The 57,671-nt window shown below is 32.9% G+C and carries 50 protein-coding genes (1 of these 50 only partly in view); 33 read left to right on the plus strand and 17 right to left on the minus strand.

Annotated features, from left to right (window positions below):
* Positions 1 to 30 precede the first annotated feature (30 nt).
* Together IKS50_RS01520 and IKS50_RS01525 are read right to left on the minus strand one after the other, a co-directional pair.
* On the minus strand, positions 31 to 186 hold the full coding sequence (locus IKS50_RS01520; RefSeq protein WP_165814026.1) for a hypothetical protein: 156 nt from the start codon (positions 184 to 186) through the stop codon (positions 31 to 33).
* A gap of 36 nt (positions 187 to 222) precedes the next feature.
* The gene (locus IKS50_RS01525) at positions 223 to 1,221 is read right to left on the minus strand and encodes a tetratricopeptide repeat protein (protein ID WP_292844258.1); all 999 of its coding nucleotides are present in this window, start codon (positions 1,219 to 1,221) and stop codon (positions 223 to 225) included.
* A 117-nt stretch (positions 1,222 to 1,338) separates the two neighbouring features.
* Between IKS50_RS01525 and thsA the strand changes: the two genes are divergently transcribed.
* The 22 genes from thsA to argH all read left to right on the plus strand — a co-directional run bounded on the left by thsA (position 1,339) and on the right by argH (position 20,822).
* On the plus strand, positions 1,339 to 2,982 hold the full coding sequence (gene thsA / locus IKS50_RS01530; RefSeq protein ID WP_292844260.1) for a thermosome subunit alpha: 1,644 nt from the start codon (positions 1,339 to 1,341) through the stop codon (positions 2,980 to 2,982).
* A 419-nt stretch (positions 2,983 to 3,401) separates the two neighbouring features.
* Positions 3,402 to 6,968 carry a transglutaminase domain-containing protein gene (locus IKS50_RS01535; protein WP_292844262.1) on the plus strand — a complete coding sequence of 1,189 codons (3,567 nt, stop codon included), beginning with the start codon at positions 3,402 to 3,404 and terminating at the stop codon, positions 6,966 to 6,968.
* A 108-nt stretch (positions 6,969 to 7,076) separates the two neighbouring features.
* Positions 7,077 to 7,790 carry a metal-dependent transcriptional regulator gene (locus tag IKS50_RS01540; protein ID WP_292844264.1) on the plus strand — a complete coding sequence of 238 codons (714 nt, stop codon included), beginning with the start codon at positions 7,077 to 7,079 and terminating at the stop codon, positions 7,788 to 7,790.
* A 96-nt stretch (positions 7,791 to 7,886) separates the two neighbouring features.
* Positions 7,887 to 8,402, plus strand: a complete 516-nt coding sequence (gene endA / locus IKS50_RS01545) for a tRNA-intron lyase (protein WP_292844266.1) — start codon at positions 7,887 to 7,889, stop codon at positions 8,400 to 8,402.
* A gap of 98 nt (positions 8,403 to 8,500) precedes the next feature.
* Entirely contained in the window at positions 8,501 to 9,598 is a 1,098-nt protein-coding gene (locus IKS50_RS01550) for a tryptophan--tRNA ligase (protein ID WP_292844268.1), read from the plus strand.
* The gene (locus IKS50_RS01555) at positions 9,598 to 10,209 is read left to right on the plus strand and encodes a stage II sporulation protein M (RefSeq protein WP_292844270.1); all 612 of its coding nucleotides are present in this window, start codon (positions 9,598 to 9,600) and stop codon (positions 10,207 to 10,209) included. Before IKS50_RS01550 ends, IKS50_RS01555 begins: the two co-directional genes overlap by 1 nt.
* Positions 10,210 to 10,259: 50 nt before the next feature.
* Positions 10,260 to 11,456: a threonine synthase gene (gene thrC / locus IKS50_RS01560; protein WP_292844273.1), complete on the plus strand. Its 1,197-nt coding sequence runs from the start codon at positions 10,260 to 10,262 to the stop codon at positions 11,454 to 11,456.
* Between the two features lie 246 nt (positions 11,457 to 11,702).
* Positions 11,703 to 11,903, plus strand: a complete 201-nt coding sequence (locus IKS50_RS01565; RefSeq protein ID WP_116591162.1) for a histone family protein — start codon at positions 11,703 to 11,705, stop codon at positions 11,901 to 11,903.
* A 466-nt stretch (positions 11,904 to 12,369) separates the two neighbouring features.
* Complete coding sequence (gene rpl7ae / locus IKS50_RS01570; protein ID WP_292844275.1) at positions 12,370 to 12,738, plus strand: 50S ribosomal protein L7Ae; 369 nt, start codon at positions 12,370 to 12,372, stop codon at positions 12,736 to 12,738.
* Positions 12,739 to 12,772: 34 nt separating this feature from the next.
* A complete protein-coding gene (locus tag IKS50_RS01575) occupies positions 12,773 to 12,979 on the plus strand; it encodes a 30S ribosomal protein S28e (RefSeq protein WP_042692817.1) in 207 nt (68 codons plus the stop codon).
* 14 nt (positions 12,980 to 12,993) lie between these two features.
* Complete coding sequence (locus IKS50_RS01580) at positions 12,994 to 13,155, plus strand: 50S ribosomal protein L24e (protein ID WP_292844278.1); 162 nt, start codon at positions 12,994 to 12,996, stop codon at positions 13,153 to 13,155.
* The gene (gene ndk / locus IKS50_RS01585) at positions 13,152 to 13,604 is read left to right on the plus strand and encodes a nucleoside-diphosphate kinase (RefSeq protein ID WP_292844281.1); all 453 of its coding nucleotides are present in this window, start codon (positions 13,152 to 13,154) and stop codon (positions 13,602 to 13,604) included. Before IKS50_RS01580 ends, ndk begins: the two co-directional genes overlap by 4 nt.
* A 38-nt stretch (positions 13,605 to 13,642) precedes the next feature.
* Positions 13,643 to 15,433, plus strand: a complete 1,791-nt coding sequence (infB, locus tag IKS50_RS01590; RefSeq protein ID WP_292844284.1) for a translation initiation factor IF-2 — start codon at positions 13,643 to 13,645, stop codon at positions 15,431 to 15,433.
* 36 nt (positions 15,434 to 15,469) lie between these two features.
* Positions 15,470 to 15,853 carry a 30S ribosomal protein S6e gene (locus IKS50_RS01595; protein ID WP_292844287.1) on the plus strand — a complete coding sequence of 128 codons (384 nt, stop codon included), beginning with the start codon at positions 15,470 to 15,472 and terminating at the stop codon, positions 15,851 to 15,853.
* Between the two features lie 54 nt (positions 15,854 to 15,907).
* Complete coding sequence (locus IKS50_RS01600; protein ID WP_292844290.1) at positions 15,908 to 17,122, plus strand: translation initiation factor IF-2 subunit gamma; 1,215 nt, start codon at positions 15,908 to 15,910, stop codon at positions 17,120 to 17,122.
* A 12-nt stretch (positions 17,123 to 17,134) separates the two neighbouring features.
* A complete protein-coding gene (locus tag IKS50_RS01605) occupies positions 17,135 to 17,527 on the plus strand; it encodes a PIN domain-containing protein (protein WP_292844293.1) in 393 nt (130 codons plus the stop codon).
* A gap of 37 nt (positions 17,528 to 17,564) precedes the next feature.
* Positions 17,565 to 18,143 (plus strand): DNA-directed RNA polymerase, encoded by a 579-nt coding sequence (locus IKS50_RS01610; RefSeq protein WP_292844296.1) that lies wholly within the window; start codon positions 17,565 to 17,567, stop codon positions 18,141 to 18,143.
* Between the two features lie 2 nt (positions 18,144 to 18,145).
* A complete protein-coding gene (gene spt4, locus IKS50_RS01615; protein WP_292844299.1) occupies positions 18,146 to 18,322 on the plus strand; it encodes a transcription elongation factor subunit Spt4 in 177 nt (58 codons plus the stop codon).
* A gap of 8 nt (positions 18,323 to 18,330) precedes the next feature.
* Entirely contained in the window at positions 18,331 to 18,840 is a 510-nt protein-coding gene (locus IKS50_RS01620; RefSeq protein WP_292844451.1) for a GTP-dependent dephospho-CoA kinase family protein, read from the plus strand.
* Positions 18,841 to 18,853: 13 nt separating this feature from the next.
* On the plus strand, positions 18,854 to 19,171 hold the full coding sequence (locus IKS50_RS01625) for a 30S ribosomal protein S24e (protein WP_292844302.1): 318 nt from the start codon (positions 18,854 to 18,856) through the stop codon (positions 19,169 to 19,171).
* A gap of 9 nt (positions 19,172 to 19,180) precedes the next feature.
* Positions 19,181 to 19,333 (plus strand): 30S ribosomal protein S27ae, encoded by a 153-nt coding sequence (locus IKS50_RS01630; protein ID WP_067042875.1) that lies wholly within the window; start codon positions 19,181 to 19,183, stop codon positions 19,331 to 19,333.
* 67 nt (positions 19,334 to 19,400) lie between these two features.
* On the plus strand, positions 19,401 to 20,822 hold the full coding sequence (gene argH / locus IKS50_RS01635; RefSeq protein WP_292844305.1) for an argininosuccinate lyase: 1,422 nt from the start codon (positions 19,401 to 19,403) through the stop codon (positions 20,820 to 20,822).
* Positions 20,823 to 21,020: 198 nt separating this feature from the next.
* Here the strand turns inward: argH and IKS50_RS01640 are convergent, their stop codons facing one another.
* Positions 21,021 to 22,031: an ATPase gene (locus IKS50_RS01640; protein WP_292844308.1), complete on the minus strand. Its 1,011-nt coding sequence runs from the start codon at positions 22,029 to 22,031 to the stop codon at positions 21,021 to 21,023.
* Positions 22,032 to 22,108: 77 nt separating this feature from the next.
* Here IKS50_RS01640 and IKS50_RS01645 point away from each other — a divergent pair, with 77 nt between their 5' ends.
* From IKS50_RS01645 to IKS50_RS01655, 3 genes are all read left to right on the plus strand, one after another.
* Positions 22,109 to 23,257: an aldo/keto reductase gene (locus tag IKS50_RS01645; protein ID WP_292844311.1), complete on the plus strand. Its 1,149-nt coding sequence runs from the start codon at positions 22,109 to 22,111 to the stop codon at positions 23,255 to 23,257.
* A gap of 224 nt (positions 23,258 to 23,481) precedes the next feature.
* On the plus strand, positions 23,482 to 25,734 hold the full coding sequence (locus IKS50_RS01650; RefSeq protein ID WP_292844313.1) for a RyR domain-containing protein: 2,253 nt from the start codon (positions 23,482 to 23,484) through the stop codon (positions 25,732 to 25,734).
* A 12-nt stretch (positions 25,735 to 25,746) separates the two neighbouring features.
* Positions 25,747 to 28,110, plus strand: coding sequence for a RyR domain-containing protein (locus IKS50_RS01655; protein WP_292844316.1), 2,364 nt, complete (start codon positions 25,747 to 25,749; stop codon positions 28,108 to 28,110).
* A gap of 203 nt (positions 28,111 to 28,313) precedes the next feature.
* Here IKS50_RS01655 and IKS50_RS01660 read toward each other — a convergent pair whose 3' ends face one another.
* A complete protein-coding gene (locus IKS50_RS01660; RefSeq protein WP_366664908.1) occupies positions 28,314 to 29,177 on the minus strand; it encodes an ARMT1-like domain-containing protein in 864 nt (287 codons plus the stop codon).
* Between the two features lie 73 nt (positions 29,178 to 29,250).
* Between IKS50_RS01660 and IKS50_RS01665 the strand changes: the two genes are divergently transcribed.
* Together IKS50_RS01665 and IKS50_RS01670 are read left to right on the plus strand one after the other, a co-directional pair.
* On the plus strand, positions 29,251 to 30,045 hold the full coding sequence (locus IKS50_RS01665) for a tetratricopeptide repeat protein (RefSeq protein ID WP_292844318.1): 795 nt from the start codon (positions 29,251 to 29,253) through the stop codon (positions 30,043 to 30,045).
* 106 nt (positions 30,046 to 30,151) lie between these two features.
* Positions 30,152 to 30,892, plus strand: coding sequence for an SDR family NAD(P)-dependent oxidoreductase (locus tag IKS50_RS01670; protein WP_292844322.1), 741 nt, complete (start codon positions 30,152 to 30,154; stop codon positions 30,890 to 30,892).
* A gap of 29 nt (positions 30,893 to 30,921) precedes the next feature.
* Here the strand turns inward: IKS50_RS01670 and IKS50_RS01675 are convergent, their stop codons facing one another.
* Positions 30,922 to 32,718 (minus strand): ABC transporter ATP-binding protein, encoded by a 1,797-nt coding sequence (locus IKS50_RS01675; protein ID WP_292844325.1) that lies wholly within the window; start codon positions 32,716 to 32,718, stop codon positions 30,922 to 30,924.
* Positions 32,715 to 34,400 (minus strand): ABC transporter ATP-binding protein, encoded by a 1,686-nt coding sequence (locus IKS50_RS01680; protein ID WP_292844328.1) that lies wholly within the window; start codon positions 34,398 to 34,400, stop codon positions 32,715 to 32,717. Before IKS50_RS01680 ends, IKS50_RS01675 begins: the two co-directional genes overlap by 4 nt.
* A gap of 212 nt (positions 34,401 to 34,612) precedes the next feature.
* Between IKS50_RS01680 and IKS50_RS01685 the strand changes: the two genes are divergently transcribed.
* Complete coding sequence (locus IKS50_RS01685; RefSeq protein ID WP_292844331.1) at positions 34,613 to 35,128, plus strand: GNAT family N-acetyltransferase; 516 nt, start codon at positions 34,613 to 34,615, stop codon at positions 35,126 to 35,128.
* A gap of 60 nt (positions 35,129 to 35,188) precedes the next feature.
* Positions 35,189 to 35,341, plus strand: a complete 153-nt coding sequence (locus IKS50_RS01690) for a hypothetical protein (protein WP_292844334.1) — start codon at positions 35,189 to 35,191, stop codon at positions 35,339 to 35,341.
* Positions 35,342 to 35,364: 23 nt separating this feature from the next.
* Here IKS50_RS01690 and IKS50_RS01695 read toward each other — a convergent pair whose 3' ends face one another.
* Positions 35,365 to 36,165, minus strand: coding sequence for a DUF169 domain-containing protein (locus IKS50_RS01695; protein ID WP_292844337.1), 801 nt, complete (start codon positions 36,163 to 36,165; stop codon positions 35,365 to 35,367).
* Positions 36,166 to 36,265: 100 nt separating this feature from the next.
* Between IKS50_RS01695 and IKS50_RS01700 the strand changes: the two genes are divergently transcribed.
* From IKS50_RS01700 to IKS50_RS01710, 3 genes are all read left to right on the plus strand, one after another.
* Positions 36,266 to 37,552, plus strand: a complete 1,287-nt coding sequence (locus tag IKS50_RS01700; RefSeq protein ID WP_292844341.1) for an O-acetylhomoserine aminocarboxypropyltransferase/cysteine synthase family protein — start codon at positions 36,266 to 36,268, stop codon at positions 37,550 to 37,552.
* 340 nt (positions 37,553 to 37,892) lie between these two features.
* Positions 37,893 to 39,917: a hypothetical protein gene (locus IKS50_RS01705; protein ID WP_292844344.1), complete on the plus strand. Its 2,025-nt coding sequence runs from the start codon at positions 37,893 to 37,895 to the stop codon at positions 39,915 to 39,917.
* Positions 39,918 to 40,016: 99 nt separating this feature from the next.
* Positions 40,017 to 40,877, plus strand: a complete 861-nt coding sequence (locus IKS50_RS01710; RefSeq protein WP_292844347.1) for a DUF1002 domain-containing protein — start codon at positions 40,017 to 40,019, stop codon at positions 40,875 to 40,877.
* Between the two features lie 46 nt (positions 40,878 to 40,923).
* Here the strand turns inward: IKS50_RS01710 and IKS50_RS01715 are convergent, their stop codons facing one another.
* The 8 genes from IKS50_RS01715 to IKS50_RS01750 all read right to left on the minus strand — a co-directional run bounded on the left by IKS50_RS01715 (position 40,924) and on the right by IKS50_RS01750 (position 50,780).
* A complete protein-coding gene (locus IKS50_RS01715) occupies positions 40,924 to 41,223 on the minus strand; it encodes a DUF2149 domain-containing protein (RefSeq protein ID WP_292844350.1) in 300 nt (99 codons plus the stop codon).
* Positions 41,224 to 41,227: 4 nt separating this feature from the next.
* A complete protein-coding gene (locus tag IKS50_RS01720; RefSeq protein ID WP_292844353.1) occupies positions 41,228 to 41,869 on the minus strand; it encodes a MotA/TolQ/ExbB proton channel family protein in 642 nt (213 codons plus the stop codon).
* A complete protein-coding gene (locus tag IKS50_RS01725; RefSeq protein ID WP_292844356.1) occupies positions 41,866 to 42,516 on the minus strand; it encodes a peptide ABC transporter permease in 651 nt (216 codons plus the stop codon). The genes IKS50_RS01720 and IKS50_RS01725 overlap by 4 nt, the downstream gene beginning before the upstream one ends.
* A 219-nt stretch (positions 42,517 to 42,735) precedes the next feature.
* Positions 42,736 to 43,305 (minus strand): FmdE family protein, encoded by a 570-nt coding sequence (locus IKS50_RS01730; protein ID WP_292844359.1) that lies wholly within the window; start codon positions 43,303 to 43,305, stop codon positions 42,736 to 42,738.
* Between the two features lie 11 nt (positions 43,306 to 43,316).
* Positions 43,317 to 44,120 (minus strand): ABC transporter ATP-binding protein, encoded by an 804-nt coding sequence (locus tag IKS50_RS01735; protein ID WP_292844361.1) that lies wholly within the window; start codon positions 44,118 to 44,120, stop codon positions 43,317 to 43,319.
* A complete protein-coding gene (locus tag IKS50_RS01740; RefSeq protein ID WP_292844364.1) occupies positions 44,111 to 45,124 on the minus strand; it encodes an iron ABC transporter permease in 1,014 nt (337 codons plus the stop codon). Before IKS50_RS01740 ends, IKS50_RS01735 begins: the two co-directional genes overlap by 10 nt.
* 8 nt (positions 45,125 to 45,132) lie before the next feature.
* A complete protein-coding gene (locus IKS50_RS01745; protein WP_292844367.1) occupies positions 45,133 to 46,239 on the minus strand; it encodes an ABC transporter substrate-binding protein in 1,107 nt (368 codons plus the stop codon).
* A gap of 254 nt (positions 46,240 to 46,493) precedes the next feature.
* Entirely contained in the window at positions 46,494 to 50,780 is a 4,287-nt protein-coding gene (locus IKS50_RS01750) for a right-handed parallel beta-helix repeat-containing protein (RefSeq protein ID WP_292844370.1), read from the minus strand.
* A 220-nt stretch (positions 50,781 to 51,000) separates the two neighbouring features.
* Here IKS50_RS01750 and IKS50_RS01755 point away from each other — a divergent pair, with 220 nt between their 5' ends.
* Positions 51,001 to 52,755: a hypothetical protein gene (locus IKS50_RS01755; protein WP_292844373.1), complete on the plus strand. Its 1,755-nt coding sequence runs from the start codon at positions 51,001 to 51,003 to the stop codon at positions 52,753 to 52,755.
* A 7-nt stretch (positions 52,756 to 52,762) separates the two neighbouring features.
* Here IKS50_RS01755 and IKS50_RS01760 read toward each other — a convergent pair whose 3' ends face one another.
* Complete coding sequence (locus IKS50_RS01760) at positions 52,763 to 55,831, minus strand: right-handed parallel beta-helix repeat-containing protein (RefSeq protein WP_292844376.1); 3,069 nt, start codon at positions 55,829 to 55,831, stop codon at positions 52,763 to 52,765.
* A gap of 132 nt (positions 55,832 to 55,963) precedes the next feature.
* On the minus strand, positions 55,964 to 57,671 hold the 3' portion of the coding sequence (locus IKS50_RS01765; RefSeq protein ID WP_292844379.1) for a right-handed parallel beta-helix repeat-containing protein. 98 nt of this gene lie beyond the right edge of the window; 1,708 of the gene's 1,806 nt are visible here — the last part of the coding sequence; the start codon falls outside the window, past its right edge — the gene reads right to left on this strand; its stop codon occupies positions 55,964 to 55,966.

Consider the following 57,671-nt stretch of genomic DNA (forward strand, 5'->3'; position numbering starts at 1 on the left):
ACTAAAAAATAAAAAAAGAGAGTAAGTAATTTACTCTGCAAGTTCTACATTGTCACTTTGACAAGATGGACAAACGACTTTTTTTCCAAGTCCTTTAAAGGAATTTCCACAGTCTTTGCAATGGTATTTTTTGGTTTTCAATTTTTTCAAATCAATATCGGCCATTGGCCCTCCGCTTGAACACATAATGTATCACCTTGTTATATAATATATTATTATATATTATTTAATTATATTCATTTTTTCGAGTATTTTTTCATCATTTGTTGCATCGAATTTAAGCTCTAAAAAATATAATAATTGATTGGGCAAGTTATTCCTTTCACATTCATCAATCAATTCATCTAAACATTCTAAAATGAATGGATTTGGCCCTATTTGGATATTTTTATTTTTGATTATGTCAATGCATTCGTTTAAGGTCAATTCTATATTTCCTTTGGATTGAATAAATTTGATTTCAGCATATGCGAGGGGGCTCGCTTCATATTCCATACTATAGGTATATAATGCTAATGCAGGTTTCATTTGGTTTTCTTCCACATAATAATGTCCAAGGTTTCTGTAGCATCTTGCAATGTCCTGCGGAAGGTATGCATATTTTAAGGCATCTGATGTGCGGATTATGAATTCATTGAAGGTGTAGGTGTGCACCTTATATATCTCGCACAGCTCCAGGATAATTCTGGCGGAAACTGGATTAATCTTAATCGCTTTTCTTAGATACTCCTCTGCCTTTTCATATTGCTGTGTTTCAAGAAGCAGAAATCCGTAAACATAATATAGGTCAAGCAAAGGCTGATTGTCCGGAATGTATCTCAATTCCTTTTTCAAACCGATATACTTTCTGAAAATCATCTCCTCCAGGGGGTTTGTGAAGTAGTGGTATTCGCTTACCTTGTCGTCTTCAAACATTCCTGGAAATGTTTCCATGAAATCATCCAATTTTTTAAGGGGGGTTTCATAATTTCCGTTTTCGACATCGAAATAAATGTCATTCAGGATGTCCATTATCGGATTTTCCTTTTCGGAAATTTCTATAAATTCCTGCTTTTCGTCTTCGCTCAGGCAGTCCCACATCATTCTGGAAATTTCCTTGATTATCTCCTTATTGTACGGATGGTCTTTATAGACTTCTATCTGGCTTGAAAGGTATTTTCTGTTTAAATCCTTGTTTGATCCCAGGTTTGATTTGATTTCTGTTATAATCTCTTCGTACATTAACACACCTAAAGTTACTTTAAGGGGTAATGTTTTTATATTACCTCTTACCTATTTTAGTATGTATAAAAACTTAGTTTTATATTTTATTTAAAAAATTTTTAAGGTGATTATTAAATGGCAAATCAACCAATATTTATCCTTCCTGAAGGGACTGAAAGATATTCAAAAAGAGATGCTTTAAGAATGAATATCACAGCTGCTAAAGTATTGGCAGGTATTGTAAGAACCACTCTCGGTCCTAAAGGAATGGACAAAATGTTAGTTACTTCTTTAGGTGATGTTACTGTCACCAACGATGGCGCAACCATCATGAGAGAAATGGAAATTAACCAACCTGCAGCTAGAATGCTTGTTGAAACTGCAAAAAAACAAGAGGAAATTGTTGGAGATGGAACTACTTCTGTCGTTGTTATTGCAGGTGAATTATTAGCTAAAGCTGAAGAATTATTAGAAGATGGAATTGCAACATCTGTTGTTGTAAAAGGATACAGAAATGCAACTGCAAAAGCAGTGGAACTTATAAAGGATATTGCAATTGATGCGGATGATAAAGAAACTCTTAAAAAAGTAGCAGTTACTGCAATGAGTGGAAAAGGTTCAGATTATGCAAAAGAACACCTGGCAGACCTTGTAGTAGAAGCAGCATTAAGAATCAAAGAGGATGGAAAATCCGACATTGACAATATTAACATTCAAAGGGTTTCAGGCGATTCTGTAGAAGATTCATTCTTGGCAGAAGGTATTATTATTGATAAAGCTCCTGTATCCAAAAGCATGCCTAAAGATGTTAAAGATGCAAAAATTGCTATCATGAAATATCCTATTGAATTAAAAGACATTAATACTGATACCAAAATCGATATAACCAGCCCTGATCAATTCGAAGCATTCCTCAAAAAAGAAGAAGACATGATAAAAGAGTTAGTTGCCAAAATCGTTGACTCAGGCGCTAATGTATTATTCTGTCAAAAAGGTATTGATGATATGGCAGAACACTACATTAAAAAAGCAGGAATTATGGCTTTCAAACGTGTTAAAAAATCTGACATGGAAAGAATTGAAAAAGCTACTGGAGCTAAACTTGTAACTGATATCGAAGACTTGTCAGAAGATAAATTAGGTTATGCAGGCCATGTATATCTTGATAAAATATTTGACCACGAACTAACCTTAATCGAAGAATGTGAAAATCCGAAAGCTTCCTCAATTGTCTTAAGAGGCAGTACCCGTTATGTCACAGAACAAATTGCAAGAGCTATTGATGATGCATTAGGAGTAGTTGCAGCAACCATCGAAGAAGGTAAAGTTCTCATTGGTGGAGGAGCTTGTGAAATTGATTTGGTAAAACAATTAAGAGAATATGGTGAATCTGTAAGTGGAAGAGAACAATTGGCTATCTTAAAATATGCTGAAGCATTAGAAGTTATTCCAAGAACATTAATTGAAAATGCAGGTTTAGACACCATTAACTTAATTGCTGATTTGAAAGCAGCCCATGAAGACAATCCATTCATTGGAATTAATGTATTCGAAGGCAAAGTAGTTGACATGAAAGATGCTGGTGTCATCGAACCTTTAAGGGTAAAAATCCAAGCACTTCAATCAGCTAGTGAAGCTACTGAAATGATCTTGCGTATTGATGATATGATTGCAGCAAGAAATGCATTAAATTCCACCGGACCTGATGAGTCTGGAAATGATGATAGTGGTATGCCTCCAATGCCTGGCGGTATGGGCGGAATGCCTCCTATGATGTAAAATTTGTAAAAAATTTTACACTTTTTCTTTTTTTTATTATTTTTGCTTATTTTTCAAAATTCTTTATTAAACGTATTGTTTTTTATTCTAACTTAACTTAAATCAATAGTTTTGATTAATATAACTTTTTATCATGCTCTATTTTATTTAATAATCTTTAACATTACAGTTTTAAGTTTCATATATTTAAGTTAGTTAAAAAATGATTTCATTTCATTAAATCTTTTTAAAACCTAATTCAAAAAGAATTTTACTTTATAGTAAATATTCATGAAGTTTTAAGTTTATTTTTAAAAATTAAACTCATTTAATTAGATTTAGCAAATAAAAAGGTTTATATAAGATATTTTTAATAAATATTTCTACAAGCGAGATTTTTCTCGTGATGTTTAAAAAAATTGTTATGGAGGTAAATTATTTTGAACAAAAAAATATTACTCACTTTCTTAATGATGTTCACTATTGTTTTATCAGTTAGTGCAATTTCAGCAAGTGATGTTAATGTTACAGATTCATATGCTACCAGCTTAGTAGATGACACATCAGATGTTTCAGTCCCAATGGAGAATACTGCTGATTCATCAGAGATTTCTGTATCAAGTGATTCAAATGTTGATAATGATTCATCTAAAGTTTCTCTATCAAGTGAAGAAGTTTTAGAATCTGAAGATTCAAATATTTTATCAACTAACTCAGACAGTGATAATCTTTCAAATAGTGATGATGGGATTACTGCTCTTTCATTATCTAATCAAGATGAAATTAGCGGTGATGTTTCTTCAAAAATAGATGTATCTAAGACAATCACTGCGAAAGATATTACTAAATATTATAAGGGAAGCGCTTCATATACTGCAACTTTCTTAGATGCAAACGGTAATCCATTAGCTAATACTAATGTTAAGATTACAGTTAATGGTGTGACATACACTGAAAAAACAAATGCAAAAGGGGTGGCTTCTTTAGCGATAAATCTCAAACCAGGTAATTATAAGGTCACTGCAAAAAATCCTATAACTGGTTATAGTCTAACAACAACTTTTACAGTTTTATCTACTATTACTGCTAGTGATATTTCTAAAGTTTATACAGATGGTAGAAAATTCACTGCAAAATTCTTCAAAAGTAATGGTAAGGTATTAGCTAATAAGAAAATTAAATTTGAAATTGACGGTCAAACTTATAAAGTGAAAACTGATTCGAAAGGAGTGGCAAGTTTATCTTTAGTTAATCTTAAAAAAGGAACTTATAAAATTATTTCATATAATAAGGATGGTTTAACTAAAACTAACACAGTTAAAGTAGTTAAGTCAACCACTACTTCATTGACTACAAAGGATTACCTTTTCCTTACAGGAGATTCAAAAACTATCAAAGTTAAATTACTCAATAAATTCGGATATGCTCCGGGTAAAGGTAAGATAGTCACATTTAAGATTAATGGTAAGACATATTCTGCTAAAACCAATAAAAATGGTAATGCTAAACTTAAATTGCCGTCTTTAAAGGCAGGCCAATATATTGTCAAGTATAAATTCGAAGGCAATAATTTTTATAAAGCATCTAGCGCCAAGAATTATGTAACCATTATCTCAAGTAAAGATCCTACTTTTACAGTTAAAAGCACTACTACAATGGGTCATGGTGCAAACACCCCATTCAAAGTTGCTTTAACTTCAGGTGGAGTTCCTTTGGCAAAGAAAACTGTTACACTCAAAATTAATGGAAATTCATATACTAAAACAACAGATAATGATGGTATGGTATCTTTAGCTATTAATTTGCCTGTTGGCAAATATAGCATTACATACACTAATAAAGCTGAATCTAAACTTAATTCAAAAACAGGTTCAACCACTATTACAGTTAAAGAAAGATCACCTACCACTGTCACATGGAAAAGCGGAACTTCTGTATATCAAGGTTCACAAACATTTAAAGTTTTATTAGAAAATTCAAATAAAAAAGCATTATCTGGCAAAACTCTTAAATTAACTGTAAACTCAAAAACATATACTGCAAAAACCGATTCAAGCGGTTATGCAAAATTCACAGTGAATGTTAACCCAGGTAATTACACAGTTTCATTCAAATATGAAGCTACTGGAGATAATGATAATGCTCCAAGTTCTGGAACTGCAAAAATTTCTGTAAATAGAAAAACCACTAATGGATATGGTTATTGGTTATTTGGAGGCGACATGAAAAAAGTCAATTTAGACACATTGGCTTCTAAAGGAACCAGTGACATATTCTTAAATTATTATGCAATTCAAGCTCACGGCAAATCCGCCGTCGAATCATGGATTGCTAAAGCTAATGGTTTAGGAATTAATGTCCATATTTGGATGCAAACATTTTATGACGGTTCATGGATAAATCCAATCAAAAATGGAAACGTTAATACAGATCACTTTAATAAAGTAATTAATGATGCTCTTAGTTATGCTAAAATTAAGGGTGTTGCAGGTATCCACTTTGATTACATGAGATATCCTGGAACTGCTTATCAAACCAGTGGCGGAACTGAAGCAATTACTCAATTTATAAAACAAGCTTCTACAGCTCTCCATAATTATAATTCAAAACTCATCGTTTCATGTGCTTTAATGCCTGAAACAAGCAGCAACGAATATTATTATGGTCAGGATGTTGAACAAATTAGTAAGTACGTAGATGTTATCATTCCAATGATTTACAAAGGAAATTATAGATCTTCAACCAATTGGATTAAAACCACTACTAAATGGTTTGTTGACCATTCAAATGGTGCTAAAGTTTGGGGTGGTTTGCAAGGTTATAAATCAGATGATGATGTTACAAAATTGTCTCTAAGTGAAATCACAAAAGATTCACAAGCAGTACTTAATAGTAACGGTGTGGGTGTCATAATATTCAGATGGGGAGTAACTAATCTCGTTAATTTTAATTCATTAACTACCTCTGCATCTTCAACAGGCACTCTTGGTTCTAGTGATGATTCAAGTTCTGCAGCTACACCTGCAACTGGAACTAGCACCACAGCTAAAACAATATCCATTAAAAATATTATTACAGGAGCTACTAATTTAAAGAATTATTATCAAAATAATAATGCTCTTCCGAATACAGTTACTGCAGGAGGAGTTGTATTCAAATTGCCGGAATTCTTGTATTTGATGAGTGAGGCAATTTATCAAATTGGTAATTCCAATATGAAGGATATTGCTTATATTACTGGTGTATCCAATCCAAGTTCTCCATTTGGAGATTCAGCCAATATGCAAGTAACCACAGAAAATTATTTAACTTGGGCAAATAATGTTGCAAAATTCATTAAGAATAATAAACAAGCACCTAATTATGCAACTGTTTCAGATAAAAGGATTGTTTATTCTGAAGTAGTCGATGCGTTTTCACGTATTTTAGCATTTTACGGTACTAATTCCATGTTGCCAAATTATGTAACCGTTGTTACTTCTAGTGGAGGAGACAGCAGTATTAGTGTTTCCGTCACTGGCAAAGGGGTTAATGAGGTAAATACAGATACTTCTTTAAGCAAATATCTTAAAGCAACAACCAATTGTCAAGTTAATAATGCAGATATTCAAGCTAAAGCAACTGCGTTAACTAAAGGTTTAACAACCGATATTGCAAAAGCTAAAGCTATATTCAACTGGGTAAGAGATTCTGTTTCATATAGTTTCTATTATGATACTAAATATGGTGCGGTTAATACATTGAAATATAAATCTGCAAATTGTGTAGATCATTCACATTTATTAATAGCATTATATAGGGCTGCTGGCCTTCCAGCAAGATATGTGCATGGTACCTGTAAGTTCTCAAGTGGAAGTACTTACGGTCATGTATGGGCTCAAGTATTGGTGGATGGAAAATGGTATGTTGCAGATGCAACCAGTTCTAGAAACTCTTTAGGATCAGTAGCTAATTGGAATACAAATTCATTTACCTTAAAAGGTATTTATACTAGTTTGTCATTCTAATTACTATTTTTCTTTTTTTATTTTTTTAAAATCTTTATTTAGGTTTACCAAAACTTTTTTATACTTTTAATTATATAATTTTAAACAGTATATTATTAGGTGACTTTCATGGCTGAAGCTAAAATAAGTGACAATATTGAAGAATATTTGGAAGTTCTTTATCGTAATGGAAGTAACAAAGAGCAAGTTTCTACAACTCAATTATCAAAAGATTTGGGCATTGCTCCAGGTAGTGTAACTCAAATGCTTAAAAAATTAGAGGATTTAGGTTATATTTCATACACTCCATATAAAGGAGCTACTTTAACTGATGAAGGATTGAGAATTGCTCAGAAAATTACAAGAAAACATAGAATTTTAGAAAAATTTTTATCAGACATCTTGAAAGTTAAGGAAGAAAATGTTCACAGTCAAGCTTGTGAAATGGAACATACTTTATCTGATGAAGCTGAAAGAGCACTATGTACCATGTTGCATCATCCAGACTTATGTCCTGATGAAAAATTAATTCCTGCTTGTGATTTTGAATTTAGTAGCTGTAATGAATGTTTCTCACAAAAAGATTTTGACCAAATTATCAACAGAAAATTTAATCTATTATCTGTTTCTGAGTTAAATGGAAGTGCTGAAGGTACAATTTCTTTTATTCGTGGGACTAATGAGCTTTTAGATGAAATCACCGAAAAGGGTATTAAAGTTGGTCAAACTCTAAAATATGAATTTAACGAAAACCGCATTGGCAATAACTATTTAGTTATTATTGATGATGAAGAGTTAAACATTCCAGCAGAAATGGCTAATAATATTTTTATTAGAGTTTAACTTTTACAATTCTTTTTTTTTACAAAAATTTTATATAATATTTATTTCAAAATTATAAGCATTAAATATAATTTGTTTCTTTTTGTGGTGTTTTTAATGCGTGGAAATTTGTCTAATGGCATTGTTTCAATTAAAATTGAAGAAGGAAGTAAAAAACCTATAGCTTTACATGAAAAAAGTAAGTTTGGTAAAATTGAAGCCGATTTCCTGATGCTTTCCTTAATTGAAGCTTCTTATTTGCAAGAAAATGGTCGTTTAAATATTTATGAAGACGGCACTGAATGCACCACAGGTTATTTAATTGACCTTCTCAAACAAGAAGAACTTTATGGCAAATATGTTGTTTATCGTGATTTAAAAAACAGAGGTTTTGTCATTAAAACCGGTTTTAAATATGGTTCAGATTTTAGGCTATATGATCGTCGAGGGGGTCCGGGTATGGGACATTCTGAATATCTAGTTAAAATCATTTTTGAAAATTATGATATTAATGCGCTTGATTTTGCAAGTTACATGAGAGTTTCTCATGGTGTTAATAAAAAACTTCTTTTAGCAATTGTTGATGAGGACTTTGACATAACCTATTATAATGTGGAATGGACAAGACCATAAGTTTAATTAAAGAAATCATTTATATTTTAATATACTTTTATACATATGATTATAATTATTAATTATAAATTTAATTTAACAGCATTAGTGGTGATAAAATGGCAGATTTAATTAATCCATGGGCATCATTTAGCCTAGATTATGACAAGTTAGTTAATCAATTTGGAATTGGTAAAATTTCTGATGTTATTGGGGATGTTAAAAATCCTCAAATATTAATGAAAAGGGGAGTAATTTTTGGACACAGGGAATTTGGAGAAATTGTTAATTTAATCAATCAAAACAAGGATTTTGCAGTTGTAACCGGAATGATGCCAAGTGGCCAAATGCACATTGGTCATAAGATGGTCGTAGACCAAATTAAATGGTATCAGGATATGGGTGCAATGTTGTCCTTACCAATTGCAGACTTAGAGGCTTATGCCGCACGGGACATGAGCTTTGAAAAAGGCCGTGAAATTGCAGTAAATGAATATTTAACAAACTGGATTGCATTAGGGCTCGACCTTGAAAAAGATAACGTTAACGTTTATTTACAATCTCAGAATAATTTGTTAAAAAATTTAGCGTTTAAAGCTTCAATCAAAACTAATTTCAGCCAACTTAAGGCAATCTACGGTTTTGAAAATTCAACAAATATTGCACATGTACAAGCACCACTCTTCCAGGTTGCAGATATTTTACTTCCACAAATTGAAGAGTTTGGAGGTCCAAAAAAGGTTGTAGTTCCAGTAGGAATCGACCAAGACCCTCATATTAGATTAACAAGAGATATTGCACATAAACTCAATGAAGAAGAGGGATTCATATCCCCGGCTTCCACATACCACAGGTTCTTAACAGGACTTACTGGAGATAAGATGAGCAGTTCAAAGCCATCCACTGCAATTTATCTAAATGACGATACTAAAACTGCTGTTAAAAAAGTCAAATCTGCAAAAACCGGTGGAAGAGAAACATTAAAAGAGCAAGAAGAATTAGGTGGAGAAGTCGATAAATGCGTAATATATGAAATGTTATTATATCATTTCATCGACGATGATTCAGAACTTGAAAAAATCAGAAATGAATGTTTAAACGGAACATTGCGCTGCGGCGAATGTAAAGTCAGAACTGCCGAGTTGATGGAAAAATTCATGGATGATTTACATGAAAAGCAAGTTGAAGCATCTGAAATTGCTAAAACATTGATATAATGTTAAATGAAGTTAAATTAGCATTCAGCGAGAATAAATTAGCTATTATATCAGCAATAGCTATTCTTTTCATTTCTTTAATTTTAGGTTATTTTTTAGAACCTTATTTGCATAGCTTTTTAGATCCCCTAGTCGATGATTTAACTCACAAAGTCCAAACTGGGGTTATTAAATTAACCTTTCAAAGCATTTTCTTTAATAATATTCAAATTGTATTTGCAATGTTTATTTATGGATTATTCTTATGCCTTTCAGCAGTTATATTGGCTTTTAATGGATTTTTTGTAGGTTATTATGTGGCAACAACCGATAATTTATTTCAGACATTGCTGTTAATCATACCTCATGGTATTTTTGAGTTTTCCTCATGCATCATTGCTTGTGCATCTGGTTTTGTTTTATTTAACTTCCTATATAAATTCCTTAAAACATTAAATGACCAGGAAAATGGTCCGGTTAAAGAACTATTGTCAATATCGTTCAATGCAAGTTCTGAAAAATTAAAACAAGCAATTATCTTACTTATAATTGCTTCGATTTTAATGGCAATTGCAGGTTTTGTTGAAGCATATTTGACCCTTCCAATTGCGAATTTTATTAATTCCATCTAATGTTAATTAATTTTATATAGAATAATTAAAAAAATATATGTAGTGATTTTATGATAAGATGTGTTTCATGTGGAGAAGAATATGATGATGATGAAGTAATCTATACTTGTGAAAAGTGTGGATCTGTACTTGAACTCGTTAATGATATAGATGTTTCTAAAGATGTTTTTGAGGGTAGAAGAGATAATTTATGGAAATTTAAAGAATGCATTCCAGTAGATGAGTCAAAAATCGTTTCTCTTGATGAAGGGGGAACTCCATTCTGTAAGTGTGATAAATTAGGCGATGAACTTGGAGTAAACCTATATGTGAAAGTTGAAGGTTCCAACCCTACAGGAAGTTTTAAAGACAGAGGAATGACTGTCGGAATGACTAAAGCAATGGAATTAGGAGTGCACACCGTAGGTTGCGCTTCAACCGGTAACACTTCCGCATCACTTTCAGCTTATGCGGCTCGTGCAGGATTACGCTGTATTGTATTTTTACCTTCTGGAAAAGTTGCACTTGGAAAATTAGCACAGGCAATGTTCCATGGCGCTGAAGTAATGTCTATTAATGGAAACTTTGATGAAGCACTTGAAGCTATGACTGCTCTAGCATTAGAAAAACATCTTTACTTATTAAATTCAATCAACCCATATAGATTAGAGGGACAAAAAACAATAGGTTATGAAATTGTTCGTGATCTCGGTTGGCAAGCTCCTGACAGAATTATTTTGCCTGTGGGTAATGCAGGGAATATTTCAGCTATTTGGAAAGGAGTTAAAGAGTTTTATGATGCAGGATTTATTAAAGATTTACCAATGATGACTGGTATTCAAGCGGAAGGCGCATGTCCTGTAACAAATGCATTTAAAAAAGGAGACAGACGTGTTGTGCCTGTAGAAAATCCAGAGACAATTGCAACAGCAATACGTATCGGTGCTCCGGTCAGCGATATCAAAGCTTTAAATGCGATTTATGATTCAAATGGTTATTCCGAAACAGTAACAGATGAAGAAATCCTTGATGCACAAAAATTACTTGCAAGAACAGAGGGTATTGGTGTCGAGCCTGCTTCAGCGGCTTCTATTGCAGGTCTTAAAAAACTTGTTGACGAAGGCGTAATTGATAAAGGCGAAACAATCACCTGTGTTGTTACTGGACACTTACTTAAAGATCCTAATACTGCTATTGATGCATGTACCCAACCTACACAGGTTGATGCGGATATAGATACTTTAAGAGAGATTTTAATGAACAAATAAATTTTGCTTTAAATCTCTTTTAATTTTAATTTTTTCTTTTAATTCGTTTATATTCTAACATAAATTATACTTTTTTTATTTAAGGGAATGTATGAAAAACATTTTCGAATATATTACTGTCACTATTTATGTAATAATATCATGGTTGTTAATGTTGAAATTATTGAAAATCACCGATGTACCACCAATAGATTTATATATAAGCAAATTAAAACTATTATTAACAAAATAAATGAGGTGTATAATATGAGTGAATTACCAATTGCTCCTGTAGGCAGAATCCTTAAAAATGCTGGTGCACAAAGAGTAAGTGATGACGCAAAAATCGCTTTAACCGAAGCTATTGAAGATTGCGGTAACGAAATCGCTCAAAAAGCTGTCGGATTTGCTCGCCACGCTGGTAGGAAAACTGTTAAAGCAGAAGACATTAAATTAGCAATCAAATAGATTTATTATTTGTTTTTCAAATATAAATTTATTCTATTTTTTTTACTTTTTTTCATTTTTTCTATGATTTATTTTTATTAGTTCAAAAATAACTAAATTAAAGCTATTTTTACAAACATTTATATACTATACAAACTAATCTAATAGTGTCTAGTTCTCTAGAATTATTTCATTAATTACTAAATTTTTATTTTTAGTTTTGCTAAAAATTATATGAAATTCAGAAGTATTTGTATTGAAAGTCTAATCCCCCTTATTTTTTCTTATGGGATTATATTTAGTGATATATGAATTATTCAAGAATTAGTATTATTAAAAACTATATTAAATTATTCATCTATTGGATAATTTGAGTAATTTCTATAGTTAAAATAATAACTATATAATTACATTATATTATGATTCAAAATGGATTATAATATCTGCCGATGGATGGCATAGCCAGATGAAAAAGGAGGTATATATTATGGCAAACATTTATGTAAAATTTGATACACCAGAAGAATTAGCTAAACAAGCTGAAGAAGCATTAGAAACCGCACAAGCTACTGGTAAAGTAGCAAAAGGTACTAACGAAGTAACCAAATTCATCGAAAGAGGAGATGCAGCATTAGTTGTTATCGCAGAAGATGTTGATCCTGCTGAAATCGTTGCACACATTCCTGTTCTCGCTGATGAAAAAGAAATTCCTTACGTATACTTACCTACTAAAGAACAAGTAGGTGTAGCTGCAGGTTTAACTGTTGGTACTGCTTCCGCATGTATTGTTGATGCTGGTGACGCAGAAGCTGCTGTTAGTGAAATCGTAGAAAAAGTTGCTGAATTAAAAGAATAGGTAAATTCTTTTAAGGATTTTTACGGTGATTTAAATGGAAGAAGGAACTCCTGCTGAAGTCATTGAAGTTTTAAAAAGAACTGGTATGACTGGTGAGGTAATGCAAATTAAATGCAGAATCCTCGATGGTAGAGATAAAGGAAGAATTTTAACAAGAAACATTATGGGTCCTGTAAGAGAAGGCGACATTTTAATGTTACTTGATACAATTAGAGAAGCTAAGGAAATTAGAACTCCTTAAGAAGGTGTAAAAGCATGAGAACTTGTTCATTCTGTCATAAAGAAATAGAAGAAGGTACAGGAAAAATGTACGTTAAAAGAGATGGTACAATTTATTTCTTTTGTAGCAGCAAATGTGAGAAAAATATGATTAAACTCGGTAGAGTTTCAAGAAAAGTTAAATGGGTTAAAGAATGATTCAAAAAAGTTTTGTTATGATGAAACCAGACGCTGTTCAAAGACGTCTCATGGGTAAAATATTGTCCCGTTTTGAAGAAAAAGGACTTCAAATCGTTGCATGTAAATTAATTCACATTGATGAAGATTTAGCAAAAACTCATTATGGAGAACACGCTGAAAAACCATTTTTCCCAAGTTTAGTTGAGTATATTACTTCTTCACCATCCCTTGCTATGGTTATTCAAGGAGAAGAAGCTATTACCACTATTAGGAAAATTGTTGGTGCAACAAATCCTTTAGAAGCAGATCTTGGAACTATTAGAGGAGACTTTGGTATGAATACAGGCAGAAATATTATTCATGCTTCAGATGCTCCTGAGTCTGCAGAAAGAGAAATTAGCCTTTTCTTTAATGAAGATGAAATTTGCGATTATCAAATTGTCGATAACGATTTAATTTATGAATAAATTTAGATTTTAAAAATTTTATTATTAAAGAAGATATTATGAAAATCAGATCCCCAATTGTATCAGTTTTAGGGCATGTAGACCATGGAAAAACTACATTATTAGATTACATTAGAGGTAGTACTATTGCAGATAAAGAGGCAGGTGGTATTACACAACATATTGGTGCTACAGAAATACCTAACGATACTATTGAAGAAATCTGTGGGAATTTTATATCCAGATTAACTATCAAAGATTTAATCCCAGGATTATTCTTCATTGATACTCCTGGTCACGCAGCATTTACCAGTTTAAGAAAACGTGGTGGTGCATTAGCTGATTTAGCAGTATTGATTGTTGATATTAATGATGGTTTTAAACCACAAACATATGAAGCGTTAAACATTCTTAAAATGTATAAGACTCCATTTATTGTAGTTGCTAATAAAATCGACATGTTATTCGGTTGGGAAGTACATGAAGGAGTTTCATTTAAAGAGTCTTTCAATCAACAAGCTCCAAGTGTCCAACAAAATTTAGACACTAAGGTTTATGAGATTGTAGGCACTCTTCACAAAGAGGGTTTCCAATCTGAAAGATTTGATAGAGTCAGTAATTTTGCTTCACAGATTAGTATTATACCAATTAGTGCTAGGTCTGGTGAAGGGATTATTGAAGTTTTGGCAATGCTTTTAGGGCTTGCTCAAGAATATTTAACCGAACAACTGGAAATCAATGAAGACGCTCCTGCTAAAGGTACTGTTTTAGAGATTAAAGAAGAAGTAGGATTGGGTCTCACTATTGATAGTATTATTTATGATGGTGTTTTACGAACTAATGATGAAATTGCTTTAATGACTTCTTCAAATGAAGTTTTAAAAACTAAAATCAGGTCTATTTTAAGACCGCTTCCACTTGAGGAAATGAGAGATTCTAAAAAGAAATTCCAAAAATTTGATGAAGTTGTAGCGGCTGCAGGTATTAAAATAGCTGCTCCTAATTTAGATGATGTTGTTTCTGGTTCTCCACTTAGAGTTTTAAGTGATAAGGAAAATGTGGAAGAAGAAATACTTAAAGAGATTGAAGATATTACAATAAGTACTGAAGATGAAGGTATTTTAGTTAAAGCAGATACATTAGGTTCTCTTGAAGCTATTGTTAAATTGTTAAGAGAATTAGAAATCCCTATTCGTGAAGCGGACATTGGTGATGTTAATCGTAGAGATATAATTAATTCATCCATTGCTTTAAATGAAAATGATGCACATGGAGCAATCATTGCATTTAATGTTAATGTTAATCAGAATTCTGCTGAAGATTTGGAAAATTCAGATGTTAAACTCTTTAAAGGAGATGTAATTTATCAAATTATTGAAGACTATGAAGCATGGATTGATGAAATGGAACAAGCTAAGAAAAAAGCATTTTATGATGCAATCATTAAACCTGCAAAATTCATGTCTTTACCTAAATTAGTTTTCCGTCAAAGTAAACCTGCAATCATTGGAATTGAATCAATTAGCGGTACTGTTAAACAAGGTCAAACAGTGATTAATAAAAATGGCGAATATGTTGGCGTAATAGCTAGTATGGAAGATAAAGGCGAAACATTACCTTCTATCCCTAGAGGCCAAAGAGTTGCTATGGCTATTAAGGATGCAATTGTTGGAAAACATTTCGATGAGGGGGATGAATTATATGTTGATGTCCCTGAAAAACATTATAAGTTCATTGAAAGGGAATTTAAAGATAAATTAACAGAAGATGAATTTGAAACTTTATATGAATTTGTTGAAATTAAACGTAAACAGGATCCAGATTGGGGTAAATTTGGTCTTTTTGAATAATAAATTATTGTGATAAAATAATCAAGGAGGAATACCATGGCATTCAAAGTTGTTGTATCTCAAAAAGCTGAAACTTATCAAATGGAAGTCGAAGATACTAAATCTCTCAATGGATTAGTCATCGGTGAAGAATTTGATGGTGGAATCGTTGGTTTAGATGGATACACTTTAAAAATTACCGGCGGTAGTGATAAAAATGGTTTCACTATGAAAAAAGATGTTTCAGGTACTAGAAGAATCAAAAGTTTATTAACTGGTGGTACTGGTTATCATCCTAAAGCTGATGGTGTTAAAAGAAGAAAAACTGTAAGAGGAAACACTATTGCTGAGGATATTGTACAAATCAATACTATTGTTACTAAAGCTGGAAGTAAATCAATAGCTGATATTCTTGGTGCTGGTGAAGAAGAGGAAGAATAGTTTTACTATTTTTTCTTAATTATACTTTAAAATTATAAAAAAAGGTGGTTATCTGTGAACGTACAGTCAGATGTTAACATAGGTTTAGTTGGTCACGTAGACCATGGTAAGACTACTCTTACTAAAGCATTATCAGGTGTATGGACTGACACTCACAGTGAAGAAACAAAAAGAGGTATTTCAATCCGTTTAGGTTATGCTGACATTGAATTTAGAAAATGTCCTGAATGCGATGAACCTGAATGTTACACTACTTCTGAAAAATGTGAAATCTGTGGGAGTGAAACTGAATTAATAAGAAAAGTATCTTTTGTTGATGCTCCAGGTCACGAAACTCTTATGGCAACTATGTTATCTGGTGCTGCAATTATGGATGGTGCAGTGTTAGTAATTGCTGCAAATGAGTCTTGTCCACAACCACAAACTAAAGAGCACCTTATGGCACTTGATGTTATAGGTGTTAAAGACGTTATAGTAGTTCAAAATAAAATTGATATTGTTTCAAAAGAAAGAGCTATTGAAAGTTATAATGAAATAAAGGAATTTGTTAAAGGTACTTGTGCCGAAGATGCTTTAATAATACCTGTATCTGCTCAACAAGGCGCTAACATGGATATATTAATCGAAGCTATGCTTAAACAAATTCAACCTCCGGAAAGGAATGTTGATAATTCTGCATTAATGCATGTTGCTAGGTCATTCGATATTAATAAACCTGGTTCTGGTGCTGATAAAATTAAAGGAGGAGTTATTGGTGGTACATTAGTCCAAGGTACCCTTAAACTTGGTGATACTATTGAAATTAGACCTGGTCCTACTAATAATGGTAGTAGGGTAACATTAAAGTCAGAGATTATCGGTCTTGAAGCTAATGGTAAACAAGTTGAAGAAATTGGTCCTGGAGGACTTGTCGGTATTGCAACCAAATTAGATCCGTCTTTAACTAAATCAGATTCATTATCCGGAACTGTCGCTGGTGAAGAGGATACTTTACCGGATGTCTTAGATGCTTTTTCCATGGAAGCAAATTTACTTGACCGTGTTGTAGGAACTAAAGAGGAACGTGATGTTGCTCCAATTAAAATTAAAGAGCCTTTAATGATTAATTGTGGAACTACAACCACTATTGGTATTGTTACATCAGCTAAGAAAAATGATGTTGACGTAACTCTTAAATTACCGGTATGTGCTAGTCCGGGAGATAGAGTCGCTTTAAGTCGTAGAGTAGGTGCTCGTTGGAGATTAATCGGTTACGGTATTATAAAATAGAGGGAAAAAATAATGGACTCTAAAGAAGTTGTAATAGATACCAATTTTTTTATGGTTCCTTTTCAGTTCAATGTGGACATTATCACTGAACTTGAAAATTTATTACCTTCTTATAAATTAACTACTCCAAGCTTTGTTATCAATGAATTGAAGGGTTTGAAAAGAAATTCTAAAGGAAAAGTAAGGTTAAATGCAAATTTGGCCTTGAAATTAGCTAATTCTTCAAAAGTTGAAATAAAGGATATTTCATTACTGGAAAATGAAACTGTGGATGATGCGTTACTGAGAGTTTCAGAAGTTTTAGCTACAAATGATATAGAGTTAAAAAATCGTGCAAAAAATAAAGGGATAACAATAGTATATCTAAGACAAAAAAAATATATTGCTGTTGAAGGTAAAATATAATATTAATTAAACTTATTAAAAAAAATGAGGGATTATTTTGTATTATAAAACAAAAATTGAGGACATTGTAAGAATACCACCTTACAGATTTGAAGATCCTCTCGAAGAAGTTGCAATTAAAACCTTAAATGAAACTTATGAAGGTCGTTTAGACAAAAAACTTGGTTTACTCATTTGTGTTAATGAAATTGAAGATATTGGTGAAGGAAAACTTATTATGGGTGATGGTGCTTCATATCATAAAGTTACTTTCAACGCTATTTTCTTTAAACCAGAACAACATGAGATCTTTAATGGTGAAATTATAGATATTGCTGATTACGGTGCTTTTGTGAGAATTGGAGCTATGGATGGTTTAATCCATGTTTCACAAGTAACTGATGATTATATAAATTATGATGCTAAAAGACAAGCTTTAATCGCAAAAGAATCTAGTAAAACTTTAGATGTTGGTGACTTAGTAAGAGCTAGGGCAGTTAGTGTTTCTATTAAAGATGAATCTACTAACAGTATGGAAAATCATAGAAATTCCAAGATTCCTCTCACTATGAGACAAACTAATTTAGGTAGATTCGAATGGATTGAAGAAGCAAAACAAAAAAGTATGAAGGGTTAAGAATGAAAGCTTGTACAGTTTGTAAAATGATTTCAAATAAAGATCACTGTCCTAGTTGCGGAAATCCTACTTCAGACAACTGGAGCGGTCTTTTAATTATAACTGATCCTGATGAGTCCAGAATAGCTCGTGAATTGAATATTGAAATTCCAGGAGAATATTGCTTAAGAGTAAGATAGGTGTTATTGTGTTACAATTAGATGCAGAAAACAAGGATTTAATTGCTGAGTTGAAAAAACCTTTTGGCAAGTTATATCCTAACTTTGAAGATGCAATTGATGTAATTAAATCTTCCGAGTTTCTAATTTCTGTTGGTGATGCAACTTTTGACAATCTTACAAAATATGAATTATATCCAAATATTGGTATAATTGATAATTTAATTCAAAGAAAAAATCATGCTCATGATGTTATACGAGCGAATCATATATTAAAAGCGAATAATCCTGCCGGATACATTACAGATGATCTATGGGAAACCATAGGCCAAGCTCTTGAATTATCTAACAATGGCGAATGTTATGTAATTGAAGTAGCAGGGGAAGAAGATCTTGCAGTTCTTCCTTGCATCTTAATGGCAAATCCAGAAACTACCATTTTATATGGTCAACCTAATGAAGGATTAGTAGTTTTGAAAGCTCGTGATTTAATAAATAAAGCTCAAAAGCTTATTGACGGATTTATTGAAATAAATTAAATGAGGTTTTATCATGGAAATCGAATTTATTGAAGAAAAAGAAAATAAATTATTTAATAGAAAAGAAATCAAATTTTATGTTGATTATGATGGAGAAGCAACTCCTAAAGTATTAGATATCAAATCTAAATTAGTTGCTTTGTTAAATACTAAAAAAGAATTACTTGTTGTTGACAATGTACAACCTCACTATGGTGAACCAAAAGCATTAGGTTATGCTAAAGTTTACGATACTGTAGATGATTTAGAATACATTGAAGCTAAACATGTAATTGCTAAAAATGAAGAACCTGCTGAAGAAGCAGAAGAAGATGCTGAAGCAGAAGAATAGGTGATTTGGATGGTTAGAAAATCTGATTTATATGAAGTAGATGGAGACAAAATTGTAAGAAAAAACCAAATTTGTCCTCGTTGCGGTGAAGGTGTATTCATGGCTGACCATGGTGACAGAGTTGCTTGTGGTAAATGCGGATACACTGAAATGAAAAAATAGATTTTTTTAAATCTTTATTTCTTTTTTTATTATTTTTATTTTAAATTAGTTTTTAGAAGGGATTCATTTGGATAATATTAGAAATGGTCGTTTTAAGACTGGAATGACAGATGAAGCTGCTATTTATACTTCATCACTAGAAGCGGATAAACTTCTTTTTGAAGCTGATATTAAAACTAATTTTGCACATACTTCAATGTTAAAACATGAAGGAATCATTGATGAAGAAATTGCTGATAAAATTTTATGCGCTCTTGATAATCTTAAAGAGGAAGGTTACGAAGCATTAGTATTTGATCCTTCTGTTGAAGATGTTCATATGGCTATTGAAAATTATGTTACTTCTAAAATTGGTCCTGAAGCGGGTTTTATGCACACTGCAAAATCACGTAATGACCAGGTAGCTTGCGATGTTAGATTAGTTTTAAGAGAGAAAATTACAGAAATTCAAATTGGAATCTTAGAGTTTATGGAAGGTTTAGTTGAAATGGCCGGAGAACATCTGGAAGATGTTTTCATTGGTTTTACACATTTACAACATGCTCAACCGATTACTATAGCTCATCACTTAATGGCCCATGTACAGGCTCTCAAAAGAGACTATGAACGTTTAGAAGACACCTATAAACGTGTTAACTTAAACCCGTTAGGCTCAGCAGCTATGGCCACTACAAGTTTTCCAATTAACAGGCAATTAACTACTGATTTGCTTGGTTTTGACGCATATCTTGAAAACTCTATGGATGGAGTTTCAGCAAGGGATTTCATTGCTGAAGCGGTTTTTGATTTAGTTTCACTCTGCACTACATTATCTAAAATCTGTGAAGAGCTGGTCTTATGGAGTACTTACGAGTTCGGTGTTATCGAAATGGCTGATGAATATTCATCAACCTCTTCTATCATGCCTCAAAAGAAAAATCCTGATGTTGCAGAACTTGCAAGAGGCAAATGCGCTATTGTCAATGGGGAACTGGTGACAATCTTAACAATCCTAAAAGCTATTGCCTATACATACAATAGGGATTTACAGGAAATCACTCCTCATTTATGGAATTCCATAAAGGTTACTCAGGATACATTGTCCATCGTAACTAAAATGCTGCTTTCCGTTGAATTTAAAGTGGACAGATGTGCAGAGCTTGCAGGCAAGAACTTTGCTACCGCAACAGATTTGGCGGACATAATGGTTCGCGAAAAACAAATTCCATTCAGAACCGCTCATAAAATCGTTGGAAGAATAGTCAATGAGGCCAGTGCAAAGGATATGGCTGAGGAAGACATCACTTCCAAATTCATTGATGACATTGCAGTTGAATTGGGCTTCGATGAGCTAAACTTAGCAGACGATTTAATCCAAAAGGCATTGAATCCTCGTGAAAATGTCAGAATCAGAGCTGTTCCGGGAGGTCCTGCTCCTGAAATGGTGGAAATTGCACGCGACAATATTAAAGATTTCTTGAATGAAGAGTTTGAGAAAAAAGGAATTTAATCATTCCTTATATTTTTTTAATTTTAAAATTATTTAGGTATACCTAAACTTTAAATACTTTAAAAAACAAAATATTATTGCGAATATAATCTTTGATTATAGAAGCAAGATTTTTAGGTGGTATTTATAGAAAAACCTATTTGATAGGTTTGCTCAGCTTCTATTAATATCACATAAAAAAATCTTCTTTTTTTAGAATTAGATTTTATAAAAACTCCATATTAGGTCAAGTGCTTCACCGGGTTCAAGTGCACTTGATCGGGTTTCCCTAAGTATCCTTTGTATTGAAAATTTCTTCATATGTGGGAATTTTTTATGCACTTCATAAAGAAGCGGACAGCCGAATCCTTTGAATGTCTTTAAATCATAGTTAACGATTAAGGATTTTATCTCTTGCTTGCCAACACTTAAACTTGCTGGGAGGTTCAAGCGATATAATGAATCATCCTGTAAATTTATGCATTGGCTACCAGTTGCAAGCATATCACCAAAGACAATTATCGGTATTTCGTTATCTTTTGCATATTGCTTTACCAAATCACCAGTGTTGCTGGAACATCTTCCGCATGGATGGAGCTTGCCTGTAAAGGATTCCTGAATGACATCAGTGTAGTCGGCTTCAATGTATTCATGGGAAACATCTAACGATTCGGTCAATGTCTCAATGTTCTGCTTGAATTGGTTGGGAAGGATTATGGTTCCTGGATCAACGGTTACCGCAACTGGATTGAATCCAAGCTTTTTAGCTAAAATAAGTGAAAAGCTACTGTCGACACCACCTGACAACGCAACGACAGCTTCAGTATTTTCAGATTCCTCAAATTCATTTTCATTAAAGTAATTTTCAAAATTAAAACTGTAAATGTTGTCTAATTTGTCGTCAATTGCTTTTTCCAGGTTTTTAATGCCGGTAAAATCCAATCCTAAGTTATGCACGGTTTTTTTAGATAATTTTAATTTGTACTCTTTGTTCAGAAAGTCCCCATAGGATTCCACATGTATGCTTTCAAGACCTAACTTCTCTCTGAGCTTGCCTACGACCCATCCTCCTTTTCCAATGATGGCTGACTTATCGGGACGGTCTTCAGTGATAATCCATAACTCATTGTTCTCAAAGTAAATCTCTTCAATGAAAATGTTTACTTTTTCATGACCGATTTCTTCTCGGATTGCATTGACTTCTTCTAAAATAAATTCCTTAGTGTACATTTCTACCTAATATTATCTTTTAACTTAGTAACTTTTAAAAATTTCTTAAATCATATAATAATTTAGAGGGAAATAAGATGGAATATAGGACGCTAGGAAACACCGGAATTGAAGTGTCTGAAATTGCTTTAGGTGCTCAATTTTTGGTTGAAAGACCTTATGAAGATGTAGAAGTTGTAATCAGGGCTTGTGAGGAAAATGGAATAAACTTCGTTGACTGTTGGATGAGCGAACCCAATGTTCGTTCCCATTTGGGAAAAGCCATCAAGCCCAATCGTGAAAAATGGGTTATTCAGGGACATATAGGTTCAACCTGGCAGAACAATCAATACGTCAGAACACGTGAAATGGATAAGGTGATTCCTGCATTCGAGGACTTCATGGAAAGGTTCCAAATTGATACCCTTGATTTTGGGATGATTCATTATGTGGACCTGTTGGAGGATTATGAAGAGATAATGAACGGCCCTTTCATCGATTATATTCGAAAATTAAAGGATGATGGTACAATAGCACATATTGGACTCAGTACACATAATCCGGACATTGGAATGCTTGCAGCCCAAAATCCCGAAATCGAACTTTTGATGTTTTCAATCAACCCGGCATTCGACATGTTTGGGCCAATGTCTGATATTGAAGAGTATAGGAAGGAGGATGCATTTGACGGCGAGTTTTCCAGTTTGAATCCGCAAAGAGCAGAACTCTATGAATTATGCGAGAAAAACGGCACAGCACTGACGGTAATGAAAGGGTTTGCAGGAGGCAATCTGCTTTCTGATGAGACTTCACCCTTTGGCGTGGCACTGACTCCGGTTCAATGTATCCATTACGCATTGGAGCAAAAGGGTGTTTCAAGCATATTCGTTGGAGTGAAGACAGTTGATGAGCTCATGGAATCTTTAAAGTATTGCGGGGCAACTGATGCTGAAAAGGATTATGCGAAAGTTTTAAAGGATGCTCCAAAACATTCGTTTGAAGGGCAATGCGTCTATTGTGGGCATTGTGCACCGTGTTCTTCCGGAATTGACATAGCTATGGTAAACAAATTGTTTGATTTGGCCAAAAACCATGATGAGGTTCCGCCTAGTGTACAGGAACATTACAACAATTTAAAATTCAATGCAACTTCATGTATTGCATGTGGCGATTGTGAACCTAGATGTCCGTTCGATGTTCTTATTGTAGATGTGATGCTGGATGCACAGGATTTGTTCGGCTTTTGAATTGAATATAAGTTTCTCTATTTTTGATTAATCTGCAAAAATTTTATCTAAGTTCACTGTTCCTCTGTTTCACCTTGAAGATAGTGAGGGCATTTTCACTGATGTCGACAAGTGCTGGCTAAAATTTAATCATTTTATCTTTTTCTTTTTTGCAGTCCAATTTGCTTTAAATGTGATACTTTTTAATATCTTAATAAATTAAAATATATATAAAGGTGTTCCATATGAGTGATAATAATTTGGGAAAATACATCGATGAATTTTTCAATAATCTGGAGTTATATGATGATAAATATAATAATCATCATTATAAAGGGCTTTTAAAGGCAGGCATTGACGTATTTTTAGAAAATGAAAATGCATACAATGCATATGAGGTATATCAAACCTTTTTCATGATTTATCAAATCACATCTGAGAATAAATCTGAAAAGGTAACTGATACAAGCATCGTAAACGAACCTAACACTCTTCTTGATCTAGTCAAGATAATGAAAAAATATGAAGAAAATACCGGAGATTTGATTGAAAAGCAAAGGGACCACTTTATCCACTCAGTCAATGTATTCCTGTTAGGTTTAGCAATATATTCCCAAAACAAGAATTATCGTGATGCATTTGAAGCTTATGTAATTCATAGTCCCTATGAAAAGTTTTATAGGATTGATGGAAAACTGTCCGATGAAGAGTTCCTATATCGATGGGGAGTGGCGGCACTGTTCCATGATGTAGGTTATCCCGTTGAAATCATCGGAAAGCAATTGAACAAATTCATGAACGACGGAGTGAAATCCATTTCAAGTTCTTATGCAGCAGATACAGCAATCGACTTTAAGGATTTCAACGAATTTAACACCATTATAAAGATGGATCCTAACTTCGCCGATGAATTCACTAAAAACTATCCCAAAGCAAAATTCCTGAACCTGTTCAAGCCGACAGATATTATGGCCCAAAAAATTGCTACGGATTTTCCTAATGTTGATGTCAACAAGGTGGCAAAACACTTGGATGGTTTTGTGAATATAATGGGCGATAATGGCTTCATTGACCATGGATTTTTTTCATCAATTCTGGTTTTGAATTCATATGGATACTTGATACAAAAATATGCAAAAAACCATGATTTCTTCTTTTATCCAATAGTGGATAGTGCCACTGCAATCCTGCTTCATAACTATTACAGAAATGTGCTGCAGAAGGAACCGTTTAAGTTATCCGGATTAAATCCAAAAGACAGTCCGCTGGCATATCTATTGATTTTATGTGATGAACTTCAGGAATGGAACAGGCAGCCATTCGGTATTATGGATAAAAAGAGAAGTCATGTCAACGATTTGAATTTGATAATTGATGATACCCGACTGGAAGTTGATTATATTGTAAAAAGCGGTTCAATGGGCCTTGGCTTTTCAGAAGATAAGGAGGAATTGCTTAAAAATGTCTTATCTATTCCAAGCATATTCAAAAGGGGTTTGATGGTTTTCACTGATGTTCAACAGGACAATAACATTATGAGAGAAATTGTAAGGTCAGAGATTCAGGCTCCAAGTACTTTGCTTAGAAACGTTGAGAAACTGGCAATCCAAATCAATCAGCAATATATGGAAACTACAAAAGCCCAGTATGAGGATAAAAAGGCTAAAGGCGAGCTTGACGAAGACCTTAAGGAAAAATATGAAAACCTGAAGGAATTTGATGAGCTGTCCGCACAACTTAAAATCGCCAATATCAGGCAGGCAAGGTCAATTCCAAGGAAATTGAATGTAATCGGCTGTGAACTTGCCAATCTGTCTGACAAGCGTGAGGCCATTACTGAGTTTTCCGATGAAGAAATCCTTGATTTGGCCATTCTGGAACATGATGAATGGTGTGATGAAAAGATTGGTACAGGATGGACTTATGGCGAAGTTAGGGATGATTCTAAATTGATACATAACTATCTTGTCCCATGGGATGAGCTGACCCCTGAAATTCAGCAATATGACATCGATCCGGTTAAGAACATACCTTCCCTTGTAGAATCAATTGGCTTGAAAATCGTTAAGACCAAGGTCAGAATGCTGACTATTGAAATGCATAAGTTCTATCAGTCAAACGAGGAAGGAACACAGGACTTTGAAGATTTGCCGGATTACATCAAATATTCCAATTACAAACAGGCTGATTTCCTAGTTAAAATATTGAATGAACTCGGATATGATGTGGTGGACAGTGAGAGTCCCGGCGAAGCTGTTGATTCATTTGACAATGATTCACTTGAATATTTAGCCAAACGGGAACATAATGCCTGGTATAAGCTTAAAGTTAACGTAGGTTGGAGATATGGTCCTGCTCGTGATGATGAGCAAAAACTCAATCCTAATCTAGTGGACTGGGACCATTTAGACATTTCAAAGAAAGACTCAAATATGAGAACATTTAGGAACCTTCCGCAATTGTGTAAGAATGTCGATTTAAAAATTGTTAAAAACTGATATGGTGAAAAAATGACAGAAGAAACTATCAATCCGAATATAAGTCCTGAAAAATCAAATTTGCATAAATATATTGATAAGTTTTTTGATATGCTTACAATGTATGACGATTCCAAATCATTAAGTTCCGGAATTAATCATAACTATAAAGGCCTATTGAAAGCTACAATCGATGTTTTTCTAGAATATGAATCTCCATATACTGCTTATGAGGTTTATGAGAACTTCTTAATGATTTATCAAATTACTCCCGAAGACAAAAGCGAAGTCGATGAAAATAGCCCAAACAGCATCATAAGCGAACCGAACACCCTTCTTGATTTGGTTAAAATAATGCAGAAATATGAAGAAAATACTGGAGATTTAATCAACAGGCAAAGGGATCATTTCATACACTCAGTCAATGTGTTCATATTAGGTTTGGCAATTTATACTCAAAATGTAAATTATAGGGAGATATTTAGGGATTATATTCTGGACAATTCTTATTATAAGAAATATTATAAAACTCCCGATGGAGAATTTTCTCATGAGGAATTTTTATACCGTTGGGGTGTTGCAGCACTTTTCCACGATATCGGTTATCCATTTGAAATAATCGGAAAGCAGATTGATAAGGTTATTGAAGATGGAGTTAAGTCTATTTCTGTCAATTACGATGTCGGTGCTAACTTAGATTTCAGAGACTTCAATGAATTCAACGCTATTGTAAAGATAGCTCCTTATGACTATGCAGATAAGTTTAGGGAAAGGTATTATTCAACAAAAGTTCTGGATTTATTCAAACCTACTGACATCATGGCCCATAAAATTGCCATGGATTTTGATTTTGATGATGCCCAATTTAAAGAGTTGATAAGACATTTAAGTGGTTTTGTCAAGTATATGAACAAGAAAGGCTTTATAGACCATGGATACTTCTCAGCAATTCTTGTCTTGAACTCATATGGTAAGCTGATTCAGAAGTATGTCGAAAAGGACAAGGATTTCTTCTTTTATCCGATTGTAGATAGTGCAACAGCAATTCTATTGCACAATTATTATAATAAGACATTGCAGAGCGAGCTGTTCGGTCTTGGAAAATTGGATCCGAGTGATTCCCCTATTTCATATTTGCTGATTTTCTGTGATGAACTTCAGGAGTGGAATAGGCGCCCTTATGGTGTTTTGGATAAGCAGAAAAATCATGTTAATGACTTTGATGTTGAAATAGATGAGGAAAAAATCATTGTAAGGTACATTCTGAAGAATGGGTCCATGGGTCTTGGCTTTGAAGAGATGAAAGACGAATTCATCAACAAAGTTCTTGACGTTAGAAAAATATTCCCTGCTAAATTATCCATTTTGCCTAAGGTCGAATTGGATAATGTCCAAAGGGATATTTTAATGTCAGATATTCAAACTCCAGATGTTCTTATGAGAAATATCGAGAAATTGGCCCGCGAGATTCATGAGCAGTACAGGCGAACTTCCGATGAGGAAGTGGTGGAATTTGATGACTTGAGTTCAGATTTGAAGATGTCCAATGTTCGCCAAGCGAAATCCATTCCTAAAAAACTGGCGATGATAGGATGTGAAATTGCCCATAAGACCGAAGAGGAAATGGCTGATCCAACTGATTTTGACACTAAACTCAATCAAATCATCAATGAGAATTATGGCGGCGATAAAGACGTCACTGAAGAGATTGTTGAAGAGTCAGGCAAGCTTATCAGGATTCTCAAATTCAATGAAAAGGATGTTGAAGACTTATCAATCTTTGAACATGACGAATGGTGTACTGAAAGATTTGGTAAAGGTTGGATTTGCGGTAAAAAAACAAACCGTGAAATGAAAATCAGTGAAGATTTGGTTGAATGGGAAAAGCTTTCTCCACAAACACGCAAGTATGATGAAGATGCCATCAAGAATATTCCTAAGCTTTTGGACAATATTGGTTTGAAAATCATCAGAAGCAGGCTCAGGGCACTTACCTATAAAATGAACCAGTTCTATGAATACGGTAAGCTTGACAGCAATTCCAGTGGTGAAAAGGAATTCAGGGCATTGAATACTCATATTCAGTTCTGTAATTTAAGACAGGCTACCCATTTGGTTAAGCTATTGAAGGAAAAGGGTTATGAGTTTGTTCCGATTGATGATATTGGAGAACCTGTTGAAAGTTTTGATTATGATGAAATTGAATACTTTGCTAAAAGGGTGCATGAAGGATGGTATAAGCTTAAGCTCAACCTGAATGAGATTTCCAGCAGGAATTTTGTAGAATGGGATAACCTTAACAGAAAAGTTAAGCAGAAAAACAGGGAAACCATCAGAAATCTTCCCGACATGTGCAAAGATGAATATGTATCCTTGAAAATCGTCAGAAGCGATTAGATTTTAATTTCTCTGGCTTTAAAGTCGGAGAATTTTTACAATTTTTTGATGTGAATTCAGCAGATGACAATATCGGTTCTATAACGGGAAATCAGAGAAATGGCTATTAACTTTTTTTGCAGTGTTTTTGAATAACATTTTGGAAAATATTCGGTCTCATTTCCATTTGGATTTTCGGCATGAAATTCAAAAAAGAGCTTGAGTTATAATTTCTTAAGCACTAACGATGTGATATCAACACCTAAATTTTTAGAGATGGGGTTGCATTTGCTGCAAAGCAGCGCAAAAACGTCTTTGTTACCTAGATTCATTTCTGTGAGGCCTTCATAGTTTGCCATTCCCTTCGAAACTATCAATTTGCTTTCATCAAATAGTTTTCTGAAGTCATCCGAAAACATCTCTTGAACAATTCCTCCCGAATCGCATCCGAGAGTTGTAATTTCGGCAAATTCATCCAATCCAGCATCAATAGCTTCCTTTTCACATGCATCATTTACAATTGGGCTGCTTTTAACGGCAACGACTACATCGACATCATATTCTTTTATCTTTTCAATTAATAATCTGTCAAATACGATTTCACCGGAATTGTCAACCAGATATAGGACTTCGCTATGATGTTTCAATGCCTTTTTGAATTCTTCAATGTCATTAATGCTCAAATTTTTATTCAGATTTTTGCAAATCAACCCTTCAAAATCAGTGGTGATGTCATAGGCTCCAAAGTCAAGGATATTTCCGACAATTGCCAGCTTGACGTATGTTTCCAGGCTGTTGTTTGTCTTTAGAATCTCATGGACATTTGGTATTAGGGATAATGCAATTTCATTGCTGATTTCCTTTTGTTTAAAATAGGCATCCCTACATCCAGTTTCTTGTTTGATGTATTGATTGACTTCTGTTGCCAATTTATTCGGTTGTGAATCTTTGTTGAAGTTATCTGCCATATGCATCATGCAGTCCTGCATCAATTCAAACTTTAAATCTTCATTTGAGCAGGATAAATCAATGACTTCTTTCACTTGTCTTAATATGCAGGCTCCACATTCGTAATATGACTTGATAATACCACAACCTTTTTAAGGAATCAAGTATATTTTTAATATTATACTTTTAATAGTTTATCATTAGGTGATTGAAATGACTGATGATTGGGATGACATTAAAGTAAATAGAAGAAAAGGAGATAAAGTACATTTCGAATCTACTTTGCTCCAACAAATATCCGACGGAATAGATTTTATCCGTAGCGAAAGTAAAGAAATTTTAGAAGAATTAGATATTCAAGGAATTGATGAAAAGATTCTTGAAGAATTTGGTGAAAATGCTTTAGATCAAATTTCAGATATTTCAGACGGTTTATCTGGCATTAAATCTGATTTAATCGATGCAGATGATATCCCTGAGTTTTTAAAAGAATATTCAATCAATGCTAAAAAAGCATTAAACAGAGATCTTGATTATGTTAGGAGAGCAAGAAGAAGACTGGATCGAATGGATTCCAATGAATTAGTTGACATATATAAGACAAATGCTAGTGTTATAACCCTTTGTGACAAGGCAATTGAAGTTAATCCTTCCAATTATGAAGCTTATTATCTAAAAGGCCTCGCTTTGGTTAATTTAGAAGAGTATTGTGAAGCAATTGAAGAGTTCATTAGCTGTTTAGCATTGAATGAAGATTATGTTGATGCAAAATTGGCAATCGCTAATGTTAATCGATTAAATAAGGATTATGATGATGCAATTAATGTCTATGATTCTATTTTAAAAGATGATGAAAATTCATTTGAAGCGATTAAAGGGAAAGCATATACTTATTTTGATTTTGACGATTTCCAAAAGGCCGCTGATGAATTTAAAAAAGCAGATTCAATTCACTCTTTAGATGATGAATCTAAAAGGCTTTGGGATGAATGCATTAACAAAAAGTGAATATAATTCACTTTCTTTTTTTCTTTTTTTTCATTGATAAGAAAAGATTTATCAACGTTTTTTTGTAGATATAGTACTATCTAAAAAATATTTTAGAGGTGAAAAAATGGCAAAAAATGCAATAATTACTGGAGGATCCAGAGGAATTGGAAAAGCAATGGCTTTAAAATTAGGTGAACTTGGTTACAATGTAGCTATCAACTACAGAAGTGACTCGTCCAAACAATTAACCGAAGATTTAGTTGAAGAACTTAAATCAGAATATGGTGTTGAAGCTATTGCAGTTCAAGCAGATGTAAGTAAGTTTGAAGATTGTAAAAAATTAGTTGAAGCAGCTGTTGAAGAATTCGGTGAGGAAATCGATGCTTTAGTAAACAACGCTGGAATCACAAACAATTCCAACTTCATTGACTTACAACCGGAACAATATGAAGCCGTTATTAACACAAACCTCGTAAGTATGATGCACATGTGTCACTTGGCTTTACCTTACATGGTAGACCGTGATACTGCAATCGTATGTACCGCATCAGTAGGAGGTCTTACAGGTGTAATCAACCAGGCTGATTACTGTGCTGCTAAAACTGGTGTAATCGGATTGTGCCGTGCATTAGCTTTAGAATTTGCACCAAGAAAAGTAAGAGTAAACTCAATTGCACCGGGTATGATTATGACTGACATGTTACGTGGTGTAAACCAAGATGAATTGAATGCACTTGCAGCAACAATTCCATTAGGACACATTGGGGAAGTTGAAGAAATCGCTGGTGCTTTAGAATACATCTTAACAGCAGATTATTTAACCGGTCAAGTTATTTCACCTAACGGCGGATTTGTATTACAATAAGGTTATTTTAACCTTATTTTTTTATATTTTTATTCTTTTGATTGAGCTTTTAGGGTATTGTAATAATATCCATTAAGTTTTAAAAGCTCGTCGTGAGTGCCCTGTTCTATTATCTCACCATCTTCAATGACAATGATGTTATCGGCATTTCTAATGGTAGATAGTCTATGAGCAATGATAAAACTAGTTTTATTTTCCATTAATTTATCCATAGCCTTTTGAATTAACTTTTCAGTTCGGGTATCAACACTTGAAGTTGCTTCGTCTAGAATTAAAACTTCCTTTTTAGATAAGATTGTTCTGGCAATGGTTAATAATTGTTTTTGGCCATGTGAAATATTATCTGTATCTTCGTTTAATTCGCTTTCGTAACCGTCGGATAATTGCCTTATGAAATTGTCTGCATAGACTTGGCTTGCCGCATCAATAACCTCGTCGTCAGCAGCATCTAAATTGCCGTAACGAATATTATTGGAAATTGTATCTGAAAATAGCCAGGAATCCTGAAGTACCATTCCGATATGGGATCTTAAGCTGTTTTTATCGTATTTTTCAATATCTACACCATCAATTTTTATCGAACCGGAATTGATATCATAAAATCTCATAAGTAATTTGACGATTGTGGTCTTTCCAGCCCCGGTTTCGCCTACAATAGCTACCTTTTCACCTTTTTTCACGTCAAATGATAAATCCTTGATTATTTTTTCATTAGGAGTATATGAAAAGCTCACGTTTTCAAAGGTTATTCCCTCTTTGATTTCATTAAGCTCTTTATCTGATAGGTTTTCCTCATCTTCAAGTTCTAAGAATTCAAAGATACGTTCGCTGGCAGCCATTGCGGTTTGGATCTGATTCATTACACGTGTAATCTGCTGAATAGGTCTGTTGAAGCTTTGGGTATATTGGAAGAATGCCAGGATGTCTCCGACTGCAATCGCTTTCTGCAGTACGAATACCGCACCTAAAACTGCAACCACAACATAAGTGAAGTTTGAAATGAAGTTCATTAAAGGACCATTTAAGCTGGAATAGAATTGTGATTTCCATTCATGAGAAAACCATTTTTCATTGTCACTTTCAAATTTGTCCATGGAGATTTCTTCCTGGTTGAATGCCCTGATTATGTCATGGCCTGTGAATGTTTCCTCAACTTGGCCATTGAGCGAGCCTTTGTACTCCAATTGCCTTAAGAAATATTTCTGTGAGTATCTGGTCATGAATCTCATGAGTAAAAATGCTATCGGAACAAGAATGATAGTTGCCAATGTCATCCATACGTTTATGGACAGCATCATGATAAATACTCCGATGAGGGTAATTATTGCAGTGGTCAATTGGATAAATGACTGTGTAATACCATTTTGAAGGGAATCCACATCGTTTGTCACTCTGGACAATATGTCCCCTCTTTTATTCTCTTCAACTTTTTCCATTGGTAAATGTAGGATTTTATCTATTAATCTTTCTCTTAAGTCATAGCTGATTTTAGTTGTAACTTCAACCAAAAAGATGCTTTGCAGGTATGAAAATAATGAGCTGACAACATATAAAATTGCTACGATTATTAAGATGTGGGTCAGGCTGTTAAAGTCAATTGAACCTGTGTGGTGGATTAACTTGTTTGTCCCATCATAGATTAGGGTTGTGGCCTGGCCAATCAGCAATGGAGCGATAATAGTAAATGCAGTTGAAATCACTGCACTGATTATAGTCAATGTTAATCTAAATTTATGGTCTTTCAGAAGTGTGAGAATATTCATTATTGCCTTCTTATTATTGACAGGTTTTTCTGGAGGTTGTCGTTTAAGAGGTCGTGGACTCATGATAATGCCTCCATATAATCTATTTGTATTTTTGCTATTTCTTGATATATATCACAACTTTCTAAAAGCTTATTGTGTGTTCCTCTATCGACAATCTCACCGTTGTCAATGACAAGGATTTCATCCGCATCCATGATTGTTGAAATTCTTTGTGATACGATTAAGATTGAGGAATCCTTCAAATCTTTTAGATTATCTTTTATTTTCCTTTCGGTATTCATGTCAAGTGCTGAAAAACAATCATCAAACAGATAGAACTCATGGCGGTTTATAATTGCTCTTGCTATTGATAAGCGTTGCTTTTGACCTCCTGAAAAATTAGATCCCCCCTGCGTTACCTCTTCAGCGAGGTTTTCCACAAAATCAACTTGTGCAAGTTTCAACGCTTTTCTAATTTCATCATCACTTGCATCATTTTTTCCAATTTGCATGTTTGATTTAACGTCTCCCTGGAATAGAATGGCTTTTTGAGGAGTAAAACTAATTTTATCTCTTAAACTTTTCAAATTATAATCTTTAATGTTTATTCCATCAATCAGTATTTCACCGGAACTTGGGTCCTGAAGACGGGGTATCAAATTAAGAATGGTTGATTTGCCGCTGCCGGTTCCGCCAATGATTGCAGTGGTCTTTCCAGGTTTTAAGCTGAAATTAATGTCTTTCAATGTTTCCTTTTCACTTCCGGGATATCTGTATGAAACATTTTTAAATTCGATTGTAGGATTTTGTGAAATCTCTGTAAGTTCGCCGTCGGTTATTGTAAGTTTGGTGTTCAGCACTTCACTGATACGCCTTCCGGAAACAAGAATTCTTGGAAGCATGATGAAAAAGCCCCCAATCATTAGAAATGAAGTGACAAGCATTGTTGCATATTGGATAAATGCTATTATGTCTCCGGTCAGAACTCCATTGTTTATGGCATCATACGCACCAAAGTAAAGAATCAAGACAACCATCAGATTCATCATTAATGTTATCAATGGAAGCATGACCAGCATGGTCTTAAATACATGGATATTGACATCGTAAAAGTCCTTGTTCACCTTTTGGAATTTTTTCTCTTCAAAATCCTGTCTGACAAAAGCCTTGATTACTGGAATTCCAATCAGAATCTCCCTTGCTGTTTTATTTATGCTGTCCATTATTTCCTGTATGATTTTGAAATAAGGAATGACCTTGACCATAACGATTACCAAAAGAATAATGATGACAATGAAATTCACTAAGATAATCCATGACAGGTTTGTCTGAAGTTCAAATACCTTGATGATACTTCCGATTCCCAAAAGCGGAGCAAATATGAGGGTTGTGAAAATAAATCCTAGAACCCCTTGAATCTGATTGACGTCGTTTGTTGTTCTTGTGATTAAGGAAGAGCGTGAAATCTCATTCAATTCATGGTTTGAAAATTTCAAGACTTTTTCATAAATGATTTTCCTTAAATCTTTAGCGTAACCGGATGCTACCCTGCTTGCAAAAAAAGACACACCAACTGTTGCAAATGCTGAGATTGCAACCATCAAAAGCATTATTAATCCGGTATCTATGATAAACTGGAAATCTGTGTTTTGTATGCCTATATTTACAATATCTGCGGTGTATTGTGGTAAGGTCAAATCACAGTAAACCTGGATTAATAGAAAAATGAAAATCAATCCTATTTGAGGTATTTTGTTTATCATTGGGTTTAATAATTTCTTCATAATTGCCTTTAATATTATATATTTCATATAACTATTATAATTATAGTTTTAATTGAAATTGATTTAACTTAGTAAAAGTTCCATTAATTTATAAAAATGCCTTATTTTGATAATATTTCCTTGTAAAATTCGTTATATTTAAAATTAACTGCTTAAAAAGATTTAAATAGTAATTAAGCAAATATATATTCATGAAACCTTTTGATTTTAGTAATTTAAAAATTATTAAAGCAAACACCGAAATATTGTCTAAAATTGATTTTGATTGTGGTGATGAAGATCTCAATGAATTCTTGTTAAAGGATTCATTTGATAATATTAATAATAATCTTTGCACAATATTTTTGTGTAAAAATCAAAATCGGGTTGTCGGATTTTTCTCTTTATCTGCAGATTCAATTAGAATTAATAATCAATTGGTTGTTGATTATCCGGCTTATCCAGCAGTTAAAATCGGTCGGTTAGCAGTTTGTAAAGATTTCCAAAATTTACACATCGGGTCTTTAATGATTTCATGGATTGTTGGGTTTTGTAGAAATTTAAGTAGTGAAATAGGTTTAAGGTTTATTTCTGTTGATGCATATAATAATGAAAAAACAATTAGATTTTATGAAAATAATTTTTTTGTTGGATTAGAATCAGTAATGAATAATAAACGTCGTAGGAATATTCCTATGTATAGGGATATTTGTGAAAAAATTAATTAATATTTTTCAATAATTATTTAAATAATTTAATATTAAATTAATAAACAAGGAGGTTACTGTATGGCAAGTAAAGTAAATCCAACACCAACATTAAAAGGATTAGATGCTGAAAAATTCATTGAAAAGTTAAACACTCCTTCTAGTGATGAAGAATTAAAATCATTAAAAAAGGCTGATGAAATATATAAAAAAATGGAATATATTCAAAAATAGGAATATCTCCATTTAAATTTGTTTTATTTGAATTTTTTCCATAAATCAGTTTGAAGAACGCTGTTTTTGCTTAATTCTTCTAATTTCAGGAATAGTCCCCAGGGCATGGATACGATTAGGTATTCATTTGGAATAAAATGTTTCATTTTGCTTCTTCCGGCAAAGTCTATCGGTCCAAGAACGGGCTTCGGATCATCGCTATTTGCTTGTTCAAAAGTAAAGCATCCTATAGCTTGGCATGCTGAAGCCTGAGGGGTTAAAAGACACGCCCCATCAAGTCTGAATGATGTGTTAATTTGAATTAAAGCGGTCAATTCAACAGGATTCACTGTAAAAATAACGGATTTTGGAATCTCATCATCTTCCAAATTCTCCAATCCTTTGAAAATCACATATTCTCCTTCGTCGAAAACAGGCCTGTTTTTTATGCTTTGTTTTGCGGTTTCAAAATCACAGTAGATTCTTTCGCCGTGCCTGAACATTTCCCTTGTGTTTTTCTTCATATAATTTAACTTTTCTTCATATGCTTCACGGTCTGGTGCGGAATCGATTCCTAATGATAGGAATGTCGCCTGAAAATCAATCATGTCCTCATTTGCCATTCCGCTGCCCCATCCGAAACCTACATTGAGTCCTCCGCAGGTAACGTTGTCACGGCCGAAATAGGTGGTCACCCTTTTAGCAATGGTCTGTGCAATGAAACTCATTACACATCCTCCTTTGCCCTCTTTTGGACTTTTGCCGTCTTTTAGTTCAACATCACTTTTAAGCAGCACGATTGGTGGGAATTTCATGTTCAGTTCTTTTGATATATTACTTTGCATACTAACAACCTCTATGTTAATGTTATTCTTCAGGATTTATATTAATTACTAAAATAAAAATGCTTTAATATTTTATTTAACAAATTTAAAATTGATTATTATGGCGTATGAAATTAAAAACAAAAAAAATATATCAACAATAGGTGTGCATGCTGGTCAAGAGGAAGTGGATGAAACAGGTTCAAGAGTAACACCGATTTATCAAACAACTTCCTATGTATTTGACACACCGGAGCAGGCTGCAAACAGGTTTGCTCTTAAGGAAGGGGGAAATATCTATACAAGACTCACCAACCCAACAACAGAAGCATTTGAAAAAAGAATGGCAGCTATTGAAGGCGGAACCGCTGCTTATGCAACCGCTTCTGGAATGTCCGCCATATTCTATACAATAATTAACCTGACACAAGTTGGAGACAATATAGTGTCTGCAGATAATCTTTATGGAGGAACATACGAGCTGTTTGAAAACACACTTGAGGAATTGGGCAGAACAGTCACATTTGTTGATTCCCAATCCCCTGATGAGTTTGAAGCAGCAATCAATGATAAAACCCGTGCAATTTATGTTGAATCAATCGGAAATCCGAAATTGGATATTCCTGATTTTGATAAACTGTCTGAAATTGCACACTCACATGGAATTCCGTTGATTGCAGACAATACCGTTGGTATTGGTTCTGTTCGTCCGTTTGACCATGGTGCCGATATCATTTCATCATCCGCAACAAAATATATTGGCGGTCACGGCACTACCCTTGGAGGAATAATCATTGAAAAAGGGGACTTCGACTGGATGAACGGTAAGTTTCCAACATTATCCGAGCCTGATGAAACATATAACGGTTTAGTATTTGGCGAAACCTTTAGGGGATCTGCTTTTACAACAAGAATCAGGGCAGTTGTTGGTAGGGATACCGGAGCAGTTCCTTCTCCATTCGGATCATTTTTACTCTTGCAAGGACTTGAGACTTTAGGCTTAAGAATCGAAAGGCATGCTTCAAATGCAATGGCAGTTGCACGCCATTTGGAAGCTCATCCTAAGGTGGCTTGGGTAACTTATTCCGGTTTAGAATCTTCTCCAAACCATGAAGTAGCTAAAAAATATGCTGAAAAGGGATATGGTGGAATAGTATCATTCGGTTTGAAAGCTGGTTATGACGGTGCTTTGAAATTCATTGAAAGTGTTGAATTGTTATCATTTTTAGCTAACATTGGTGATGCAAAATCATTAGTTACTCATCCTGCATCAACCACTCACTCCCAATTGTCTCCGGAGCAACAGTTATCCACTGGTGTAACACCTGATTTAATTAGATTCTCTGTTGGTATTGAGGATATTGAGGATATTTTGGCCGATGTGGACCAAGCTTTAGATAAGGTATAGGGAATTTTTCATTTTATATTTTAATTCAATTCCCCTATTTTTTTAATTTTTTTCCAGAAACATTCGCAATGTTTTTAATTATAGTCATTTTTGGCATTTCAAGTATTTGAACAATTTTTTAAATGTTAAATTATATTTTGGCATATTTTTTACATATTTGTCAATCAAAAAGATTTCCCTAACTTTTTGTTGGGGTGTTTAAAATAAAAATATTTATTTAATAAAAATTGATATAAATATTAAATAGTTACGATAGTAATGATATTTTATAACGAAATAGGGGGAAAAGCATATAATTAGAAATAAGAATATTAAACGATTTGCACTATTTTTAATCATTTTGTCAGTAATATGTACAATATCTTGTGTTAATGCAATGGACCAGGATTCAAACAGTAGCGAAATTATCACTGATTCTGCATCCGGAAACCTATCTGAAACCTATGTATCACCGGATGCAAGTGATGAAATAGGGGACGGAAGTTCACAAAAACCATTTAAAAGTTTAGAATTTGCCGTCAACAATAGTAACGATGACTCAACAGTTTACTTAAACGATGGAGTGTATGTTGGAGAAAACAATAGAAATATTAAAATTGAAAAGTCAATTACAATCATTGGAAAATCTAAGCAAAACACAATAATCAATGGAGAGTCCTCTGGAAGACTGTTTAATGTAACTTCAACCGGCAGATTGACTTTAATTAATGTTACTTTACTGAATGGTTACTCAGATGAAAATGGCGGATCATTCTACTGTGATGGTGGAGAAATAAATCTTAAAAATTGTATTGTGAAGAATTCCAATTCAAATGGAAATGGTGGAGTTATATACAATAATCTGGGAACTTTAAACATTGAAAATTCATGCTTTACAAACAACAGCGCATGCGTTTATGGCGGAGTTTTGTATACCCTAGGAAAAACATCCATTAAAAGCTCTGATTTCACAGAAAATTTTTTAACTTCTAGAAGTGGTGTTGGTGCATGTATTGCAGCTGGAGGAATATTGGATTTAGATGGATGTTTATTTTATGACTGTTTCAGCCCATATTCTGCAGCAGGATTAATAAACTTGGGAAATGCAACAATAAACAATTGCAGATTTGAAAAATTACATACAAATTATACAGCGGGTGCTATAAGTAATCATAAGAATATGATAATCAACAATAGTTATTTCGGATATAATGACGTTAAATATTATGCGGCAGCAATTCTTGATTATGCGGGAGAAGATACTTACTCTCCAGGGGGACCATATGTTTTTACAAAAGTGTACAATACCATTTTTGAAAAAAATCATGCAGGATATCATGGAGCGGTATCCAATAATTTCCCAAACACAGATCTTTTCATGCAAAACTGTGCACTTGTAGGTAATTATTTAATATTGGATACAGCTTATGGAGATATTGCTTTAGATGATAATGCAACTTTACAATATTGCTGGTGGGGTCAAAATGTAATAAGCCCTTATTATTATTCACGTCACGATGGTGAAAACACTCCCCAAAAGATAAACGCTTCCAGATGGTTGGTCATGACATTCACTGCAAAGGATAATGTAATCTATAAAGATGAAATTAACCAATTAACCGTTAGCCTAAAACAATACTTCGACAATGAAACAAAAGAAATCTATGATTATGACGGTGAATTTAACCTTCCGCTTGAGGTAACATTTTACACAAATGTTGGGACTTTAGCTACAAAGAAATTGGTTAATGGTGTTGCTACTTTAGATTTTAATCCACAAGATGAAGTTAGTGAAGTTTATGCAAAAATAAATAATCAAACATTAAAACTTGGTAGTTTTCAATTAAGAGAATCATCAATTATTGTTGATGACTTTGAAAAATATTATGGAAGCAGCAGCAAATTAGTTGTAAAGTTAGTTAAAGAAAACAATATCCCTATTTCAAATCAAAAGTTAACTGTTAGTTTAGGAGGAATTGTATATACCATTAAAACTGATAAAAATGGAATAGCAAAAGTAAATCTTAAAAATAAGGCTAAAATTTACACTGCTAAAATTACTTTTAATGGAAAAAATCATTTAGCTTCTTTTAAATCCATAAAAGTTAAGATACTAAAACCAATCATAAAAGCTTCAAAATTAAAAATACACAAAAAGAAAAAATTCACTGTGACTTTTAAGGATGCAAATAAAAAAGCAATCAAAAAGGTCAAAGTTAAATTCAAGATTAATGGTAAAACCTATATCAAGACAACTAACAGTAAGGGAAAAGCTAAAATAAAAATAAATTTAAAAGCAGGCAAAAAATATAAGGTTAAAGTAGGATTCAAAGACACTAAATATTATGGAACCACCACTTTAACTAAAAAAATTAAGGTAATTTAGTGAAGAAACCATTTTTGTTTCTTCATTGAAACCCCCCTTAGGGGTACATTTATATACTACTTCAACTAATTTATGATAGGAATTTAGTGAGGTGAGATTATGAAAAAAATTACTATTGCTATATTAGCTTTGATCCTTATGGGATTATTGATTCCAACTGGATTTGCAACTGATTCCAATCTTGTAATAACATATGGTGAAACCACATATGCACACAACGATTACAAATCTGTTGTTGATGCATTCTTTGTAAATAATGCAAATGTTGATTTAAACAATGTGAATTCAAAAGTAATCACTGCTGATCAAGTAAATCAAGTATCAAGTGGGGTTACTGGTAAATCATACTCATCAAATCAAATATTCTCTTCAGCATTACTTGATTTGAATGATAATGATAATCTTGAAGTTAGTGTTGATAGATCAAAAATCACCACAATAACTGGACAAATGTACATTTCTGCATTGAAATCAGCCGGTATTACTAGCGGACATGTCTATGTAACAAGTCCTGTAACAGCTACCGGGGAATCTGCTCTTGCAGGAATAATGAACGCTTATGAAGAGGCAACTGATGTTGAAATTCCTGAAAGTGTAAAAGAAGCAGCTAATGATGAAATCTACACTCAAGCGGAAATCGTAGAAAATTCCGGTGTAGATGCAAATGAATTATCTGACTTAGTAAATCAAGTAAAAGAGGAAGTATCAAAAGACAATGTGACAGACCACGATACAATCGTGAACATTATCAATAACTACGTGCAAAACAACAATATTAACATAACAAATGTGGATATTGAAAACTTGGCCACTACAATTGAAGAAGTACAAAACGTCCAAGGAGACGTTAACTACTATAAAGACCAAGTAAGTGGTTTTTTAAATGATGATGGTTCTGCTGGTGGATTTTCACTTGACGGATTATTAAACTGGATTAAATCCTTTGTTAATGGGATTTAATTCCATTTCTTTTTTTAATTTTTTTTAGCTATTTGAAAAATAAGATTCAACCCGATACCATCACAAGTTCGCCGGTAACTGGATCTTGATATACTTTTCCAACTTCGCTATATCCGCTGTCTTCAAGCCCACCTGCATCACTATAGTTCTGTGTAAATGTTTCTGCAGTTGAAACATCCTGTGTTGATTGTGATTGGGTAATCATATCAGGATTAACTGATAATGCCATAATAGCAAAAATTAAAAACCCTAGTGCCAATACGAGCATTGCATCTGAAAGGTTATTCAAACCTCCCATTGGGTCATCATCAATCGATTCTGATATTCTTCGTCTTTTTCTAAGCATGTCCTCACCATCTATTTAAAGTTTCAAGTTCTGCTTCAGCAACGGTTTCAACATCAATCAGCTCTGATTCGTACCATTGTTTTTTGTATTTTGAAACAACAAATGCAACAGCACCTACAGATAAACCTGTAACGGTTGTATCGAAAGCTATTGTCAATGATTGCGCAAGTGTTGCGATATCTCCAGTTCCTAATGCGGCTAAACCAGGTCCCAATGGAATTAAAGTACCAAGTAAACCTAAAATAGGACCTACACGTACAAGAATGTCTGTTTTATTAGTTTTTTTAATTAACCTTGTCTCTTCTGCAGATATTAACTCACTTGCCAATGCTTTCCTAGCTTCCGGACCGATATCATAATTATCAGCAATTCTTGTCAATATCGCTTTTTGATAATCAAATAAATTACTGTTTGAAATTTCGTTTTTCATTTGATTTACATTACTTGAAAATGAAACTCTCCTCACTAAATCTTCTAACTCTTTTGATGTTATTGCTTTTCTTGAAATAAATTCATTGATTAAGCCACCAAATGCCAAAATAACAATAACTATTGAAATTACAATTAATATAACAACTGGGGTTAATAAACTTTCAGAAATTATATGAATTAATGAGGTTAATGTTTCAGTTCCCTGAATTATCATGAATTTCCTCCTTTAGTGTCATTTATAAGTACGCCCACAATTAAAACAGCAATAATTCCTATAACAACATAGATTAATTGATATGTTGGTGTCAAAATTAAAAATGAACTAAACATAGTATAATCTAAGGTTATAGTTGAATAATATGTTAATGTGAAAATAAACATCAAAACTGCAAATAAAGACATGTATTCTCCAACAATAACCGGATATTCTCGTTTTGCATGACGTAGTAATCTTGTGAGTTGATAAACAACAAATAAAATAACAAAAACGAATAAAGAATATAATAGCATGGTTAAAATACTTAGATTTGCTTGAGAAGCAAATAAAACTATTGAAATTAAGAATGTGAGTATTATTGCATAAAACGGTAATTTGAAATCATATGTTTTTATGTAATATATCAATGAAACAAGTATTATTGCTGTAATTATAAGGAATATGTAGCTAAAATTAGATAATAAAAATTCTAATTGGGTATTTAAATAACTTGAAGCATATATTAATAAAAATGATATAACGGAAAATATTGCAGAAATTATAATTAATTTAACATTATTTAGTTTATAATTTCCAAAAAATAATGCGATATTAGCACAGAACAATACTAATAGAATTAATAAATATCCTCCAATCAAATCCATTTTCTAAACCCTATATTCTTTATCAGATTAATATATATCTACATGAATATATAAACATATCGAGATGAACTAATTTAAAGGATATTTAATGGGAGTAAATCCATTAAAATAAGCATATTGTAGTTTAAAAATAAATAATAATAAAATGGAGTAAAAATGTTGATTGAATTAAAAAAAATAAAGGAATAAAAGAATAAAAAAACTTTCAAAATTGCTTATTTATTCTTCGATTATTTCGTAGTAGGAGCCTTCTGCACATGATTTGCAAACAGGTTTTCCTCCGATCAATTTGTGGCGACCATCTGATACCTTTTCACCACATACTGAACAAAATGCAGTTGTATATGGTTTTCCAGGCATGTCCCCTCTACCTAAGTCAATTCTAACTTTATCAACTTTAAATAATTCTTCAGGAGGAGTTCTTCTAAAACGAGCAATCATTTCTTCTTTGGTTTCTTCATCCTTGAATTTTTTGTTCGCATCGGCATCGGTGATTCTTAAAGCTTCACCTGTGTCCTGGTTATAGAATGTTGCTGCAAATTTACCGTAATACATTTGTTTCAATGTTCTTTTACCCATAGAACAGCCAGTAACGGATTGAACTGCATCAGACATGCATCTATCAATTTCCAAAAATACAATTAAATTTTTATGTCTTTCATTCAATGGCATTCCAAGCAATTCAAGACCATACATTGCAAGTTTTGTTCCAATAGCTATTCCTCCACAAACGTGGCCATGGAAATTAGCCGCTTTTGTTAATTGTTCATCATAGTCTTTTTCATTCATTCTTTTCACCTTTATAAATCTAATGTTAAGTTTGTTTTCATAGGTACACAAACTTTTCTCTCATCATCTAATTTAATTAATTTTACATCAATCGAATAAGCTTTTCTTAAATTACTTTCAGTTACAACATCATCAGGAGTTCCAAAATCTATGAACTGTTTATTTTTCATAATTGCCACTTTTGTTGAGCTTAAAAATGCATGATCAGGGAAATGTGATGACATTATAATTGACAAACCTGATTTGGCAAGATTATCAATGATTTCCAATAGTTTTATTTGATTCCCGAAGTCCAAATGGGATGTCGGTTCATCCAAAATTAGAATATCTGGCTTTTGACAAAGTACTCTTGCAAGGAATACTAATTGACGTTCCCCACCACTTAAATTTGTATATTCCTTGTCCTTTAAATCTTCAATGCCTAAAGTTTTCAAGGCATCTAAGGCGATTTCAACATCTTCTCCTCTTGGAGAATCTGTCAAGTTAAGGTAGGGTGCCCTTCCCATCAGGACAACATCAAAGACTTTAAATGGAAATGATGGAACATGTGCTTGAGGAATATAACCTATATGTTTTGAAATCTGTTTAAAAGACAACTTCTTAATGGATTTCCCATTAATTAAAATTTCACCGGAGTTAATTTCATGCAGACCATTAAGACATTTGATTAATGTTGTTTTCCCGGTTCCGTTTGGTCCCAGAATACATAATACATCTCCTTTTTCAATGGAAAAGCTAATGTTTGAAAATATTTCCTCACCGTCATAGTCAAATGAAATGTTTTTCACTTCAAATAGTTTATCCTCTACGACCATTCTGAATAACCCCTCTTAAGTAAGTATAAGAAAATCGGAACGCCGATAATTGCTGTTAGAATTCCTATTGGGATTTCAATGGCAATCACAGCACGAGATATATTGTCTATTAGCAATAAAAAACTGGCTCCCAAGCTCAATGATGCTGGAAGCAATATTCTATTGTCTGGTCCTACAAGCATACGGGCCATATGAGGAATTATTAAACCAATCCAACCGACAATTCCACTTATTGAAACTGCTGCTGAGGTTAATAAGGTACAGCCGGCAATAATCAGCAGTCTAATTCTTGAAGGATTCAATCCAAGGGATTGGGCCTCTTCATCACCCATAGCAAGCAAATTCATTTGCCATCTTAAAAGCAATAATATTACAAGTCCTATAATTACAGGTATTGCAATCATGAATAATTTATCTGCATTAATTGAAGCCAATGATCCCATTAACCAGTATACGATTTCAGGCAGTTTGTCATCTGGATCTGCAATGAATTTGATGGCTGAAATCAATGAATTGAAAAATGCAGATATTGCCACTCCAGACAATACCAAAACAAGTATTCCGCCAGCCTTATATGTTCTGGATATTAGATATGTGGCGGATACAGACAGTAAACCGAAAAGAAATGCAAAAATTTGAGTTATTATGTTAGCTCCACTAAGCAGAATGGCCAATGCCGCTCCAAAACCGGCACCATTTGACACGCCAAGCAAATCAGAAGATACCAAAGGGTTTTTAAATATTGATTGAAATGCAGCTCCGGAGATTGCAAGACATGCACCAACCACAATCGCACCAATGATTCTTGGAAGCCTTATTTCAAATACGATTGTTGTAATGGTGGAATTTACTTCTAATTGTGGAAATATTGGGCACAATAAAGTATTCATTACATCAATTGGGCTTATTGGATACCTTCCAATTAAAAATGATGCGAAAAATAAAATTATTGGAAAAAAGATTAAAAGTATGATACTTATAATCTCTTTTGATTCATTATCCATGAATATCACTATAGATTTGATTCTTTAAGTCCTGAATCCAATAGAATTTGTTTTGCCTGATCATCACTTAAATCAAAGTGATAGAAATTACTGTAAAACTCTTTGGTTGCATCTACCATATTGATGTCTTTGTAATCATCTGGATAGAGTACTTTAGCTGTCCATGGAACTCCTATAATCATATTTGCCCCAACTGGCCTATCAAACCATTTGAATGGAGATTGTGGAGATAAATAGACTTCTTTATTTTTAACAGCATCCATTTTTGCCCAGTTAGGATTACTATAAACACTTGCGTAGAATTCTGGATCGTTTGTAATGATTTTATCAGGATTCCAACTAATAACTTGCTCTATTGAGACTTGAACACCACCAGTGGTGTTTCCTTGTGCTAATGAATCTGCAACATTCACTCCACCAACTAAATCAATTAATTGCCCATGTGTGGAGTGTGAAGGATTTGTTTGAAGTCCGTCATCGCCTTGAGCATAATAAACTGTTGTTTTATCACTATCAGATAATTTAGAAGACCTGTCATGCACAATGTCTAAATATTTATCGTTAAAATCGTTTAATTCTTTAGCTTTATCTTCAGCTCCAACGACTTCGCCCATAAATGTAATGGATTCCCCTATTTTTTCAACATTTGTTGTGTCTTTAACTGCAATCACAGGTATTGTACCGAATTTTTCTTGTCTCTCAGCAACAGTTGATGCATCACCATCACCGCCTTCATCAATAGATTCAATGACTATATCTGGCTCTGAAGCTATAAATTCTTCATAACTTCCATCCTGTGTACCATACCATCCTCCAACAACAGGATAATTCTGATACTGGCCGGGAACATATTCTAATTCATCATCAGTCCACTGGAAGTTAACGGCTTTTAATTTATCCGGTGCTATCATATATAATACTGTAGTCATAGGAGGGCTTGTTGCCACTACGTTGCCAACAGAAGCAGGGATTTCAATGTCTCTGCCAATCATATCGGTTACATTTTTAGCGCCAACTGTTTCAACGGTAGATGGTGTTAGAAACATATGAGTGGCCAGTCCCGCTAAGACCAGAACAAATAATAATAAGATTATTACTTTTATTTTCTTTTCCATTATTAAACCTCAAATTCAACATTTCGATAAGAATATATTTTCATTAAGTTATTAAATAATTTTTCTAATATGTGATTATTCAAATAAATAATAATTTAATAAAATGTTAGAACAATTATTGATAATAAAAATGAATTTAGATAGATAAAAATTGGAATTTTAATCGAATATAATAAATAAATAAGAATTTGCGTTCTATAATATTTTACAATAATTTTTGAAAAAAAATAAAAGAATAAATATGTAAAACATATTTATTGTGTTAAAGTTTCATTAGTTTGCAGTGTCTTATTCAATAAAACCTCAAAAGTCCTATATTCGTCTTTTAAGGAACCGATTGAAATTTTAAGCATATTTGCATCACTACTGAAATCAGTAGCATTGAATGAGAAAACGCCCACACCATTTACAACATTGAATTTTAGCTCAATGTCATTCAATGTGGCATACATTTCAAACACTGGCAATTTGGAAGCCACTTCATCATATTTATAGAAAGTAATTGAATAAGTTCCAGGGGTTATGACTTCTATTTCCTTAACAGACAGATAAACGGCATTTACTCTAGGGCACATGGTTCCATAACCGGTAGTGTTTGTTTCATAATCCCAGGTTATTCTTGCATTCTTACCAAACCAGTTTGCACCCAATTGCAATCTTTTGGAATCATTGTACAGGCCATATTGATAAATTCCTTCAGGATTTGCACTTAACTCACCCAAAATCATCATACTAGGGCCTTTTGCATTTCTATAAATTGCATTATCATTGACATTTGGTTCAACCGCATTTTCTGCCAAATCATAACCTGCATTAAATCTAATGCCTTCAAGTGCATTATCAGATATCCAATTGCTTAAGATGACAATGCCTGTTGAGAAATTTGAATCAACAGAAATTCCCATATAATTATCTAAGATTTTATTTTGAGTTATTGAAACGTTAACTGCTGATTTATTCAAGAAGATTCCATAACCTAATGGTCCTTCAGGAATGTCCATCACATATAATCCGATGTTTTTGGTAATCAAATTATTGGTTATATTGGTGTTTTTTACACCTGAATCATAATTGATTCCATAATTGCTTAAGGATAACGTATTGTTGTTTATTTCCAAATCATCAGTATTTTGAACAAATATTGCATTTCCAAATGATTCAACAACGTTTTTAATAACTTTGATATTTTCTGCATTGGATATTTCAATACCGTTTCCAGGAATGATTAAGTTACCTGAATTGTATTCACTGATTTTGGATTGATCAAGAACATTTAAAATGGTGTTATTCTCAAGTGTTACGTTGTTTGCATTTTTAATAATAATTCCTGAACCCTCATGGGCATTAATTGCTAAATTAGAAATGTTCAAATTAGATGCGGCAATTGTTAAAACCGGACTTTTGGATTTGCCATTTAATGTAGTGTTTGGCATAAAAGTAATGTTCAATGCTTTATCTATGGTCAAGCTGACATCATTATAATTATTTCCTAAAAATTCAACAGAGTTTTTAGCTTCATTAAATCTGGCTTGGATTTCATCTCCAGGAATGCCGGCATCAATAAATGTAACCCCCGTTTTATTTAAAATTGTTATGACATTATTGGCCGCGGATGCTTTGTATTGATTTGTTTGAGCATACTTGCTTATAATATCATAAGATCCAACGCTTAATGAGGAAACATCAACTTTAATTTGACCGTTCTTATCAGATTTTTGTGAATAGGACTGGTTATTTAAAGTATATGAAATTAACTGGTCAGCTAATGCTTTTCCGGAAGAATCTTCTAAAGTAATAGTGTATGATTCAGCAGAATTTTTAGAAAATGTCCTATCATAGCTAGTTAGTGTGGTTGGGGTTCTTGCAACTTTAATGGTTCCTGTTGCTTTAGCGTTTTTATAGATAGCTGATCCGGCATAGGTTACAGTTGCCTTATATGTATTTTCAGTTGCAAATTTAGTTTGAATGCTAATTTGACCTTTGCTGTTAGTTGTTTTAGTGTAGGTAATACAGTTCAAATTAATTTTTAGAGTCTGTCCTGAGATAGCTTTACCGTCATTTGTTTTTAAAGTTACTGTATAATCCTTTGCAGTATTTGGAATAGTGTTCATATTTGGAGCAGTTATTTTAGTAACTGTTTTTTGAACAGTTATTTTTCCTGTTGCAGAAGATTTCTTATATGATTTGGTTTTCTTATAGTTTGCTTTGACTTTATATGATTTGAGCTTGGAAAATTTAACTTTGATTGTAACCTGACCTTTACTGTTGGTCTTTTTAGTATATTTTTTACCATTTACTTTGACTGTAACTTTCTGTTTTTTAAGAACTTTACTGTTTTCATCTTTTAAGGTAATGCTATATTTTGTTTTGGTTTTAGGAGTAGTTGTAATCTTAGGAGCAACCAATTTGGTTTTTAATACTTTTTTAACATAAATCTTAGTAGTTTTCTTAGCTGCAGTATATTTATTGGTACCTTTATAATTCATTACAACTTTATAGGTTCCTTTTTTAAGTTTAAGTTTTAATTTAGCAATGCCTTTTGCATTTGTTGTTTTAGTATAAGTTTTTTTATTAACTTTAATAGTTACTTTTTGACCAGACAATGGTTTATTGGATGAATCTTTTAAAGTTAATTGATAATAATCGGCTTTTTTAATAAACATTGCATAATTTGAAGCCACAATATTAGTTGATACTTTTTGAACTGTTATTTTTGCCTGTGCATTTGATGCAGAATAGTCAACATCGTCTCCAGCATAGTTTACTTTAACAGTATATGTGCCCACGTTCTGTCTGATTTTAATTGTAGCTTGGCCTTTAGCATCGGTAACCGCTTTGACAGTTTTTGTACCAATGGTGAATGTGACTGGTTCATTCACGACAGGATTGTTATAAATGTCAGTCACTGTTGCAATGAAATTAACATTGGAATTTGGATAAGTGTTTAAATTTGAAACTGCAATTTTGGCTGGGGTTATATTGCCGGGAATGTAATTATCATCAACGTTGAATTTTTTAACATTCTTGTTTTGATCACCGGTAATATATTCTGAAGTACCTGGTAAAACCACTGTTACAACGTTTCCACTTTCCTTAAAGTCTTCTGGATAGAATCTGGCTGTTGCTGTTCCATCAACCATCATTACAGTCTTATAGACATCACCTTCCTGAGGGGCAACATAATTATTGTCTTTATTTAAATAAAATATCACTGGAACGGAACTCAATCCTTTTGCAACTTCTCCATTCGGGTTGATGAGTGAAATTGTATAGATTCCCTTTTTTGATTGTTTTATTTCAGTTAATTGGAGTCTGTAATCTCCACTATACCAACGTGCACCATATTCAAAATATAATATAGGACAATTGACATTTTCATTTATTACGAAAGTATAACCTAAGAATACACCGCCTTTGCCATCACGATTAATAGGTCTTACGTTATTTCCAACCATATAATTGTTATTTAATACTTCTAATTTTTCACCGCCCTGCTTCCATATTCCTTGAGCGTTTTCACTATTGAAAACTTCTCCTCCATCAGTAAATGAGTTTTTATAAAAGAAATTGCCGATAATGTTGATTTGTTGGATTTGACAGTCCACATACACTCCATACATTGAATTTAATGCAATATAATTGCTTAAAATATTGATGTTATTGGATGAAGTCAATTCAATTCCCTTTTCATTATTGGTAATGTTGTTGAAATTGACTGTTGGATTGTTTGAACTGCCTGCAAACAATACTCCCACTTCATTATTTAAAATATTATTGGAATTAATGATTGTTTTAGTAGAATCAACATCATTAATACCGTATTTGGAATCTTCAATAATTGAATCCTTTACTGTTACTCCATTTGAATTCTTAATTTTAATCCCATTTACAGTTTCGGAAATGCTTACATTCTGTATTACTGTATTTCTTGCATTTTCCAGTCTTATGGCATCAGCAATATTATTGTTGGAAAAGGTACAGTTTCTTATAATGATATTCGAAGCGCCATCTATTAAGATATGGTAATCATCAGTACGTAACGGTGTGCTGCTGTCGAATACGAAATTAAATCCTTCAATAATTGTTCCACTGGCTCCTGAAGTGAGGTAAAATTCTCCTCTATGATTAGAAAATGCAGTGCTTGAGCAGGCACTTAAATTTGTTCCGACTTCACTTTTTATTGTTACCTTCTTATCAATTTGCAAATGGCAATGTTCATATGATTCCCCTCTAATAATGATGGTATCTCCGTCGTTTGCAGATTGAATTGCAGTTCTTATAGTGTGATCATTCATCTCCACATGAGTCTCACCATAATTATCAACTACAATAGTTTTAGGCTCAGATAAAATAGCATCATTAGATGCGCCTAATTGATTATCATTTAAATTATATTCTTCATTAGCATTTAATTCACCGATTGGCGAATCTACAGTTAAATTATTATCATCAAAATTGTCTTCACTTGCTGCAACTGAACTGATGCATAAAAACGTAACCAATAATAAAGACAACATTATATAAATGTTTTTGTTTTTCATGTTTTCCCCACATAATTTTCATAATATAACAATTGACATAAAACATCAATATACTATAATTTACTATCGATATATATTAATATATTCCGATTTATTTCTAATTATAAATAAAATTTTTTAAAAATTTTGAAATGACATGAAGTAAAATACATATAGAAATAATACATAATATAATCTAATAGGGGGAATAACTATCAAAAATAAAATAATATTCATTTTTGTGTTGATATTCATTTTCCTAACTTTATCCTGTATAAATGCAGAATCCTTTGATGAAAGTTCAAATAATACTTTAATAGCTAATTCCGAAGCAAATGATATTGAAGATTTATCTACAGCAAATGGTGATTTTTCAAGTTTAGAAAATGCAATAACCAATGCATCCCAAACAAAAACTCTGAAATTGACCAAGGATTATACATATAACTCTGCATCTGATGGAAAATATTCGAATGGAATCAATATCACAATAGATGATTTGGTTATAGATGGTCAAGGACATAGCATAGATGCATGTAAAAAAGCAAGGATATTCAATATTAAATCAAACAATGTTGTTTTGACAAATCTGACAATGATAAACGGATTTTCAAATTCACATGGAGGTTCAATTTACTGGACAGGATATAACGGAACAGTAGAAAATTCCCTTTTTAAATACAGTAATTCCTCAAGAGATGGGGGAGCAGTCACTTTCAAATATTATGGGACAGTTACTAACTCCAATTTTGAAAATAATTATGCAGGAATTGGAGGAGCACTAAATTTTGGAGATGATGGCAGAATAACCAATTCTAAATTTTACAAGAACTTCTCGAAATATGTTGCAGGTGCAGTAAATTATGAAGGCAATGGAAACATAGAAAACTCCACATTCATTGAAAACGAAGGAGGAGATGGGGGAGCTGTTCTTTTTACTTCTGGAATAATCAATAACTCAAGTTTCATAAAAAATAATGCAATCGGATACGGTGGCGCAGTCTCAATACAAAGAAATGCACTCATAAACAATTCAAGATTTATAAAAAACACAGGAAAATTTTCCGGGGCACTGGACTTTAAAGAAACAGGCAATGTTGCAAATTCCATTTTTAGAGATAATCATGCAAAAACTTATTCCGGAGCCATATCTTTCACTGATGACGGATATGTTGTTAATTCAACATTTATAAACAACTCCGCATTAACCTATGCTGGATCCATTCTTTTTGAAAAGGAGGGATTTGTTGAAAAATCAATATTCCTAATCAATTCTGCTGAAACGGAGGCTGGAGCAATATACTTCTGCACTATAGGCATTATGCAAAATTCTACATTCACACAAAACCGTGCAGAAGATGGGGGAGCAATATTTGCATATTGCAACAATATCAGCATCTTCAACTGTAAATTTAATCATAATTTCGCCTCAAATGAAGGTGATTCAATCTATATTAAAGCAGATAATATCATAATCAATAACACAACATTCAATAGCGAGCATTCTTACAATGATACAATATATATCAATTCAGATAATTTAACAATGAGTAACATTGATTTTAATAATACTCCTCCAGAAGTACTTAATATAACTCCTTTAAGTGATTATGATATTGATACCAACATGACGCAGGGTCCCGTCAATACTAGTAGCAACACTCATATAACAGAGAAAGAAACTACAAATACTAATTCAAAAACTGTTAAAAATAAAAAAGCTACTTACATTAAAGCAAAATCAAAGAAATTTAAGGCAGCTAGTAAAAAGAAGAGATTTACTGTAAAATTGCTCAGTAATAAAAAAGCCCTTAAAAACAAGAAAATCACATTAAAGTTTAGGGGAAAGAAATATAGTTCAAAAACAAATAAAAAAGGGAAATGTGTTTTTAAACTAAAAATTAGAAAAAAAGGCAAGTTTGGAGTTGTAATTAAATTTTCTGGAGATAAAAACTATAAATCAACAAAAAAAATAATTAAAATAATCATTAAATGATTAAAAATTATTTTTTAATTTTTATTGTTCTTTTAACTTGAGATTTTAGATATTTAATGATTATTTTATGTTTTCCCACTTTTAAATTTTTTAAAGTAACCTTAGCAATACCTTTCCTGTTGGTTTTGGAAACATAGGTCTTACCTTTGATTTTAAAGGTAATCTTTTTATTTGAAATCGGTTTTCCGTTACTTTTCTTTAAATAAGCATTGTATTTAATCTTTTTAGATTTTTTCTTGGTAATGCTCTTTGCTTTTAAAACCTTTTTAATTTTTATGGTATTCTTTACGGATTTACCGTCGCAGGATGAGGTAATTTTATATTTTCCAGGAGTTAAACTGAATGTTTTAGAAGCATAACCGTTTTTATTGGTGGTAACCTTATATGTTTTTCCTGAAATTTTCATTACCACTTGTATATTGCTCATGGCTGCACCGTAACTGTCCATAATGCGAACTTTGAAGGTTGTTTTCCCGCAGTAGTCCATATTGATATTTTTATTCAAAGTGATTTTCAATGGGTTTTTATCAACGTTAAGTGAAATAATTTGATCATTGATTTTTGCGGTTAATTTGGTTACCTTAGGAATTGAAACCTTTTTAGATAAAACTCCCTTTGAAAATGATATGACTTTATTGTCTAATGATAAGCTTACATCAAAATCAGCTAGTAGTTCCGGTGAGTCAATTTTTGACACTGAATTCTTTTTGTTTAAAGTTTTTGTCATATCAATAATAATATTTGCAGATTTATATTGTATTAATGGATTTGAATTGGAAAAGCCCATCATAATCCATGTGAAATCGTCTGTAATATTGATATTGATTAATTTTTCAAAGCTTGGTGAATTTGTTCCCCACCAATTGTTTTTTAATGAGATCTCATCCCATGTTTGATTAAATATTGCAAATCCATTGGAGTCATGGTTATTGTAAATTATGGAATGGGTTATATTAGCTCCTCTTCTTAGAATAATTGCTCCACCATCGCCTTCGGCGATATTGTTTTCAAATTTAGATCCCACTATTGTCATATTTCCATTATTGTCAATAGCTCCACCATTTTTTGTTGCTTTGTTGTTGATGAACTCAGATTTGAAGATAGTTAAAAATCCTCCATTATCTATCGCACCAGCGCCATAAGCTTGATTGTCATCAAATAAGGAATATAAAATAGTTAAATTTCCAGAATTATCAATGGCGGCTCCATGGCTTCTTGCTATGTTGGAAATGAACTGAGATTTATTGATTAAAATGTTTCCATTTTTATTAAAAATTGAGGTGCCCTCATCTGATCCTTCGTTTAATTTAAATATTGAATTTGAAATGTTGGCATTTCCAAGGGCAATGTATAATACTCCATATGAATGTGAAATGATATTATTTTCAAATTTGGAATTATCGATTATTAAATTGTCGCGGCTTTGAATAACTGCACCTACTTCTGCCTTATTATTTTTAAATTGAGAACTGTTGATTGTAGTCACATTTTTGAAATTATAAATGACTCCAGCATTAGATGCTTCATTTGAATCAAAATTACAATCATTGATATTTAAATTACCTTTGTTATATGCAAATCCTCCATGGTTTGCTTTATTGTATTTTGCATTTGATTTGTTTATTTGAACAAAAGCAGTATTATAGATGGCTCCTCCATCAGTTGCAAGATTGTAATTAATATTCGAATCGGCAATGATTAAATTAGCGGTATTATAGATTGCTCCTCCACTATAATTGGCGGAATTATAATTAATATTAGTATTGTCTATGGTTAAATTAGCAGTATTATAGATAGCCCCTCCATTATTTGCATTTCCATAGGTTATAGTGCATTTCTTTAAGGTTAAGTTTGCAGCATTATATATTGCTCCGCCAAGATTAGCTTTATTATTTTCTATCTTAAAACTATTTAAAGTTAAATCTCCCTTATTATAAATTGCTCCGCCTTCTTCAGCGGAATTATTGTTTAAAATACATTCTTTTAAAGTCATAGAAGACTTTTCAATATAAATTCCACCGCCCTTTTCTGCGCTGTTGTTTATCAGGTTAGCATTTTTTATATCTAAAGAATAACGGGAACATGAAATTCCTCCACCATTTATGGTAGCGGTGTTGTTTATTAAATCACAATGAGTTAGTGTTAAATATGATAAAAAGACATCGATTCCACCGCCTCTTTCTGCAGAATTATTATAAATTAAAGAATTTTCAATGATTAAATGGCCATGTGAATCTGATATTATTCCTCCGCCTTTATTTGCATAATTATTTTCAAAATAACAATTGTCGACATTCATTGTATATTCGGAGATATATGCGCCACCACCAGCAAAAGCGGTGTTATTTATGAAAATGCTGTCATACATTTCACAGGTTCCCCAGCTTTTAACGCCTCCTCCCAAATCGGAGGCGATATTAGAATAAAATTTGGAATTTCTAACAATCAAATATCCTCTATTATTATAAATGCCCGCACCACGTAGAGCCGAATTATTTATAAATGTGGAATTGATTAAATTGAAATTGCTAAATCTATTGTAAATTGCCCCTCCTTCATCGCAATGGTTATTTTCAAATAAAGAGTTAATAATAATTATTGTATTTGCGCTATAACTATCTATAGCCGCACCGGTACTTGCAACATTATCTTTAAAAAGAGAATTATATACTGTTAATTCTGATTTAGTTTCTCCAGAAATTGCTCCGCAATAAGCAGAATTATTGATGAATTTGGAGTTATTAACTGTTAGTTTTCCTTCATTATAAATAGCGGCTCCTCTTCCATCAGTGAAACCGTTCACAAAAGTTAAGTCGATTATATTTACTTTGGCATTTTTTGAAATTACAAAAATGCCTGATTTTCCTTTTGCATCCAGCACGGTATCTGAAGAATTAGATCCTTTAATAGTAATGTCTTTATTTATAGATATTGCTGAACCGTTACTACAGTAAGTTATATTTTCTAAGTTAACAACGCCTCCAGAATCAATATTGTCTATTGCATTTTGAATTGAATCAAAGGTAGCATCGGTTGATGTTCCATTATCATCTGCATAGGCAGAATTCGATAACAATATTAAAAAAAGAAGTATGATTGCGAATTTTGCAGTGGATTTAATTATTTTAATTCTTCCATCCCCCTTTAAAGATTAATTAAAATAATTTGAAAAAAAGAAAAAAGAGAAGTAATAAAAAATATTACTTATCTATTTTTTAACAGTGTATGTAACTTTTACAGTTTTTGCGTTATAAGCGCCGTCACCTGCAAAGCTAACTTCTGCTTTGTAACTACCTTTTTTAGCTACTTTTACTTTAATTTTAGCAACACCATTAGCATTGGTTTTAGCAGAGAAGGTTTTTCCTTTAACTTTAATAGTAACTTTTTTATTTGCTAAAGCTTTACCTTCTGATTTTAAAGTAACAGAAACTTTTTTAGCTTTTTTAACTTTTAAAGTAACTTTTTTAGCACTTAAAGTGGTTGCTTTTTTATTAACAGTGATTTTAACTGTTTTTAATGCAGATACATAGTTTCCGGTTGCATCAACGAAAGAGATGTATGCATATTTGGTAGCTGCACTAGCATATTTGACAGGAACGCTGAGGACACCTTTTACGGTTTTTCCACTAGCAAGTTCTTTACCGTCAACTTGAACTGTAACAGTTTGACCATCTAATAAGTTACCGTCTTTGTCTTTTAAGGTAATTTCTAAAGTACCTTGATCACCAGCTTTTAAAGTGAGGTCGGATGCGGTTATAGCAGTTGCAACAGGTTCAACAGGTTCTGGAGTATTATCTTCAAGAACGAGATCTTTTAATGAGAAATAAATTACAACAGCTTGAGCTTCAACTCTAGTTTGTTTTCCTTGTTGCATTTTTATAACTACTGGTAAAGTGTTATTTTCAACAGTAACAGGTAAAACTGGTTTTAAAACATTATTGTCTCTTATCATGATACGTAATAATATTATGCTATCAGGTTCCACAGCACTTTTGTTTGTAACTATGTTGTTTGCTATTGTTACATTTGAAAGAGTACTTGGTTCTCCGTGAGCATCGTTACCTTGTTCTGCAGCAATTAAAACGTTGTAGTCTACTGCATAAAAAGTATTTTGGGTAATTATGATGTCACTTGAAGCTTTTTCAATACTGATTACTGGGAATCTTCTGTAATCTATAGTACCTTCTTTGAAAACACCACAGTTTTCAAAGGTGTTGTTAGATATGATTGAGTTTTTAGTGGATGCTCCACCATAGTAAATTGCATAAACATTACCAATAAATGTATTTCCGATAATTACTCCGCCTTCACTACCTTTAGCGATGGATACTCCATCAAGCACGGTACCGTTGAAAACGTTGTTTTTAACATAAATGTCTTTAGCTCCACCAATGTTAACTACTTTTGAACCTTTTTCTTTATTAACTGTTGGATCGTTAGCTAAAAGGGTAGCGTAACCTCCTTCGAAGTAGTTATCTTCGATGGTGATTCCATCACATGTATCAACATTAACTGCGGAATTGAAGTCTTTGAATGTACAATTTTTCACTAAACCATTTTCGGTGTTGAAGAAATTAACACCGTAACCATTTACTGTTCCACCATATACGAAATTATTATTAGGATTGTTGTCTATAAAGGTAATTCCTTGGATAGTAACGTTAGTACCGGTTACATAGAATATTCCATTACCATTACCGTAACCAGTAATAGTAGCGGTACCTTTACCATCAATAACTATATTGCTGTTAGCAATATTAACGGTGGTTCCTGCGAAATCATATGATTTTCCACTTAAGTCTACTATATCTCCAGTTGTATTAGCTGAATCAACTGCAGTTTGAACGGCTTCAGGTGTAGCGTTTGCTGGTGTAATTGGGTCAGCAGCGATAACTTCATCAATAGCATCTGCTGCA

The sequence above is a fragment of the Methanobrevibacter sp. genome (genome assembly GCF_017539065.1).
Taxonomy (GTDB): domain Archaea; phylum Methanobacteriota; class Methanobacteria; order Methanobacteriales; family Methanobacteriaceae; genus Methanocatella.

What these genes read in the sequence shown, in the direction of transcription:
- IKS50_RS01520 (WP_165814026.1), bottom strand. Translation starts at nt 186, where the DNA reads ATGTGTTCAAGCGGAGGGCCAATGGCCGATATTGATTTGAAAAAATTG.
- IKS50_RS01525 (WP_292844258.1), bottom strand. Translation starts at nt 1,221, where the DNA reads ATGTACGAAGAGATTATAACAGAAATCAAATCAAACCTGGGATCAAAC.
- thsA (WP_292844260.1), top strand. Translation starts at nt 1,339, where the DNA reads ATGGCAAATCAACCAATATTTATCCTTCCTGAAGGGACTGAAAGATAT.
- IKS50_RS01540 (WP_292844264.1), top strand. Translation starts at nt 7,077, where the DNA reads ATGGCTGAAGCTAAAATAAGTGACAATATTGAAGAATATTTGGAAGTT.
- endA (WP_292844266.1), top strand. Translation starts at nt 7,887, where the DNA reads ATGCGTGGAAATTTGTCTAATGGCATTGTTTCAATTAAAATTGAAGAA.
- IKS50_RS01550 (WP_292844268.1), top strand. Translation starts at nt 8,501, where the DNA reads ATGGCAGATTTAATTAATCCATGGGCATCATTTAGCCTAGATTATGAC.
- IKS50_RS01555 (WP_292844270.1), top strand. Translation starts at nt 9,598, where the DNA reads ATGTTAAATGAAGTTAAATTAGCATTCAGCGAGAATAAATTAGCTATT.
- thrC (WP_292844273.1), top strand. Translation starts at nt 10,260, where the DNA reads ATGATAAGATGTGTTTCATGTGGAGAAGAATATGATGATGATGAAGTA.
- IKS50_RS01565 (WP_116591162.1), top strand. Translation starts at nt 11,703, where the DNA reads ATGAGTGAATTACCAATTGCTCCTGTAGGCAGAATCCTTAAAAATGCT.
- rpl7ae (WP_292844275.1), top strand. Translation starts at nt 12,370, where the DNA reads ATGGCAAACATTTATGTAAAATTTGATACACCAGAAGAATTAGCTAAA.
- IKS50_RS01575 (WP_042692817.1), top strand. Translation starts at nt 12,773, where the DNA reads ATGGAAGAAGGAACTCCTGCTGAAGTCATTGAAGTTTTAAAAAGAACT.
- IKS50_RS01580 (WP_292844278.1), top strand. Translation starts at nt 12,994, where the DNA reads ATGAGAACTTGTTCATTCTGTCATAAAGAAATAGAAGAAGGTACAGGA.
- ndk (WP_292844281.1), top strand. Translation starts at nt 13,152, where the DNA reads ATGATTCAAAAAAGTTTTGTTATGATGAAACCAGACGCTGTTCAAAGA.
- infB (WP_292844284.1), top strand. Translation starts at nt 13,643, where the DNA reads ATGAAAATCAGATCCCCAATTGTATCAGTTTTAGGGCATGTAGACCAT.
- IKS50_RS01595 (WP_292844287.1), top strand. Translation starts at nt 15,470, where the DNA reads ATGGCATTCAAAGTTGTTGTATCTCAAAAAGCTGAAACTTATCAAATG.
- IKS50_RS01605 (WP_292844293.1), top strand. Translation starts at nt 17,135, where the DNA reads ATGGACTCTAAAGAAGTTGTAATAGATACCAATTTTTTTATGGTTCCT.
- spt4 (WP_292844299.1), top strand. Translation starts at nt 18,146, where the DNA reads ATGAAAGCTTGTACAGTTTGTAAAATGATTTCAAATAAAGATCACTGT.
- IKS50_RS01625 (WP_292844302.1), top strand. Translation starts at nt 18,854, where the DNA reads ATGGAAATCGAATTTATTGAAGAAAAAGAAAATAAATTATTTAATAGA.
- IKS50_RS01630 (WP_067042875.1), top strand. Translation starts at nt 19,181, where the DNA reads ATGGTTAGAAAATCTGATTTATATGAAGTAGATGGAGACAAAATTGTA.
- IKS50_RS01640 (WP_292844308.1), bottom strand. Translation starts at nt 22,031, where the DNA reads ATGTACACTAAGGAATTTATTTTAGAAGAAGTCAATGCAATCCGAGAA.
- IKS50_RS01645 (WP_292844311.1), top strand. Translation starts at nt 22,109, where the DNA reads ATGGAATATAGGACGCTAGGAAACACCGGAATTGAAGTGTCTGAAATT.
- IKS50_RS01650 (WP_292844313.1), top strand. Translation starts at nt 23,482, where the DNA reads ATGAGTGATAATAATTTGGGAAAATACATCGATGAATTTTTCAATAAT.
- IKS50_RS01655 (WP_292844316.1), top strand. Translation starts at nt 25,747, where the DNA reads ATGACAGAAGAAACTATCAATCCGAATATAAGTCCTGAAAAATCAAAT.
- IKS50_RS01665 (WP_292844318.1), top strand. Translation starts at nt 29,251, where the DNA reads ATGACTGATGATTGGGATGACATTAAAGTAAATAGAAGAAAAGGAGAT.
- IKS50_RS01670 (WP_292844322.1), top strand. Translation starts at nt 30,152, where the DNA reads ATGGCAAAAAATGCAATAATTACTGGAGGATCCAGAGGAATTGGAAAA.
- IKS50_RS01675 (WP_292844325.1), bottom strand. Translation starts at nt 32,718, where the DNA reads ATGAGTCCACGACCTCTTAAACGACAACCTCCAGAAAAACCTGTCAAT.
- IKS50_RS01680 (WP_292844328.1), bottom strand. Translation starts at nt 34,400, where the DNA reads ATGATAAACAAAATACCTCAAATAGGATTGATTTTCATTTTTCTATTA.
- IKS50_RS01685 (WP_292844331.1), top strand. Translation starts at nt 34,613, where the DNA reads ATGAAACCTTTTGATTTTAGTAATTTAAAAATTATTAAAGCAAACACC.
- IKS50_RS01690 (WP_292844334.1), top strand. Translation starts at nt 35,189, where the DNA reads ATGGCAAGTAAAGTAAATCCAACACCAACATTAAAAGGATTAGATGCT.
- IKS50_RS01695 (WP_292844337.1), bottom strand. Translation starts at nt 36,165, where the DNA reads ATGCAAAGTAATATATCAAAAGAACTGAACATGAAATTCCCACCAATC.
- IKS50_RS01700 (WP_292844341.1), top strand. Translation starts at nt 36,266, where the DNA reads ATGGCGTATGAAATTAAAAACAAAAAAAATATATCAACAATAGGTGTG.
- IKS50_RS01710 (WP_292844347.1), top strand. Translation starts at nt 40,017, where the DNA reads ATGAAAAAAATTACTATTGCTATATTAGCTTTGATCCTTATGGGATTA.
- IKS50_RS01715 (WP_292844350.1), bottom strand. Translation starts at nt 41,223, where the DNA reads ATGCTTAGAAAAAGACGAAGAATATCAGAATCGATTGATGATGACCCA.
- IKS50_RS01720 (WP_292844353.1), bottom strand. Translation starts at nt 41,869, where the DNA reads ATGATAATTCAGGGAACTGAAACATTAACCTCATTAATTCATATAATT.
- IKS50_RS01725 (WP_292844356.1), bottom strand. Translation starts at nt 42,516, where the DNA reads ATGGATTTGATTGGAGGATATTTATTAATTCTATTAGTATTGTTCTGT.
- IKS50_RS01730 (WP_292844359.1), bottom strand. Translation starts at nt 43,305, where the DNA reads ATGAATGAAAAAGACTATGATGAACAATTAACAAAAGCGGCTAATTTC.
- IKS50_RS01735 (WP_292844361.1), bottom strand. Translation starts at nt 44,120, where the DNA reads ATGGTCGTAGAGGATAAACTATTTGAAGTGAAAAACATTTCATTTGAC.
- IKS50_RS01740 (WP_292844364.1), bottom strand. Translation starts at nt 45,124, where the DNA reads ATGGATAATGAATCAAAAGAGATTATAAGTATCATACTTTTAATCTTT.
- IKS50_RS01745 (WP_292844367.1), bottom strand. Translation starts at nt 46,239, where the DNA reads ATGGAAAAGAAAATAAAAGTAATAATCTTATTATTATTTGTTCTGGTC.
- IKS50_RS01750 (WP_292844370.1), bottom strand. Translation starts at nt 50,780, where the DNA reads ATGAAAAACAAAAACATTTATATAATGTTGTCTTTATTATTGGTTACG.